This is a genomic window from Pseudomonas sp. 2822-15 (genome assembly GCF_002742515.1).
GTDB lineage: Bacteria > Pseudomonadota > Gammaproteobacteria > Pseudomonadales > Pseudomonadaceae > Aquipseudomonas > Aquipseudomonas salomonii.
The window spans coordinates 1-57,500 of the sequence record NZ_LJRY01000174.1; the positions used below are offsets into that span (position 1 = coordinate 1).

General features: G+C 61.3%; 49 protein-coding genes (1 of these 49 running past the window's edge). 20 read left to right on the plus strand and 29 right to left on the minus strand.

Features of this window, described 5'->3' with window-relative positions:
* Positions 1-575: 575 nt before the first annotated feature.
* Together AOA59_RS08890 and AOA59_RS32650 are read right to left on the minus strand one after the other, a co-directional pair.
* Positions 576-776, minus strand: coding sequence for a DUF6021 family protein (locus AOA59_RS08890; RefSeq protein ID WP_099486911.1), 201 nt, complete (start codon positions 774-776; stop codon positions 576-578).
* Between the two features lie 15 nt (positions 777-791).
* The gene (locus AOA59_RS32650) at positions 792-968 is read right to left on the minus strand and encodes a hypothetical protein (RefSeq protein ID WP_163005435.1); all 177 of its coding nucleotides are present in this window, start codon (positions 966-968) and stop codon (positions 792-794) included.
* A gap of 117 nt (positions 969-1,085) precedes the next feature.
* On the opposite strand from AOA59_RS32650, the gene AOA59_RS08895 reads away from it, so the two are divergent.
* Positions 1,086-1,607 (plus strand): DUF3087 domain-containing protein, encoded by a 522-nt coding sequence (locus tag AOA59_RS08895; RefSeq protein WP_099486912.1) that lies wholly within the window; start codon positions 1,086-1,088, stop codon positions 1,605-1,607.
* Here AOA59_RS08895 and AOA59_RS08900 read toward each other — a convergent pair whose 3' ends face one another.
* The 4 genes from AOA59_RS08900 to AOA59_RS08920 form a co-directional block, all read right to left on the minus strand.
* Entirely contained in the window at positions 1,608-2,735 is a 1,128-nt protein-coding gene (locus AOA59_RS08900; protein ID WP_056858533.1) for an MFS transporter, read from the minus strand.
* A 66-nt stretch (positions 2,736-2,801) separates the two neighbouring features.
* The gene (locus tag AOA59_RS08905; protein WP_065931027.1) at positions 2,802-4,166 is read right to left on the minus strand and encodes an MFS transporter; all 1,365 of its coding nucleotides are present in this window, start codon (positions 4,164-4,166) and stop codon (positions 2,802-2,804) included.
* A 402-nt stretch (positions 4,167-4,568) separates the two neighbouring features.
* Complete coding sequence (locus tag AOA59_RS08915) at positions 4,569-5,444, minus strand: Dyp-type peroxidase (RefSeq protein WP_065931028.1); 876 nt, start codon at positions 5,442-5,444, stop codon at positions 4,569-4,571.
* Positions 5,445-5,472: 28 nt separating this feature from the next.
* Positions 5,473-6,198, minus strand: coding sequence for a helix-turn-helix transcriptional regulator (locus AOA59_RS08920; protein WP_099486914.1), 726 nt, complete (start codon positions 6,196-6,198; stop codon positions 5,473-5,475).
* 128 nt (positions 6,199-6,326) lie between these two features.
* Here AOA59_RS08920 and AOA59_RS08925 point away from each other — a divergent pair, with 128 nt between their 5' ends.
* The 3 genes from AOA59_RS08925 (at position 6,327) to AOA59_RS08935 (ending at position 10,299) form a co-directional block, all read left to right on the plus strand.
* Positions 6,327-7,397 (plus strand): MFS transporter, encoded by a 1,071-nt coding sequence (locus AOA59_RS08925; RefSeq protein WP_099486917.1) that lies wholly within the window; start codon positions 6,327-6,329, stop codon positions 7,395-7,397.
* Positions 7,398-7,475: 78 nt separating this feature from the next.
* Entirely contained in the window at positions 7,476-9,092 is a 1,617-nt protein-coding gene (locus AOA59_RS08930) for an NADP-dependent glyceraldehyde-3-phosphate dehydrogenase (protein ID WP_056858524.1), read from the plus strand.
* 148 nt (positions 9,093-9,240) lie between these two features.
* Positions 9,241-10,299, plus strand: coding sequence for an FUSC family protein (locus AOA59_RS08935; RefSeq protein WP_069788250.1), 1,059 nt, complete (start codon positions 9,241-9,243; stop codon positions 10,297-10,299).
* 259 nt (positions 10,300-10,558) lie between these two features.
* Here the strand turns inward: AOA59_RS08935 and AOA59_RS08940 are convergent, their stop codons facing one another.
* The gene (locus AOA59_RS08940; protein WP_065931032.1) at positions 10,559-11,311 is read right to left on the minus strand and encodes a TetR/AcrR family transcriptional regulator; all 753 of its coding nucleotides are present in this window, start codon (positions 11,309-11,311) and stop codon (positions 10,559-10,561) included.
* Positions 11,312-11,670: 359 nt separating this feature from the next.
* Between AOA59_RS08940 and AOA59_RS08945 the strand changes: the two genes are divergently transcribed.
* Genes AOA59_RS08945 through AOA59_RS08960 form a run of 4 tightly spaced genes read left to right on the plus strand, consistent with a single transcriptional unit; the run spans position 11,671 to position 16,285 of the window.
* Positions 11,671-12,378 (plus strand): ABC transporter ATP-binding protein, encoded by a 708-nt coding sequence (locus AOA59_RS08945; protein ID WP_065931033.1) that lies wholly within the window; start codon positions 11,671-11,673, stop codon positions 12,376-12,378.
* Positions 12,375-13,574 carry an ABC transporter permease gene (locus AOA59_RS08950; protein ID WP_099486919.1) on the plus strand — a complete coding sequence of 400 codons (1,200 nt, stop codon included), beginning with the start codon at positions 12,375-12,377 and terminating at the stop codon, positions 13,572-13,574. The genes AOA59_RS08945 and AOA59_RS08950 overlap by 4 nt, the downstream gene beginning before the upstream one ends.
* Positions 13,567-15,048, plus strand: a complete 1,482-nt coding sequence (locus AOA59_RS08955) for a TolC family protein (RefSeq protein ID WP_065931035.1) — start codon at positions 13,567-13,569, stop codon at positions 15,046-15,048. Before AOA59_RS08950 ends, AOA59_RS08955 begins: the two co-directional genes overlap by 8 nt.
* Positions 15,038-16,285 carry an efflux RND transporter periplasmic adaptor subunit gene (locus AOA59_RS08960; RefSeq protein WP_099486920.1) on the plus strand — a complete coding sequence of 416 codons (1,248 nt, stop codon included), beginning with the start codon at positions 15,038-15,040 and terminating at the stop codon, positions 16,283-16,285. Before AOA59_RS08955 ends, AOA59_RS08960 begins: the two co-directional genes overlap by 11 nt.
* Positions 16,286-16,388: 103 nt before the next feature.
* Here the strand turns inward: AOA59_RS08960 and AOA59_RS08965 are convergent, their stop codons facing one another.
* The 11 genes from AOA59_RS08965 to AOA59_RS09015 all read right to left on the minus strand — a co-directional run bounded on the left by AOA59_RS08965 (position 16,389) and on the right by AOA59_RS09015 (position 27,672).
* Entirely contained in the window at positions 16,389-17,783 is a 1,395-nt protein-coding gene (locus tag AOA59_RS08965) for an FAD/NAD(P)-binding protein (protein WP_099486922.1), read from the minus strand.
* Between the two features lie 11 nt (positions 17,784-17,794).
* Positions 17,795-18,562 (minus strand): ABC transporter ATP-binding protein, encoded by a 768-nt coding sequence (locus tag AOA59_RS08970; RefSeq protein WP_065931038.1) that lies wholly within the window; start codon positions 18,560-18,562, stop codon positions 17,795-17,797.
* A 3-nt stretch (positions 18,563-18,565) separates the two neighbouring features.
* On the minus strand, positions 18,566-19,906 hold the full coding sequence (locus tag AOA59_RS08975) for an ABC transporter substrate-binding protein (RefSeq protein WP_099486923.1): 1,341 nt from the start codon (positions 19,904-19,906) through the stop codon (positions 18,566-18,568).
* 17 nt (positions 19,907-19,923) lie between these two features.
* Positions 19,924-20,973 carry a branched-chain amino acid ABC transporter permease gene (locus tag AOA59_RS08980; protein WP_065931040.1) on the minus strand — a complete coding sequence of 350 codons (1,050 nt, stop codon included), beginning with the start codon at positions 20,971-20,973 and terminating at the stop codon, positions 19,924-19,926.
* A 4-nt stretch (positions 20,974-20,977) separates the two neighbouring features.
* Positions 20,978-21,859 (minus strand): branched-chain amino acid ABC transporter permease, encoded by an 882-nt coding sequence (locus AOA59_RS08985; RefSeq protein ID WP_099486925.1) that lies wholly within the window; start codon positions 21,857-21,859, stop codon positions 20,978-20,980.
* Positions 21,859-22,629 carry an ABC transporter ATP-binding protein gene (locus AOA59_RS08990; RefSeq protein ID WP_099486927.1) on the minus strand — a complete coding sequence of 257 codons (771 nt, stop codon included), beginning with the start codon at positions 22,627-22,629 and terminating at the stop codon, positions 21,859-21,861. The genes AOA59_RS08985 and AOA59_RS08990 overlap by 1 nt, the downstream gene beginning before the upstream one ends.
* A complete protein-coding gene (locus tag AOA59_RS08995) occupies positions 22,626-23,537 on the minus strand; it encodes an AMP-binding protein (protein ID WP_099486929.1) in 912 nt (303 codons plus the stop codon). Before AOA59_RS08995 ends, AOA59_RS08990 begins: the two co-directional genes overlap by 4 nt.
* Before the next feature lie 502 nt (positions 23,538-24,039).
* Complete coding sequence (locus tag AOA59_RS09000) at positions 24,040-25,419, minus strand: LLM class flavin-dependent oxidoreductase (protein ID WP_065931044.1); 1,380 nt, start codon at positions 25,417-25,419, stop codon at positions 24,040-24,042.
* On the minus strand, positions 25,419-25,745 hold the full coding sequence (locus AOA59_RS09005; protein WP_069788260.1) for an acyl-CoA dehydrogenase: 327 nt from the start codon (positions 25,743-25,745) through the stop codon (positions 25,419-25,421). Before AOA59_RS09005 ends, AOA59_RS09000 begins: the two co-directional genes overlap by 1 nt.
* 12 nt (positions 25,746-25,757) lie before the next feature.
* Positions 25,758-26,954, minus strand: coding sequence for an SfnB family sulfur acquisition oxidoreductase (locus AOA59_RS09010; protein WP_099486931.1), 1,197 nt, complete (start codon positions 26,952-26,954; stop codon positions 25,758-25,760).
* 154 nt (positions 26,955-27,108) lie between these two features.
* Positions 27,109-27,672, minus strand: a complete 564-nt coding sequence (locus tag AOA59_RS09015; protein WP_099486933.1) for a helix-turn-helix domain-containing protein — start codon at positions 27,670-27,672, stop codon at positions 27,109-27,111.
* Positions 27,673-27,764: 92 nt separating this feature from the next.
* On the opposite strand from AOA59_RS09015, the gene AOA59_RS09020 reads away from it, so the two are divergent.
* The 7 genes from AOA59_RS09020 (at position 27,765) to AOA59_RS09050 (ending at position 35,018) form a co-directional block, all read left to right on the plus strand.
* Positions 27,765-28,691 (plus strand): DMT family transporter, encoded by a 927-nt coding sequence (locus AOA59_RS09020; protein WP_099486935.1) that lies wholly within the window; start codon positions 27,765-27,767, stop codon positions 28,689-28,691.
* Between the two features lie 263 nt (positions 28,692-28,954).
* On the plus strand, positions 28,955-31,876 hold the full coding sequence (locus tag AOA59_RS09025) for a monovalent cation/H+ antiporter subunit A (protein ID WP_099486937.1): 2,922 nt from the start codon (positions 28,955-28,957) through the stop codon (positions 31,874-31,876).
* Positions 31,876-32,220 carry a Na+/H+ antiporter subunit C gene (locus AOA59_RS09030; RefSeq protein ID WP_003192163.1) on the plus strand — a complete coding sequence of 115 codons (345 nt, stop codon included), beginning with the start codon at positions 31,876-31,878 and terminating at the stop codon, positions 32,218-32,220. Before AOA59_RS09025 ends, AOA59_RS09030 begins: the two co-directional genes overlap by 1 nt.
* Positions 32,217-33,899 (plus strand): monovalent cation/H+ antiporter subunit D, encoded by a 1,683-nt coding sequence (locus AOA59_RS09035; protein WP_065931050.1) that lies wholly within the window; start codon positions 32,217-32,219, stop codon positions 33,897-33,899. Before AOA59_RS09030 ends, AOA59_RS09035 begins: the two co-directional genes overlap by 4 nt.
* Positions 33,896-34,384: a Na+/H+ antiporter subunit E gene (locus tag AOA59_RS09040; RefSeq protein WP_099486938.1), complete on the plus strand. Its 489-nt coding sequence runs from the start codon at positions 33,896-33,898 to the stop codon at positions 34,382-34,384. The genes AOA59_RS09035 and AOA59_RS09040 overlap by 4 nt, the downstream gene beginning before the upstream one ends.
* Positions 34,381-34,659 (plus strand): K+/H+ antiporter subunit F, encoded by a 279-nt coding sequence (locus AOA59_RS09045; protein ID WP_038846025.1) that lies wholly within the window; start codon positions 34,381-34,383, stop codon positions 34,657-34,659. Before AOA59_RS09040 ends, AOA59_RS09045 begins: the two co-directional genes overlap by 4 nt.
* Positions 34,656-35,018: a Na+/H+ antiporter subunit G gene (locus AOA59_RS09050; RefSeq protein WP_065931052.1), complete on the plus strand. Its 363-nt coding sequence runs from the start codon at positions 34,656-34,658 to the stop codon at positions 35,016-35,018. Before AOA59_RS09045 ends, AOA59_RS09050 begins: the two co-directional genes overlap by 4 nt.
* A gap of 21 nt (positions 35,019-35,039) precedes the next feature.
* Here the strand turns inward: AOA59_RS09050 and AOA59_RS09055 are convergent, their stop codons facing one another.
* Positions 35,040-38,615: a hypothetical protein gene (locus AOA59_RS09055; protein ID WP_143522768.1), complete on the minus strand. Its 3,576-nt coding sequence runs from the start codon at positions 38,613-38,615 to the stop codon at positions 35,040-35,042.
* A gap of 449 nt (positions 38,616-39,064) precedes the next feature.
* On the opposite strand from AOA59_RS09055, the gene AOA59_RS09060 reads away from it, so the two are divergent.
* Positions 39,065-39,265: a hypothetical protein gene (locus tag AOA59_RS09060; RefSeq protein ID WP_256593038.1), complete on the plus strand. Its 201-nt coding sequence runs from the start codon at positions 39,065-39,067 to the stop codon at positions 39,263-39,265.
* Here the strand turns inward: AOA59_RS09060 and lepB are convergent, their stop codons facing one another.
* On the minus strand, positions 39,266-39,934 hold the full coding sequence (gene lepB / locus AOA59_RS09065) for a signal peptidase I (protein ID WP_099486942.1): 669 nt from the start codon (positions 39,932-39,934) through the stop codon (positions 39,266-39,268).
* 453 nt (positions 39,935-40,387) lie between these two features.
* Here lepB and AOA59_RS09070 point away from each other — a divergent pair, with 453 nt between their 5' ends.
* Positions 40,388-40,723 (plus strand): DUF6124 family protein, encoded by a 336-nt coding sequence (locus AOA59_RS09070; RefSeq protein WP_099486944.1) that lies wholly within the window; start codon positions 40,388-40,390, stop codon positions 40,721-40,723.
* A 212-nt stretch (positions 40,724-40,935) separates the two neighbouring features.
* Here AOA59_RS09070 and cysS read toward each other — a convergent pair whose 3' ends face one another.
* The gene (gene cysS / locus AOA59_RS09075; protein ID WP_065931056.1) at positions 40,936-42,324 is read right to left on the minus strand and encodes a cysteine--tRNA ligase; all 1,389 of its coding nucleotides are present in this window, start codon (positions 42,322-42,324) and stop codon (positions 40,936-40,938) included.
* A 21-nt stretch (positions 42,325-42,345) separates the two neighbouring features.
* Positions 42,346-44,046: a glutamine--tRNA ligase/YqeY domain fusion protein gene (locus tag AOA59_RS09080; RefSeq protein ID WP_065931057.1), complete on the minus strand. Its 1,701-nt coding sequence runs from the start codon at positions 44,044-44,046 to the stop codon at positions 42,346-42,348.
* Between the two features lie 249 nt (positions 44,047-44,295).
* Between AOA59_RS09080 and AOA59_RS09085 the strand changes: the two genes are divergently transcribed.
* Entirely contained in the window at positions 44,296-44,799 is a 504-nt protein-coding gene (locus AOA59_RS09085; protein ID WP_057721741.1) for a peptidylprolyl isomerase, read from the plus strand.
* Entirely contained in the window at positions 44,796-45,545 is a 750-nt protein-coding gene (lpxH, locus tag AOA59_RS09090) for a UDP-2,3-diacylglucosamine diphosphatase (RefSeq protein ID WP_099486945.1), read from the plus strand. The genes AOA59_RS09085 and lpxH overlap by 4 nt, the downstream gene beginning before the upstream one ends.
* Before the next feature lie 130 nt (positions 45,546-45,675).
* On the opposite strand, the gene AOA59_RS09095 is transcribed toward lpxH, so the two are convergent.
* The 7 genes from AOA59_RS09095 to AOA59_RS09125 all read right to left on the minus strand — a co-directional run bounded on the left by AOA59_RS09095 (position 45,676) and on the right by AOA59_RS09125 (position 56,712).
* Positions 45,676-47,211, minus strand: coding sequence for a DHA2 family efflux MFS transporter permease subunit (locus AOA59_RS09095; protein WP_065931059.1), 1,536 nt, complete (start codon positions 47,209-47,211; stop codon positions 45,676-45,678).
* Positions 47,211-48,407: an efflux RND transporter periplasmic adaptor subunit gene (locus tag AOA59_RS09100; RefSeq protein ID WP_065931060.1), complete on the minus strand. Its 1,197-nt coding sequence runs from the start codon at positions 48,405-48,407 to the stop codon at positions 47,211-47,213. Before AOA59_RS09100 ends, AOA59_RS09095 begins: the two co-directional genes overlap by 1 nt.
* Positions 48,408-48,422: 15 nt before the next feature.
* Complete coding sequence (locus AOA59_RS09105) at positions 48,423-49,880, minus strand: efflux transporter outer membrane subunit (protein WP_099486947.1); 1,458 nt, start codon at positions 49,878-49,880, stop codon at positions 48,423-48,425.
* The gene (locus AOA59_RS09110) at positions 49,877-50,350 is read right to left on the minus strand and encodes a MarR family winged helix-turn-helix transcriptional regulator (protein WP_065931062.1); all 474 of its coding nucleotides are present in this window, start codon (positions 50,348-50,350) and stop codon (positions 49,877-49,879) included. The genes AOA59_RS09105 and AOA59_RS09110 overlap by 4 nt, the downstream gene beginning before the upstream one ends.
* A gap of 236 nt (positions 50,351-50,586) precedes the next feature.
* Positions 50,587-54,270, minus strand: a complete 3,684-nt coding sequence (locus AOA59_RS09115) for a translocation/assembly module TamB domain-containing protein (protein ID WP_099486950.1) — start codon at positions 54,268-54,270, stop codon at positions 50,587-50,589.
* A complete protein-coding gene (locus AOA59_RS09120; RefSeq protein ID WP_099486951.1) occupies positions 54,270-55,997 on the minus strand; it encodes an autotransporter assembly complex family protein in 1,728 nt (575 codons plus the stop codon). The genes AOA59_RS09115 and AOA59_RS09120 overlap by 1 nt, the downstream gene beginning before the upstream one ends.
* Positions 55,998-56,061: 64 nt before the next feature.
* Positions 56,062-56,712: an N-acetyltransferase gene (locus AOA59_RS09125; protein WP_099486953.1), complete on the minus strand. Its 651-nt coding sequence runs from the start codon at positions 56,710-56,712 to the stop codon at positions 56,062-56,064.
* A 168-nt stretch (positions 56,713-56,880) separates the two neighbouring features.
* On the opposite strand from AOA59_RS09125, the gene xthA reads away from it, so the two are divergent.
* Positions 56,881-57,500 carry the 5' portion of an exodeoxyribonuclease III gene (gene xthA, locus AOA59_RS09130; RefSeq protein ID WP_069788271.1) on the plus strand. 193 nt of this gene lie beyond the right edge of the window, so 620 of the gene's 813 nt are visible here — the first part of the coding sequence; it begins with the start codon at positions 56,881-56,883; the stop codon falls past the right edge of the window.

Sequence of the window (57,500 nt, forward strand, 5' to 3'; positions counted from 1 at the left end):
CAGCAACAGCAACAGCAACAGCAACAGCAACAGCAACAGCAACAGCAACAGCAACAGCAACAGCAACAGCAACAGCAACAGCACAGCCATACTCGGTCAAAAGGTGGGAGCTGGCTTGCCTGCGATGGCATCAACTCGGTGTACCTGATATACCGAGGTGTCTGCATCGCAGGCAAGCCAGCTCCCACAGAAAAGCAGACCTTCGGTGTTTCCAAATCTGCTTTTACCTTTTGCTTTAACCACTCAGGTCGGCTTTCAGGCCGCCGTGCTCTGCTTTTGATCTTGATCTGCTTTTGATCTGAGGCGCCCCGTCAACCACGATGGCCGAACGCAGGCTTGAATCCGTGGGTAACCCGGCAGGACGCCGGGTTAGCCGCGCTGGGCCAAGGATGGCCCATCGCGGCGGCCCACGGATTCAAGCCTTCGTTCTGGCATGCCGAGCCTAGGCGAGGCACCGAGTGGTGGGGCACAGACCTTTTGGTTACTTTTGGGGCGTTTGCCAAAAGTGACCCGCCGTCAGGGCGGAACCCTAAGTAGCCGTTACCGCAGCAACGGATATGTACACCAAACCAAAATCACCCAGGCTTCTTAAGATCCCCCAACGGATCATAATCCACCTTTTTGCGCTGCGCCTTGTCCTTATCCAACGGCGCAATCGCCGGCCCAACAGGATCAACCTGCGGGTCCGACACATCAGGCGAATCCGGATCAAACCCCAATTCATCCTCGCCGCTGGCATGCTCGCCCGAACCCGGGCCTTTTGGATGATTACTCACAGTCACCTCCTGAACCTATAGCGGACGCGCTCTGTCATGCAGGTTTTCAAGGTCTTCCTCAACCCGCTCAACATCATCGTCCTGACGCTCGGCCGGGTCATTGGGGCGCAACGCATCGTTGTCGCGCTCCTCCTCTCCCGGCGTACGGTCAGGGTTGGGTGTACCCGGCGGCGGTTGCTTGTACTCAGACATGATGGCTTACCTCAAAAGGGCTACACAGATTTAGAGAAACCACCCCAAGCCATGGTTCAACTTGTTTGCCCAAAGCATGCGAAGATGCCACCCCGCCTTTCTTGAGACCTGACCCGGATGTTCGAGCTCAACCCCTGCGACCCCGCCACCTTCCGCCAACAAACCCGCCGCAGCACGCTGATCATCGCCGTGCTGTTCATGGCCCTGGCCATGCTGCTGTCGACCCTCGCGGTGATGCTGTTCGGCGAACCCGGCGGCGACAATTTTCGTTTCAACGTCGGCGGCGTATTCGCCGGGGTATTGATCACCGTCGCCCTGGTGCGCGGCCCATTCTGGACCCAGCCATGGCTGGCGCCTGCCGTGTACGGCTGGCGGCTCAAGCGCACTCTGATGCGCGTGACCAATGTGATGCATACGGTAAAGGAACGCGTGCAAGCCAACGATCCCACCGCCCTCAAGGTCCTGCGTTTTTATCACCTGGGGCTGACGCAGATGCATGAGCTGGACGCCAACTCCAGCGCCCAGGCGCAACTGGTCGGCGAGATGCAAGCCCATCGAGCGAAAATGCAGGCACTGGGGATCGACACCGACCAAACCCGCTTCGACGCCAGCTGGCTGGAAGGCTTTAAAAAACCATAATCAGCTGGAAACCTTCGCGCGCCAGCAGAACACGGCGCTGACGGCAATCGCCGCGCCCGCCAGGCCAAACACCCACGGCGCCGACGCCACCGGCAGCAGCAACCCCGCCATCAGCGGCCCAAGGCCGGCGCCGACGTCACGCCATACCGCGTTGGAGGCCAACGCCGAAACGCGCATTGAGCCAGGGTTGCGCTCGGCCACCAAGGTGGTCACCAGTGGCAGTTGCAAGGCGCGCAGCACCAGCACAGCGGCCGCGCCGACGATCACCCAGTAACTGCCAAATGCCGTGAGCGCCAAGGCACTCAAGAACGAAAACAACAGCAGCATCGAGGTGGCGCCAAAACGCTGCGCCGCACGCCCGCCCAGCGGGCTCAGAAGCATCTCCGAGGCATAGCGCAGGGCCATCAGGCCGCCGGCGATCAGAACCGCATCGCCGCCAAGAATCTTCTGCGCCTGGATCGACAAGCCGAAGATAAACAGCCCGTCCAACGCCACACCTTCGATAAACGACCACACCGCCACGCTGTCCGGCCACTTGAAGCGCCGCCCGGTGCTGTGCAAATCATGCCCGGCGGTGGGCAAACCACGCGCCACCCACAGGCCCGCCAGGCAGCAGCCGGCCAGAATCAGGAAGATAGGTCGCGGCCCGGCCCACAGGGTCAGCCAGCCACCCAGCGGCAGTGCCAGCATCGGCCCCAGGGCGATCACCGCCCTGGAGCGCCCTGCCCTGCGCGCCGCGCCAGCAGGCTCAGAAGTGGCAAGCACTTGGGTCGACAGGTTCAGCGCGGCAAAACACAGGCCCCAGATCAGCCGCAGCCCCAACAAAGCGGCAAAACCTGACAGCATCGAGTTACCCAAGGCGCACACCGTGGCGGCACCGGCGGCAATCATGCAGGTCAGCCGGTCGCCATTACGGGCGTAGAAATTCAATACATGGCGGTAGCCGAAAATCCGCACCAGGCGGTTGGCTGCCAGCAACACCCCGGCCTGGGCCAGGGTGATGCCGAAGGCCTGGGATTCCATGGGCAGCAGCAAATACAGCAACACATCGCTGGGCAGGCATAACGCGAGGGTCAGTGCGGCACGTCGGGAGGTGGTATCAGCAGTGCGTAGGGCCAGGCTGGACATAAATCTGAAACATCCCGAAATATTCAGGCCGCCACGTTAGCGTTGCCGCCGCGTGTTTTACAAGGGCTAAACCTTGTGTTTATACGGCAACAGGCGCAGCCCACTGGCCACACTGCCCACCAGCGCAAACCCACAGCCCAGCCACAGCGCGTACTGCGGGCCGCTGCCCAGAGAGAGGTGGAAACAGAACGCCACCAACGACGCCCCCAGCGTTTGCCCCAGCAAGCGTGAAATCGCGACAATGCCACTGGCCCCACCGCTGCGGGCCAACGGCGCGCTGGTCATGATCGCCTTGAGGTTGGGTGACTGGAAAAAACCGAAACCGGCGCCGCACAAGGCCATGCGCCAGCCGATATCAAAGGCGCCGGCACCGCTGCCCAAGGTCGCCAACGCTGCCATGCCCGCGCTGAGCATCAGCAAACCAATGCCGCACAACAGCCCCAGCGACACACGATCCGCCAGACGCCCCGCCACCAAAGCCATCACCGCCACCACCGCAGGCCATGGTGTCATCAGAAAACCGGTTGCCACCTGGCTGTGACCGAGCACCGCCTGCAACAGAAACGGCAGTGATACAAAGGCCAGGCCCTGAGCACTGAACGCACAGATGGCCGTGAGGGAAGACAGCGCAAACACCGGGCGCTTGAACAAGTCCACAGCCAGCATCGGCGCCGGGTGACCGACCTCACGGCGCAACAGCCATGCACCGCACACCATCGCCAGCGCAATCAAACCGAGGGTCAGTGTGCCTTGGGCGCCATGCACCGCCGTGCCCAGGCCCAGTACCAACAGCGCGAACAGGCCGGCACACAACAGCGCCGACCACCGATCGAACGCGTGGCCGGTCAACGGCAGTGTCGGCAATGAACGCAGGCCCAACCCCAGGGCAAGCAGCCCCAGCGGCACGTTGATCAGGTACAGCCAATGCCAGCTCGCCACCGACAGAATCGCCGACGCGGCGGTCGGCCCCAGCGTGAAGGCCAGCCCCACCACCAGCGAGTTATAGCCCAGGCCGCGACCAAGCATTTTTGACGGATAGATATGCCGCAACAACGCCGTGTTGACACTCATCACCGCCGCCGCCCCCAGCCCTTGGGCCACCCGCGCGGCGGTGAGAGTCAGCAAAGAACCGGCCAACCCGCAAAACAGCGACGAGACAATAAACAGCAGTAAACCGCCGAGGTACACGCGCCGGTGGCCGAGCACATCACTGAGCGACGCGAACGGCAGCACCGTGGCGATAATCGCCAGCTGGTAGGCGTTCACCACCCAGATCACCGAGGCCGAATCAGTGCCGATACCCTGTGCCAGCGTCGGCAGCGCCGTATTGACGATGGCGGTGTCCAGGGTTGCCATGCCAATGCCCAAAGACAAGGCGATCACCGCCGGCAAGCGTTTATTGGAAGGCAGCCCATCGGCAACAGAAGACATGAACAATCCGCACAGGTGACAAAAGCCATTAGATTACGGGCTGGGCGGTTTTTTTTCAGTGGCCAATTGCCTGGCTGTCCGAATTTTCATGTTTGCCGGCGTCATTCAACGATCAACTTACTGCCCAACCACCCGGCCAGGTACTCACCGGCCTGGGCCACGCCCGCCTCTTCACCCAGGCGCGCCACCAGAAACTCGCACACCGCCAAATCCCCAGCGTTTTATTCGGCACCTCGAACGGCACCATTAGAACTATTCGTGTTTGCGAACGCGCAGTGCGGGGCGTGATCCAGGCACTCGCACAAATCAAACGGTGGGCGCTGGCTTGCCTGCGATGCAGGCACCTCGGTGTTTCATGCAGGCCGAGTTGATGCTATCGCAGGCAAGCCGGCTCCCACCGTTTTAGAGAGTGGCGGCCTGGGAGAGTGCGCTCAAGTCCAAATGCCCATCCTTGACCGGCGGGCACCAGTAATACCCACCGGTCAACGGCGTACTGATCCGATACAACCCATCCACAATCCCGTCTTCCAACCCGCTCATGCGCCGCAGTTGCGCTTCAAACGCATCGAAGGAATGCCCAAACGCCAGGAACATCAACCCTGCCTGGCCGTTCTCGGCCCACGGCATCGAGCGGCGCACTACAAAGGCTTGCGGGGTAAAACTTTCCTGGGCGGTACGCTTGGTGTGAGCGGATTCGGGGGCGTCGTCCAGCTCTTCGTTATCGCCATGGCGGCGGCCGATGATGTGGTCACGCGCCTGGGCGGGCAACGCGGCAAAACCGTCGAGGTCGTGTTGCCATTGCTGGATCGCGGCAAAGCTGGCGCCGCTGTCGGTCAGGGCGGCTTCGACGGCGGCGTCGTCGTGGGGGTTTTCGGTGCCGTCTTCGTAATCGGTCAGATCGAAGCCGGTTTTGTAGCGAAAGCCTTCGGTCATCTGCACCAGCCGGAATGCCGGGGCCAGGGCTTTTTCAAATGCGCGGCTGCGCAGCAGCAGTTCACCGCGATCCACACCGTGCAGCCACACCCACAACGCCTGCTGAGTAGACGGGTTATGTGCGCCGGGGCCCGTGACCGTGGGGAATGCGCGCAGCCCTTCAATGTGCGCGCCGAGCGAAGTCACCAGCGGCTCGCCAAAACCGACCACTGCGCCCGCATCCGTCAACTGCACCAACGCGTCCAACGCGGCGGGTACGGCTGCCGATACGTCAACGGCAAAAAACAGATGGCGTGCCTGCAACGGCACCGGTGCGGCAAGAATGCCCGGCTGGTAGTGACTCATGTGAACTCCTTCTGAAAAGCCGCGCAGTCTACCCCAACAAGCCTTGCACACGCGGGCTTGTGCTCAAGTTTTCCAGATCACGCGGTTCCAGGCCCAATTGCGCCTTGAACTGCGCCCAGCCTTTGGGCGTGACCCGCACCGCACGCGAATCCTTGGCGCGGCGCAACCAACCGGCATCGCACCAGGCACTGAGCAATTGCACGCCGAGCGGGCCGGCCACGTGATGGGTGCGCTCGGTCCAGTCCAGGCATTGGCGCGCAGGCTTCAAGGCGCTTGATTCGATGCCCAGGGTCTGCAACCAGGCTGCGCCTGCGGGCAGCACTTCATAGTGTTTATCGCCGACGGCGCGCAGGTAATGGCGCTTTTCCAGTGCCTGGGTCACCGCGACGCCCAACTGCCCGGCCAGGTGGTTGTAGCAGCAGCGCGCAAACCGTAGCCCCTGGGCCTCGCGGCTTTGGGGTTTGAGCACGATCGCCGACAACGGCGCAATCGCACTGAGAAACTCGATCGCCTGGGCCACGTGCTCCCCGGCCAGGCGGTAATAGCGATGCCGGCCCTGGGTTTGGCAGGCGAGCAAACCACCGGCGACCAATTTGGCCAGGTGGGTGCTGGCGGTCTGCGCGGTGATGCCGGCGGCAAAGGCCAGTTCACCCGCAGGTAACGCGCGCCCGTCGAACAATGCCAACAGCATCGCGGCGCGGGCGGGCTCGGCGAGCAGTGCGGCAACCTCGGTAAAGGTGGATGGGTTCGACATGGCGGCTCTCCAACGGGACCTGCGCAGTATAAGCGTGACGCAGGCGAGCATGCTTCGATCAACGTCGAAGCATCTGCCCCGTGCCGCGCGCTAGATTCGCCGCCTGTGTCTTTTCAAGGAAGGTGTGCATGCCACAACGAAAGGTGCTGGCCGCGACCAGCCTCAGCTATGTACTGGTGATCCTCGATACGTCCATCGTCAATGTGGCGCTGGACCCCATCGCGATGGCTCTGCACAGCAACACCGGCGCACTGCAATGGGTGGTCGGCGCCTACACTTTGACCTTTGGTTGCCTGCTGCTGGCCGGCGGTGCGATGGCGGATCGCTTTGGGGCGCGCAGGCTGTATATGACCGGCTTGCTGGTGTTTACCCTGGCCTCGCTGCTGTGTGGCGTGGCCGGCGACATCAACCTGCTGGTGGCCGCGCGGGGGCTGCAAGGTGTCGGCGCAGCGTTGCTGGTGCCGGCGTCCCTGGCGCTGATCAATCAGGCGTATGCAGGCAACCCCGCAGGCCGCGCGACGGCCATCAGCCTGTGGGCCGGCTGCGGCGGCATTGCCATGGCGGCTGGGCCGTTGGTGGGCGGCGTGCTGATCCAGACGCTGGGCTGGCGCAGTATCTTCCTGGTCAACCTGCCATTGGGGTTGATCGCTGTCGGCCTCAGCGCGCGCCTTGCCGCCAGTGCCAGACAGCCCCGCGCCGCAGGCTGGCTGCGCCTCAGCGTGCAGCTGTTTGGCAGCCGCGTGTTCAGCCTGTGTGTGGCCGTGTCACTGCTGTCGGCGCTGCTGCTGTATGGGCTGATGTTTGTACTCAGCCTGTATTTCCAGCGGACCCTGGGCCTCTCACCGCTGCGCACCGGCGTGGCGTTCCTGCCGTTGACGGTGCTGGTGAGCATCGGCAGCCTGATGGCCGGCGAGTGCGTGCGCGCCTTTGGCAGCCGCAGGCTGATCGGTGGCGCCCTGATGCTCTACGTGACCGGTTTTGGCCTGTTGTTGATGGGCGGCACAACGCCCGACTACGCCTTGATGGTGGTGCCCCTACCGCTGATTGGCCTTGCCGCCGGGCTGATCACCCCTGCCGCCACGGCCGCGTTGATGAATGCGGTGCCGCCGGGACAGGCCGCAATTGCCGCCGGCATCCTCAATACGGCGCGACAGATCGGCGCAGCATTGGGCGTGGCACTGGCCGGTGCGCTGCTGTAACGCGTCTGGCGCTTGCCACACAGCCCTTGGATGGGTGACTCTCTAGTCATGTTTTGCAACTATTCCAGGGGTAGCGACATGACCACCAGTAACCTGCTCGCCCAGCTGTTTCCCACCGCCGCCAGCGACATTCCCGAGCAATTCCGCCTGGCAGCGCCCATCGAACAGCGTGATTACCTGGTCGACGGCCAGTTGCAGGTGTGGAACGGCCCGCTCGCCAAAGTGCAGAGCCCGGTGCAACTGGGCGATGAGCGCGTGCACATCGGCAGCACGCCGCTGCTGGACGCCGACACCGCCCTCACCGCCCTGGACGCCGCGGTGCGCGCCTACGACCGCGGCCAGGGTGAATGGCCGACGATGCGCGTGGCCGAACGTATCCAGCATGTCGAAGCTTTTTTGCGGCGCATGCGCGAACAACGGGACGCGGTGGTCAAGCTGCTGATGTGGGAAATCGGCAAGAACCTCAAGGATTCGCAGAAGGAATTCGACCGCACCTGCGACTACATCACCGACACCATCAACGCCCTCAAGGAACTCGACCGCCGCTCCAGCCGCTTCGAGCTGGAACAGGACACCCTCGGCCAGATCCGCCGCGTGCCACTGGGCGTGGCGCTGTGCATGGGGCCTTACAACTACCCGCTCAACGAGACCTTCACCACGCTGATCCCGGCACTGATCATGGGCAACACCGTGGTGTTCAAGCCGGCCAAGCTCGGCGTGCTGCTGATTCGCCCGTTGCTGGAAGCGTTCCGTGACAGCTTCCCGGCCGGCGTGATCAACGTGATCTACGGCAGCGGCCGCGAAACCGTCAGCGCGCTGATGGCCAGCGGCAAAATCGATATCTTTGCGTTTATCGGCACCAACAAGGCCGCCAGCGACCTGAAAAAACTGCATCCAAAGCCGCACCGCTTGCGCGCAGCCCTGGGCCTGGACGCAAAAAACCCCGGTATCGTGCTGCCCGAGGTCGACCTGGACAATGCCGTGAGCGAAGCGGTCACAGGCTCCTTGTCGTTCAACGGCCAACGCTGCACCGCGCTGAAAATCCTGTTTGTGCACGAAGATGTGGTCGACAGCTTCATTCAGAAATTCAACAGCAAACTGGCCACGCTCAAACCCGGCATGCCGTGGGAAGACGGTGTATCGCTGACGCCACTGCCGGAAGTCGGCAAGGTCGATTACCTCAATACACTGGTGGCCGATGCCGAGCAGCACGGCGCCAACGTGGTGAACCCCAATGGCGGCGAAAGTCGCGGTTCGTTCTTCTACCCCGCGGTTTTGTACCCGGTGAACCCGCAGATGCGCGTTTACAACGAGGAACAGTTCGGCCCCGTTGTGCCGATCGTGCCGTACCGTGACCTGGAAACCGTGATCGAGTACGTGCTGGACTCGGACTTCGGCCAGCAGCTAAGCATTTTCGGCACCAATGCGGTGGAAGTCGGTCGGCTGGTGGATACGTTTGCCAACCAGGTCGGGCGTATCAACATCAACGCCCAGTGCCAACGCGGGCCGGACACCTTCCCGTTCAACGGGCGCAAGAACTCGGCCGAGGGCACGCTGTCGGTGCATGACGCCCTGCGCGTGTTCTCGATCCGCACCTTGGTGGCGACCAAGTTCCAGGAGAGCAACAAGGCGTTGGTCAGCGATATCTTGCGCAACCGTGATTCGAGTTTCCTGACCACGGATTACATTTTCTGAAGACATAAACAGCGCTATGTGGGAGCTGGCTTGCCTGCGATAGCATCACTGCGGTCTGACTGAAAGACCGAGGTGCCTGCATCGCGGGCAAGCCCGGCTCCCGCATTCGATCTGGTCCACCCCGACTACCGAGGCCACTTTAATACCGATGAACCTGCCCTTCTTCGCCCGGCGCCTGTTGCGCCCGTTGCTCGACCCGTACCGCCGTTACCGCCATGCCAAGCTGATCCACGCCGTGCGCGTGTCCATCGGTTTGCTGGCGACCATCCTGCTCACCACCGGCATCAACCTGCCCCACGGCGAGTGGGCGTCGGTGACCATGCTGATCGTGATCGGTGGCCTGCAGCACCACGGCAATATCGGCAAAAAAGCCGTGGAGCGTGCCTACGGCACCCTGATCGGTGCCAGTGTAGGCCTGCTGCTGGTGGTGCAACAGGCCTATTTCGGCATACCGCTGCTGACCTACTTGCTGATGTCCGTGGTGTGCGGGTTCTTTTCCTATCACGCCATCGGCAAGGGCGGTTACATCGCGCTGCTGTCGGCGATCACGGTGTTTATTGTTGCCGGCCACGGCGACAACCCGATCTCCGATGGCTTGTGGCGCACCGTCGATATCCTTATCGGCATTGTGCTGGCGCTGGCGTTTTCCTTCGCCCTGCCGCTGTACGCGGTGTATTCCTGGCGCTACAACCTGGCCAGCGCGTTGCGCGATTGTGCGGCGATTTACAGCCGCATCATCAGCGGCCAGTCGGTCACGGACGATGAACACCTCAAGCTGCTCAACCGCCTGAACGCGGCGATGCTGCAACTGCGCTCGCTGATGCCGTCGGTGTCCAAGGAAGTGCGCATTTCCATGACCGAACTGGACGCGATCCAACGGCATTTGCGCATGTGCATCAGCACCCTGGAGATTCTCGGCAATACCCGGCCGGATCCGCGTGATGAACAGGCGATGGCGCGGATGCAAGTGATGCTTAAGGCCGAGCATCGGCAGATTCGGGTGCAGCTGGTGGGGATGGCGCGGGCGTTGAAGTCCGGGTTTACCGAGCGGCTGGAGCGGCCTGCCCAGGTGGCGGATGACGCTGCGCTTGAAGCGCCGGTGCAAAGTGCGTTGGATGGGTATCGGTTGTTGACGTTGCAGTTGGCGGGGAATGTGGAGGCGATGCGGGGGCGGTTAGCGAAGACGGCGAGTCATTGGAAGATTTGAACTGGGTCAGAGCCGCGCAGGAACAGCGCGACGGATAAGGTAAACAAGGCGCTTGAGACGGTGGCGACAAACGGCAGGCATGCAGGGAAAATCCGACAAATACCGAAGTTTTGGTAAATCTGCGGCCATCCGCCTTTTTCTCACATTTTTTTCACGATTTATTCACATCCGCAGACGTAGGGTGAAGCCTCATCCGTTACAAACGTTGCACATCAAAACCCGCCGCCCCAGCGGGTTTTTTTTGTCTTGGATTTGGGGTTTAACGCGCGGCTTTGCTGGATGGCGTTGCGGCTTGTTCGCGAATGGCGCGCTGGGTGTCGAGCACCTTGGCCAACGCGGTTTCGGCTTCGGGACTTTGTTGCGGTACACGAATCGCCGCTGAGACCAGGGTGATCAGCTTGGCCATCACCTCGGCATCGGTGGCCGGGCGGCCCAGGCTCATGGAGTTCATCAGCAGGCGCAGCTCGGTGCCGGCCATCACCCCGGAAATCGCCTTGAGGGCGAATTGCAGGCGCACCCCCAGTTCATTGCGCGGTAGATCCGGCAAGGCCAGGGCGAAGGCTTCGAAGAAGCGCTGGAACACGGGCTGGTAATGCACCTTGAGGTATTCCTGGATAAACGGCGAGGTGTCGCTGTACACCCGGCCCAGGAAGCGAATAAATGAACGCCCTTCCCCGCTGGCCGGGTCACTGCGCTCCAGGCCCATAGCCGGGGCGAACAGCACGCCGAGCAAGGTATCGCAATCGAGCGGGCCGTCGGATTCGGCTTCACAGCGCGCGAGCAGCTCAAGGCGCTGCTCATTGAGCGGCTCCAGACGTTGCATCAGCAGGGTTTTCATCAGGGAGTCCTTGTCCCCGAAGTGATAGTTCACAGCGGCCAGGTTCACCTGGGCGCGCTCGGTAATCTGCCGGAGCAGCACGGCGTCATAGCCGTATTTGATGAAGAGAGCCTCTGTCGCATCCAGCAGTCGAGTCTTGGTAACGTTTGGAGCGCTGAGTTTCTTCGCGACCATGAAAGGTTCCACGTGGGAAATATTGTTTTAAAAAATAATTTGATTTTTTATACCGGGGCGGCCCGTCGAAAGCAAGTACTGACAGTGCGCCATACTACTAAAAGCCCGTGTAACCGGGCCTGTAGACGCTAGCCGAACACATTTTTGCATAGCGTAACCGCGCAACTGCAAAATCGTTGCAAAGGGTAAAACCGCTCTACATCCATGGCTGGCGAAGCGCGCTGAACGCGGTTACTATTCAAACAATATTTTAAAAACAAGAAATAAAACCAGTCCGTGGCGCGTATCAGGCAGTTCCCGAACTTGTTACAAGGCTTTGCCGGGGGCGTGGCGATAGCGTCGAGACTGCAGGCGTAGTCATGATGACAGAGACCCCCGCGCACCCAGGCTTGATCTCCCTGCAAGGCATCGGCAAAAGCTATCAGCTTGCCGGGCAACACCTGTCGATTCTCAATGACGTGTGCCTGTCCATTGCCCGCGGCGACAGCTGCGGCATTCTCGGCGCCTCCGGCTCCGGCAAAAGTACCCTGCTCAATATCCTTGGCTTGCTGGACTTGCCCGACGGCGGCCAGTACCACTTTGCCGGCCACGATATCTTCAGCGCCACGCCGGATGAGCTGGCGGCGATCCGCAACCAGCAGATCGGCTTTGTGTTCCAGAGTTTCAACCTGCTGCCACGCCTCAGTGCCCTGGACAACGTCGCCCTGCCCCTCAGTTACCGTGGCGTGTCGCGCCATGAGTCGGTGGAACAGGCGCTGCGCATGCTTGAGCAAGTCGGCCTGGCCGAGCGCGCCCACCACCGCCCCGCCGACCTGTCCGGTGGCCAGCGCCAACGTGTGGCGATTGCCCGTGCGCTGGTCGGCAAGCCGTCGGTGATCCTCGCCGACGAACCCACCGGCAACCTCGACAGCACCACCGCCCAGGAGATCATGGACCTGCTGCTGGCCCTGAACCGCGAGCAGCAGGTGACGCTGATTATCGTCACCCACGATGCACACATCGCCGAGCGCCTGGAGCGCAAGATCCTGGTGCGCAATGGCGTGGTGCATGAGGCTGGGCGCCTATGAGCCAGCGGGTCGAACAGAGCCTGAGCCAACTGCTGCATGAAGCCTTTGTGAGCCTGCGCACGCTGGGCAAACGTTCGATCCTGGCGTTGCTGGGCATCGTGATCGGCAGCTCGTCGGTGGTGGCCCTGATCAATATCGGCCATAACGCGGCAGTGGACGCGGCGATGATTTTCAAGGACATGGGCACCGACACCCTGATCGCCCAGTTCCCGCCCAAAGGCAACAGCAATACGCCGATGCGCGCCAGCCTCGACCTGGACGCGGTGCGCCAGGCGGTGCCGGGCATTGCCCATATCGGTGCGCTCAGCCTGTTCAGCGGGCCGCTGGTGTTCCACGGTCGCACGGCCAACGCCAACTTTGTCGGCAGCACCGCGGATATCAGGGACGCCATGCGCCTGGTCCTGCGGGAGGGGCGTTTTCTATCCGCCTTCGACGCCAACGAAACCTACGGCGTGATCGGCGATCAGGTCGCCCAGGCCTTGGGCACGCCAGGCGACCCGCTGAAACTGGGCGACCGCGTGCGTATCAACGATTACCTGTTTCTGGTGGTGGGCATATTGCACAACCAACCCCGGGCGATGCTGATGCCGGTGCAGGCCAACGAATCGCTATTTATCCCCGCCGAAGGCATGCGGCGCATCTACCCGACGCCGCAGATCGGCAATGTGATCATCCGCGCCGCGCCCGGCCAGGACATGGAGCGCATCGCCGGTGAAGCCGCGATTGCCTTGAAACGCCAGCTCACCGACCACGATGTCGACATTCAGGTGCCCCAGCAAATGATCGATGGCATGACCCGGCAAAGCCGCACGTTCGCCTACTTGCTGCTGGCGCTGGGCGCGATTTCCCTGGTCGGCGGCGGTGTCGGCGTGATGAACGTGATGCTGATGAATGTCTCGGAGCGCCGCCGCGAAATCGGCATCCGCATGGCCCTGGGCGCGCGCCAGCGTGACATCCGCAATCTGTTTTTGCTCGAAGCGGTCACGCTGACGGCAGTGGGTGCGCTGTGCGGTGCGGTGCTGGGCATGACCGCCGCGTGGCTCTACGCCTGGCTGTCGGGCTGGGAATTTGCCCTGGCCGCCGCCGCCCTGCCACTGGGGGTGGGCAGCACCCTGCTGGTAGGCTTGTTCTTTGGCATCTACCCGGCGATCTCGGCCTCGCGGCTGCAGCCGGTGGAGGCCCTGCGCGATGAATAAATGGCTGTGGTTACTCACCCTGGCAAGCCTGCCGGCCATGGCCACCGACGTGGTGATCAACCCGTCGGCGCCGAGCACCACCCGCAGTGGGTATGACCGCAGTGTGTCGCTCAATAACCAGGTCACTACCATGACCCTGGGGGATGCGGTGTACCTGGGCCTGCGCAAAAACCCGGCGATCCGCAGCGCGTACCTGCAACGCGTGGCGCAAAAGTTCGACCTGCGGGTGGCCGAAGACACCTTCAACCCCAAGCTCTCCCTCAACAGTTATTACCGTCAAAGTCGCGGCTCGGCCGACAACGCGCGCAATGCCAACCTGGCGCCGCGAGCGACCTTGCTCAGTGAATACGGCACCCAGTTGAGCATGGCCTGGACCCAGCAGTTGAACAACGCCGACCGCGCCGGCCGCTACCGCAGCGACGGCCTCGACCTGGCGCTGATCCAACCGCTGATGCGTGGCGGCGGCTGGGACGCCACCACCGCGCCGCTGCGTCTGTCGCGCCTGTCGGAGCAGGCCAACCGCCTGAACCTCAAAGCCACCGTGGCGCAGACCATCAGCCAGATTATCGCCACCTACCGTGAGCTGCTGCGCGCCCAGGAGCAGTTGAGCATTGTCCAGGACGCGCTCAAGCGCTCCAACACCTTGCTGGACGTGAACAAGGCGCTGATCAGTGCCGGGCGCATGGCCGAGTTCGAAATTGTGCAGACTGAAGCCGATATCGCCACCCAGCAACTGGGCGTGGAAGAGGCCCAGAACCAACTCGACACCAGCCGCCTGGCCCTGCTGCGCCTGCTGGCGCTGGACCTGTCGACGCCGATCCGCGCCAGCGAAGCCCTGGACGCCAAACCGATGAACATCGACAAACGCCAGGCCTTCAACCTGGCGCAGACCCAGCAGCCGGAGTACCTCGCGGCCCTGCTCGGCAGCCAACAGGCCGACCTCAACCTGGTGATCGCCAAAGACTCCGGGCGCTGGCAGGTGGACCTGGTGGCGGGCGCCAACCAGCTGCGCGATGCCTACAGCAATAATGACAGCGGCAACAACAATAACCGCACGTGGAACAGCTACGCCGGGGTGCAGGTGCAGATTCCCATCGGCGACATCAGCACCCGCCAGGCCGAGGTGCGTGCGCGGGTGAATGTCGAAGATCAGGAGATCCGCATCACCGACGCGCGCCAGGAACTGGAACGCAGCGTCAACGACGTGGTGCGCGACCTGGGCACGCGTTGGCGTCAATATGAAATCTCTCAGCGTGCCGTCGAGCTGTCGCGGCGCAAGATCGAAATCGAGCGGGAAAAACTCAGCGCCGGGCGCTCCACCAACTTCCAGGTGCTGAGTTACGAAACCGACCTGCGCAATGCCGAAAACGCACGGCTCAATGCACTGATCGCTTATCTGAACGCCCAGACCCAGCTCGATTTGACCCTGGGCATGACGCTGGAAAGTTGGGAAATTGCCCTCAATGACTACTAATAAAAACTACCTGCTGGGTGCCCTGATCATCGTGCTGTTGGCGGGCGCAGGCATTGCCCTGCGCAGCCCGGCCACCCGCCAGCCCGCCGCGACCGAGCAATGGCTGGCGGTCAAGCCCGACCCGTTGGTGCACCAGATCGGCCTGGTGGGCAAGATCGAACCCGACACCACCATCACCCTCACCGCGCCGTTCGACGGCAATGTGCTCGCCAACCTGGTCGAGCAAGGCCAACGCGTCGAAGCCGGCCAGGTGCTGTTGCGCATGGATCCGGCGACTCTCGAAGTGCAACTGCGCGATGCGCTCTCCGCGCAACTCAAGGCGCGGCGCACCGTGCAAGAGATGCAAGACTGGGACAGCAGCCCCGCCGTCAGCCGTGCACGCCGCAGCCTGCGCACCGCAGAAATGACCGCCGGCAACACCCAGCGCAAACTCACCGAGAGTGAAAACCTGTTCAAGCGCGGCATCATCCCGCGCAACGAGCTGGACGATCTCAAGCAGCAGACCCAGCAGCAGCAACTGGACCTCGCCGCGGCCCGCAGCGAATTGCAACAGGCGCAGGATCAGGGCAAAGGCGAATACCGCCAGATCGCCGAGATGGAGTTGACCAACGCCACGGTGAAATACGACGCCTTGCATAAGCTGCTGGAAGGCAAGGAGGTCAAGGCGCCCTTCTCCGGCATCGTCGTACCGGCGCCGGGCAGCAATAATTCCTCGCCTGGCGGGGCCAATAACAACGTACCGGTGCAGGCCGGCAGCAAGGTCAGCCAGGGGCAGGTGCTGTTCGGGCTGGCCAATATCGAACGGCTGAAAATTGTCGCGAAGGTGTCGGAGCTGGACATCAACCAGTTGCATCAGGGCCAGGCCGTGGAAGTGATGGGGGATGGCTTTGACGGCGAGCGCCTGACCGGCTCCGTCAGCGTGGTCAGCGGCCTGGCGATTGCCAGCGACAGCCAGGGCAGCGCGCAGTTTCCGGTCACCTTGTCGATCCCCAAACTGACCGCACAGCAATTGCAGCGGGTGCGGCTGGGGATGAGTGCGCGGTTGACGATTGTGACCTACAACAATGCGCAGGCGATTGTGGTACCAAGCCAGGCGATCCAGACGGACATGACCGTGGAATATCGAGCCGCGATGGATAAGCCGGTGGAGCGGGTTAACGTCACCACAGGACAGTCAACCGCCGAAGGTGTTGAGGTATTCGGCCTCAAGCCAGGCTTTGTAAAAACCTCAAAATAGAGGGAGATCCAACGGTGGGAGCTGGCTTGCCTGCGATAGCGGACTGTCAGTTAAAACAGTTGTGCCTGCCCCACCGCCATCGCAGGCAAGCCAGCTCCCACATTCAGAGTGAGGTGAGTTTGGCGGCCAGGGCTTTGGCCTGGAGCGCCACATCGGTGACGGCCGTGCTCTCCCACCACATCCCGCGCAACGGCGGGCCCATGGCAAACAGTCGCTGGCTGACCTGCCCCTGAGCATCCAACACAGCCCCCGACACATCCGCCGCAATCCCCAACGCCAGCGGCCCAGGCTTGATCAACCCACGCGTGAGCAATTGCTGCGGCAACGGCTTGGCCACTCGCCGCCAGTCGTACTCAATACCGCTGGAGTTGATCAGCGCCGCACCGGACACCTGAGTGACGGCTTGTTCGCCACGCCGCCGCAGCTTGATCGTCACGCCGCTGTCCGACGCCACCAGCCCCTTGAACGACGCCGCCTGAATCCTCAGCCGTCCCTCTTCATGCAGCCGCGCCACCAACTGCGCACTCAACGGCGGCGAACGGTGGTGATGGCTCTCCCACCACGGCCTTACATGGCGCACGAACTGGCGTTTCTCGCGCTCACTGGCCTGGCTCCACAAGCGGCCGATATGCGCGCGCACCGTGTCCAGCGGCGCCTGCCAATCAATGCCCTGCTCGATCGCGCTGCGGCATTGACGACGCACCTCACGCAGCAATTGCCGAGGGCTGCGCAGGCGGTGATCATCGGCCAGGAAATCCACCCACACCGGCGGTTGCCGCCGCACATGGGGCAACAGGCCGTGACGTGAAAAAATCTCGATTGGGCCGCGATGGCCGGCCTGTTCCAGAGACACCACGGCGTCCACCATGGTCAGCCCGGAACCGATGATCAGCACCGTCGACTGCGGCTCGATCTGGCGCATGGCCTTGACGTCCCACGGGTCCACTGCTGCTGCATTCAAACCGCTGGACTCGGTCTGCGGCGTGCGCGCCGCCGGGAACATGCCGGTGGCCAATACCGCGTAAGCACCGCGCACTTGTTGACCGTTATCCAGCGTCAACAACGTTGCGGCGGCATCCACTTGCAGGTCGACCACCTCGGCACAAATATGCTCGACCGTCGAAGCCGACAGCGCCTTGGCCTCTGCCAACCGCTGCTGCGCATACACACCAAAAATTCCGCGTGGCGGGAACAATTCGCTGATGGGTACAGGCTGCTGATCCGATTCCGGCCATCCCCCGGCGCCGATGTAGTCGGTGAGCCATTGGGTCAAGTCATCGGGGTTGTCCGGGTCGACACTCATGCGCGCCGCATTGCCGTTCAGGGTGTGCCCCAGTTCGACGGCACTGTAGGCCTCGCCACGGCCAAGCTCCTTGCGTGGTTCAATCACCAGGATCTGCCGCTTGCCAGGCCGGCGCAGCAGTTGCACCGCCAGCATCGTGCCGCTCAAGCCGCCGCCGATGATCAGCACATCAGCGTTGCGGATGGATTCAGTCATGCACATTGCCCTTACTGTTTACCCAGATAAATATCATGCAAATCGCCGCGCGCCAGCAGTTCAGCCGCACTGCCGCTCAAGACCACGCGCCCAGTATCCAGCACATAACCATGGGAGGCATAGGTGAGCGCGACATTGATGTTCTGCTCGGCGATCAGGAAGCTCACCTGCTGCTCGCGGTTAAGCTGGGCGATGATCGCGAAAATCTCTTGCACGATCATTGGTGCCAGGCCCATGGAGGGCTCGTCGAGCAACACCAATGTGGGCCGGGTCATCAAGGCGCGGCCAATGGCAACCATTTGCTGCTCGCCGCCCGAGGTCAGCCCGGCGCGAGTGTGGCGCTTGGTCTTGAGGCGTGGGAACCAGGCGTAGATACGCTCCAGGTCGTGCTCCATGTCTTTGCGGCTCAGGCGCCGCACAAAGCCGCCGCTGCGCAGGTTGTCTTCCACGCTCAGTTGGCCGAACACATGGCGGCCTTCCAGCACATGGACCATGCCCTGGCGCACCCGTTGGCTGGGATCGATACCGGCCAGGTCGCGGCCGGCATACTCGATCACGCCGCGGCTGACCTCGGCGCGTTCGGCGCGTACCAGCCCCGAAATGGCCTTGAGCGTGGTGCTTTTGCCGGCACCGTTGGCACCCAGCAACGCCACGATCGCGCCCTTGGGCACGTGGAGCGAGACGCCGGCCACCGCCAGTATGGCGCCGTCGTAGATCACTTCGATGTCATTGACGTTTAACAGTGACAAGCTGGCAGGTTCAGCGGCGGGCTGGCTCATGGCTTATTCATCCCCGGTGCAGGTACGCGGCGTGAGGCCTTTTTCCTTGGCGAACGCGGCGGACTTTTCATCGATCAGCGGGCGCAGCAGCGCATGGTCGGCGGCGATCCAGTCGCTGATCAGCGTCCAGCTGGCGCCGTCCCACTGCTGCACACGCGCCGAGCCGCCGCCTTCATGGTCGCGGCACGACAGCTTGAGGTTCTGCATCAGGCCCAGATAACCCATGTCTTTAAGACGCGCATCATCGATATTCAAGTGCTCCAGGCCCCAACGGCCTTCCTCGCCATTGAGCGGGCGCTTGCCGAACTTGGCCTGGGCAGTGCGAATCGCTTCCACCGCCACGGCAGCGTTTACCAGGCCCGAGTTGTAGTAGACGCTGCCAAAGTTTTTCAGGTCCTTGAGGTCGCTGTGGCCTTTGTCGAGGATGTACTGTTTAAGGCGTTTGTGGATTTCGAAATCGGCGCCTGCCGGGTAAGGCGTGAGCGCCAGGTAACCTTTGGCGGCGGCGCCTGCGGGCAGTACGTCTTCGCTGGAACTGGCCCAGATATCGCCGATGATATGGTCAACCGGGAAGCCAAAGCGCGCAGCGGTCTTCACCGCCACCGGCGTGGACACACCCCAGGTACGCAAAAACACCCAGTCCGGGTTGGCCTGACGCACCTGGCGCCATTGCGCCGACTGCTCGTTGCCCGGGTCGGCCACCGGAATCTGGATATTTTCAAAGCCGTATTTCTCGGCCAATAATTTCAACGGGCCGAGGGTTTCGCGGCCGTAAGCCGAGTCGTGATAGACCGTGGCGATCTTCTTGCCCTTGAGCTTGTCGAAGCCGCCTTCACGCTGGGCAATGTAATTCACCAGCGTGGACGCTTCGCTGTAGAAGGTCAGCATCACCGGAAAGTTATAGGGGAACACCGTGCCGTCGGTGGCTTCGGTGCGGCCGTAACCGAGGGTGATCAACGGAATCTTGTCGACTTCCGCGCGCTCGCTCAACGCATAGGCCGCCGGTGCGCCGTTAGGCTGGTAGACCGCGACCGGCGCGCCATCCAGGCCATTCTTGAAGCGCTCGTAGCACTCGATGCCCTTCTCTGCCGTCCATTCGGTTTCGCATTCCTGCCACACCAGTTTGACGCCGTTGATGCCGCCTTCGACTTCGTTGATGTAACGCAGGTAGTCGATCATCCCGGCCCACACCTGCACGCCGCTGGAGGCATAGGCGCCGACGCGGTAGGTGGCCAGCGGTATAAATTGCTGGTCGGGCGCGGCGATCGCCTGGGGCATAGCGCCGGACAAAGCTGCCAACGCAAAAGCGGCGCCGACAAGGGAACGTTTCAAGGATGTACGCATGGGAGTTCTCATAAAGGTCAGAAACGCAGCGGCCATTGCCGCAGACGGTCACGCAGGTTGTGCAACAGGCGAATCAAGCCTTCGGGTTCCTTGATCAGGAACACGATGATCAACACGCCAAAAATGATTTTCTGCAGGTTCTGCAACTGCCCCGCATCCACCGAGCCACCGAACAGCGCCTGCCCGGCGTGGCTGAGAAAAATCGGCAGCAAACTGATAAATGCCGCACCGACAAAGTTGCCGGCAATGCTGCCCATGCCGCCGATAATGATGATGAACAGGATCTGGAACGAGCGGTTGATATCGAAGCTGCTGGCGCTGGCCGTGCCCAGGTAGGCAAAGGCCCACAACGCGCCGGCGATGCCTAAGTAGAACGAGCTGACCGCGAAGGCCAGGCGCTTGTAGCGCACCACCGGAATGCCGACCACGGCGGCGGCGGTGTCCATGTCGCGAATCGCCATCCAGTTACGGCCGACCTGGCTGCGCACCAGATTGATGGCGGTCCAGGTCAACAGCAGCACCGTGACCAACGTCAGCCAGTAACGGCCCAGCGGTGTATTGAGGTCATGGCCGAACAGCGCAAGCTTCGGCGCGGAAATGGTCCCGGAGGAGCCGTAGTTGTAGAACCAGGGGAATTTGACGAACAGCCACTCCAGAAAGAACTGCGCCGCCAGGGTGGTGACCATCAAGTAGAAGCCTTTGATCCGCGAGCTGGGCAAACCAAATAACAGCCCAACCAGCGCACTGATAACCCCACCGCCGAGCAGCGCCACCGGCAGGCCCAGCTCGGGCAGACGCAACAGAAAACCGTAGGTGGCAAACGCGCCAACGGCCATAAAACCCGCGGCGCCCACGGAGGTCTGGCCGGTATAGCCGGTGAGCAAATTCAGGCCCAGACCGGCCAGCGACAGCACCAGAAACGGGATCAGGATCGCGTTGAGCCAATAGTCATTGCCCCACAGCGGCACGCCGATAAAGGCCACTGCCAATAAGCCGATCAGGCCCCAGGGCAAGCGCCGCTGAGTCAGTAATAACGGCGCGGTTTCTTGAACAACGGGTATCGACATGGTTTCAGACTCGCTCGATGGCGCGCTCGCCGAACAGGCCGGCGGGACGGATATACAGGAAGGCCAGGGCCAATACATAAGCGAACCACGGCGTGATGCCGCCGCCGATCAGCGGGCCGATATACACCTCGGCGAGGTTCTCTGCCGCGCCGACAATCAGCCCGCCGACAATCGCTCCGCCAATCGAGGTAAAGCCGCCGATGATCAACACCGGCAAGGCCTTGAGCACCACCAGCGAAAGGGAAAACTGCACGCCCTGGCGCGCGCCCCACAGCAACCCGGCCACCAGCCCGACAATGCCGGCCACGGCCCAGACGATCTGCCAGATGCGGTTGAGGTTGATGCCGATGGACAGCGCCGCCGTGGTGTCATCCGCGACTGCACGCAACGACACGCCGATGCGAGTCTTGTTGAACAGCAGCGCCAGCACGGTTACCAGCACCACCGCAGCCGCCGCGGCGATCAGATCAAACTGGCTGAGCATCAGCGGGCCGACAAACAGCGGCACGTCGTCGATGCCCAGGTCCAGCGCACGCACTTGCGAGCCCATCAGCCCTTGGGCCAGGCCTTCGATGATGAACGACAGGCCCAAGGTGGCCATGAACAGGGTGATCTGCGAACGGTTCACCAGCGGGCGCAGTACCAGCCGTTCGATGAGCAAGGCGCCGATGATCATCACGATTACCGTCAGCAGCAACGCCAGGGCAAAGGGCACGCCCTGGTCATGCAGGCTGACGAAGGTCAGCGCGGCAAACAGCAGCATCGAGCCCTGGGCGAAATTGAACACGCCGCTGGCCTTGTAGATCAGCACGAAGCCGATGGCGACCAGCGAATACATGGTGCCGGCGAGCAGGCCGCCGATCAGGGTTTCAAAGAAGAACGTCATCAGTGTGCGACTCCCAGGTACGCCGCGATCACCTCGGGGTCGGCCTGCACCTGCGCAGGTGTGCCGTCGCCGACTTTGCGCCCGTAGTCGAGTACCACCACGTGGTGGGAGAGGCCCATCACCACGCCGATGTCGTGTTCGATCAACACCACGGTGGTGCCGAGGTCACGGTTGACGTCGGCGACGAAGCGCGCCATTTCCTGTTTTTCCTCGGCGTTCATGCCGGCCATGGGTTCGTCCAGCAGCAACAGGCTGGGCCCGGCGATCAGCGCGCGGCCCAACTCGACGCGCTTTTGCAAGCCGTAGGAGAGGTTGCCCACCAGCACATCGCGGTGCGCTTGCAGTTCGAGAAACTCGAGGATGCCTTGGCCGCGCAGGCGAAAGGCTTCGGCCTCCCGGCAGGCGCGCGGCAAGCCCAGGGCCTGCTCGATAAAGCTGGTGCGCGTATGCCGTGACAGGCCGGTGAGGATGTTGTCGAGCACGCTCATTTTCTTGAACAGTGCGTTGTTCTGAAAAGTCCGCCCGATACCTCGACGCGCCGCGCCCAAAGGGTCGATGCGGTGGAAGTGTTGTTGCTCAAACACAATCTCACCGGCATCGAAGCGGTACACACCATTGAGCACATTGAGCAGCGAACTTTTGCCGGCGCCGTTGGGGCCGATCAGCGCGCAGATTTCGCCGCGCTGTACCTCAAAGGACAAGGCATTGATGGCCTTGACGCCTTTGAATGACAGCGAGATATCGCGCACCTGAAGAATGGTCTGGCTCATGCGATGTCCCGTTTGAATTCAGCCAGCCACACGGGATCGCTGCTGTTTTTTGGCGTGCTGGCTGGCTGCCAGATATAGGTCAGCCGTTGAAAGCCCAGCAGCCTGCGTACACGATTTTTCAGCAGGCGCCGCAGGCCGCTTTGTGGGTGAGCGATGGCCCAGTCACACAAGCGTCGGCGCCAGGTGCCGTGGGGCGCCAGGCGGGTTTCGATATCGTCGGCCAGGTGCTGTAAACGCTCGGGCGAAAGCAACAGGCCGGTGGGCGCGACCTCATTGCGATCGCGACGGGCCGAGGCCAGGTTTTCCGGAAATGCCAGGCCGTGGCCGCTGTTCAACCATTGCTCCAGCACCACCGCCAGGCCGCCTCGCCAGTGGGTGCCCTCCTCGCTCCACAACACGGTTTCACCGCTCGGTTGCCACCAGCGCTGCAGGTGCTGCGCCGGGTCGACCGGGCCGAGCAACTGGGTGAAATCCAACGGGTTGGCGGACTGCCAATGCCGCACCTGCTGCCGCCCCTGGGCATACGAATGGCTGGGGTGAATGCGCCATAGCTGTTGGTGCAGGGCTTCTGGCTCCAGGTCATCGGCCAGGGTCAACACCTGCCCGCCGACAGACTGCGCGGCCAGCGCCAACAGCAGCAGGTCAGGCTCGAAGGTGCCGCTCAAGGCCAAGCGTGACCGCGCGCTGAAACCCTGCTGACGCAAACCGTCGGCCAGGCGCTCGACGTCGCGCAACACGTCGATCCAGCGCCAGGCATACCACTGCCCCTGGCGCTTGTGGCGCAGGGCAATGTGCAGTGGCGTGATCTGCGCCCAGTGCTGCAATTGTTCCTGGGCTTTGGGCAGGTTGCCGAGCAGTTCGGCGGGCCATTCCAGCGCCTGCGAACGCTTGATTTCGTGCACGCTCATAGGGGTAATGCTCCTATTCAAGTAGTGTGCGTGCGGTGGTCCGCTGGCCGGGTTATTGTGGATCAACACCGATCAACTGTGGGAGCTGGCTTGCCTGCGATGGCGGCGCGTCAGTTGACTCATTCCCAGCTGACCCACCGCTTTCGCAGGCAAGCCAGCTCCCACATTGACCGAGGTGTTTCAGTTAACGGTGCGGTGGTCCGCTGGCCAGGTTATGTGGATCAATACCAATCAACTGTGGGAACTGGCTTGCCTGCTATCGCGGCGCGTCAGTTGGCTCATTTCTGGCTGACCCACCACTTTCGCAGGCAAGCCAGCTCCCACAGTGACCGAGGTGTTTCAGTTAACGGTGCGGTGGTCCGCTGGCCGGGTTATGTGGATCAATACCCATCAACTGTGGGAACTGGCTTGCCTGCTATCGCGGCGCGTCAGTTGGCTCATTTCTGGCTGACCCACCGCTTTCGCAGGCAAGCCAGCTCCCACATTGACCGGGGTGTTTCAGTTAAAGAGTGGAGGCTTTGAGGTCGCGGTAGCCGGCACCCGGGTGGTTTGGCGCCAGCCGCGCACCGTCGCCGAACAGCTTTTCGCGCAAGGTGCCCTGGGCGTACTCGGTCTTGTAGACGCCGCGTTTTTGCAGCTCCGGCACGAGCAGGTCCACGGCGTCGATAAAGGTCTCGTGGGTCAGCGCGTAAGCCAGGTTGAAGCCGTCCACGTCGGTCTCTTCGACCCACTCCTGCAACAGGTCGGCCACGGTTTGCGGGCCGCCGACAAACAACGGGCCAAAGCCGCCGATGCCGACCCAGTCGGCCAGTTCATTCGGCGTCCAGACCTTGTTCGGGTCCGCCGTGGAGAAGGCTTCCACCGCTGATTGAATCGCGTTGGTGTGTACATGCTTGAGCGGCTCATCGGGCTTGAACTGGCTGAAGTCGATGCCGGTCCAGCCGGAGATCAGCGCCATTGCGCCCTCGTAGCTGACGTAGGACTTGTATTCGTCAAACTTGGCTTTGGCCTTGGCATCGGTCTCGCCGACGATCACCGTCTGCAGGTTGAAGATCAGGATTTTCTTCGGATCACGCCCGGCCTCGGCGGCGCGACGGCGGATGTCGGCCACGGTTTTTTTCAGCAGCACCTTGGACGGCGCGGCCACGAACACGCACTCGGCCTGTTCGGCGGCGAACTGCTTGCCACGGCTGGAGGCGCCAGCCTGGTACAGCACTGGCGTGCGCTGTGGCGATGGCTCGCACAGGTGAATGCCGGGCACCTGGAAGTGCTTGCCGACGTGGCGAATCTCGTGGATTTTGCTCGGGTCGCTGAAAATGCGCCGCTCGCGATCACGCAGCACGGCGCCCTCTTCCCAGCTGCCTTCCCACAGTTTGTAGCAAACCTCCAGGTATTCCTCGGCGTAGTCGTAGCGCGCATCGTGTTCGGTCTGGGCTTTCTGGCCGAGGTTCTTGGCGCCGCTCTCCAGGTAAGAAGTGACGATGTTCCAGCCGACCCGGCCTTTGGTCAGGTGGTCGAGGGTCGAAAGCCTGCGGGCAAACGGATACGGATGCTCAAACGACAACGAAGCGGTCAGGCCAAAACCCAGGTGCTCAGTGACCAGCGCCATCGGCGCGATCAGCGACAGCGGGTCGTTGACCGGCACTTGTGCCGCCTGGCGAATCGCGGCGTCGCCATTGCCGTTGTACACGTCATAGATGCCCAGCACGTCGGCGATAAACAGCCCGTCAAATTTGCCACGCTCAAGAATTTTGGCGAGGTCCGTCCAGTATTCCAGGTCTTTGTACTGCCACGAACGGTCACGCGGGTGCGCCCACAGGCCCGGAGATTGGTGGCCGACACAGTTCATGTCGAAGGCATTCAAGCGGATTTCACGGGACATCAAAGCACTCCGTTGAGGTGGTAGTTGCCGACGATCTGGTATTTGTGGCGCAGTGGGTCTTCGAGGCTCGACGCCAGTGCAGTGCGTTGGCCGGTGAGTTCAAATTCGGCATTGCTGGCGGCAATCAGGGCTTCGGCGGCGGCGATTTGCGCTTCGGTCAACGCCACCGGGCTTGGGTGGGTTTCGGCGCGTTCAAACAAGGCCGCAGCCACGTCGACGCGGATCTGCAGGTCGCCAAAGCGGCTGATCACGTAAGGGTCATCGCTGGTTTGCACAAAACGCCGGGTGCTTTCCAACAGTTGGCGCGCTTGATTCAGAGCGGTCATGGGTAAGGCTCCTCAGTTCCAGGCGTGGCGCGCAGGCTTCACGCCGTTGAGCACGAAGTTACCGATCAGGTGGTATTTCCAGCGGGCCGGGTCGTGCAGGGTGTGGGTGCGCGCGTTGCGCCAGAAGCGGTCGAGGTTGTGCTTGCCGGTGACCGAGCGGGTACCGGCCAGTTCGAACAGTTTGCTGCTGGCGAGCAAGGCGGTTTCGGCCGACAGCACTTTGGCCTGGGCGACCACCAGCGAGGCGTTGGCGACTGTGTCTTCGTTGGGCTCGGCCAGGGCCAGGTCGACGGCCTTGCCGGCCTTGGCGAGGATCGCTTCGGTGCCGTGCACGCGCCATTGCAGGTCGCCGATGGCAGCGATGGTGAAGGGGTCTTGCCAGCCGTGATCCTGTTGGCTGTCGATCCAGGGCCGCGCCTGGCGGGCATAGATTTTCGCGTGTTCGAGGGCGCCCAGGGCGATGCCGGTGTCGACGGCGGCCTGGATAATCTGCGAGATCGGGCCGTTGGCGGTGGGCTGGTCGAAAGCCTGATGGGCCGGGATCACTGCATTGCGCGGCACCCTGACGCCGTCGAGGGTCACGCCGCCACTGGCGGTAGTGCGCTGGCCGAAGCCATCCCAGCTATCAATCACGCTGAGGCCCGGCGCATCGCGTTCGACAAAGGCAATAAACGCCTGGCCGTTCTCGTTGTTGCCGACCGTGGGCACCAGGTGGGCGAACAGCGCGCCGGTGCAGTAGAACTTCTCGCCGTTGATTGAGGCGGTATCGCCGTCAAAACGAATCTGAGTGTCGAAGGTGCCGGCGTTTTTGCTCTTGGCTTCAGAAAAGGCGTTACCGAAACGATAGCCGGCCAGGACCTTGCCGAAATAGTGACGCTTTTGTTCCTCGCTGGCCGTTTGCAGCAGGATGTCCACCACGCCCAAATGGTTTTGCGGGATTTGCCCCAGCGACGGGTCGGCGGCGGAGATCAACTTGATCACCTCGGCCACCGTTACATAAGACACCTCGGCGCCGCCGTAGGCTTTGGGAACGGTGATACCCCAGAGGCCACTGGCCGAGAATTCATCCAGTTCAGCTACCGGCAGGCGCCGCTCGCGGTCGCGCACGCTGGCGTCTACGGCAAACCGCGCGGCCAAACGCGTGGCGACTTCAATGGCTTCGGCATCCGAACGGATGATATGGGCAGGTTGTTGAGGGTGGGCTGACATGGGCCGACTCCAGGCTCCGATGGGATAACGGAGCAATTGCAGGAGTCGTGCCTGAATTTAATCAGCAATAAAATCAGGCGGTTGCTGGTTTCCAGAGGCTGTTGCGCGGGTTTCAAACCAGCAAAGTGTGCATCCACTGTTGCAGGGCCAACAGTTAGATCACCACGTTGCGCACAAATCGCACGGCCACGTCGCCGTCATTGCGATAGCCGTGCACGTTGCGGCTGGCGAACATGTAGAACTCACCGGCCGCCACGTGTTTTTCTTCCTCGCCCACCAGCAAGGTCAGGCAGCCTTCGAACACGAACAACTGCACGCTCCAGCCGTCCGGGTCGGGATCGGGGCTGTAGCGATCACCCGGTTCCAGGTGCATCTCCCACAACTCGACTTCACGCCGCGCCGTGGCCTTGGCCAGCAACACGGCTTTACTGCCGGGGATTTCACCGGCCCAGGCCAACTCGTTGATACGGCTGTGATCACCGGCATCCGGGGCCTGGATAAGGTCGCTGAAGGCCACGTCCAAGGCTTCGGCGACGCGGTCCAGCGTAGACAGGCTGACATTCTTCTCGCCCGCCTCGATGGCCACCAGCATGCGCCGGCTGACCCCGGACTTTTCCGAAAGTGCGGTCTGGCTCAGATCAGCAGCGTGCCGCAGGCGACGGACGTTCTGGCTGACGTGTTGGAGGACCGAGGCCCGTTGTGGATTTTCTTTGTGCACTATATTGCTCAGTGGGTGGGTGTGCGCAGTATACTGCCCAGCGTGCGGCGCATTGTGCGGTCCGTGCCTTTCCCTTGCAAGACCGAGCCGCCATGACCGCCCCGAACGCCTCCCCACGTTTCAACCGTTTCAGCAAAGCCGAATGCATCCTGGTGGTGATCACCATGATCTGGGGCGGCACGTTTTTGCTGGTGCAACACGCCCTGACCGTCAGCGGGCCAATGTTTTTCGTGGGCCTGCGGTTTGCGGCGGCGGCCATTGTGGTGGGGTTCTTTTCGTTGCGCACCTTGGGTGGCCTGACCTTGTTTGAATTAAAGGCCGGCGCCTTCATCGGCGCTTCGATCATGCTCGGTTACGGCATGCAGACGATCGGTTTGCAGACCATCCCAAGCAGCCAATCGGCGTTCATCACAGCGCTTTATGTGCCTTGCGTACCGCTGTTGCAGTGGCTGGTGCTGGGGCGTCGCCCAGGCCTGATGCCGAGCATTGGCATCATGCTGGCGTTTACCGGGTTGATGCTGCTCACAGGCCCGACGGGTGCCTCTCTCAACTTCAGCCCCGGTGAGATTGCCACGCTGATCTGCGCAATCGCAGTGGCGGCCGAAATTATCCTCATTGGTGCCTATGCCGGGCAGGTGGATGTACGGCGAGTGACCGTGGTGCAACTGGCCACGGCATCGTTGCTATCGTTCCTGATGGTGGTGCCGATGGGTGAAGCCTTGCCGGGGTTCTCGTGGTTGCTGGTCTTCAGTGCGGTGGGCCTGGGCTTGACCAGCGCGGTGATCCAGGTGGCGATGAACTGGGCGCAGCAGAGTGTTTCGCCCACCCGGGCCACGTTGATCTATGCCGGTGAGCCGGTGTGGGCCGGAGTGATCGGGCGGATTGCCGGGGAGCGTTTTCCGCCGATTGCGATGGTCGGCGCGGCGTTGATTGTGGCAGCGGTGATTGTGAGTGAGATGAAGACACGCAATCAGCGAGAAGCTGAAAAATCAATCGAACTGGAACAAGAAGCCCCCTGACCCGATCGTTCCCACGCTCTGCGTGGGCATGCATCCTGTGACGCTCCGCGTCACTTTTGCGCAAGGCTCTCGGCTGCATAGGCTGTTTGGACGCGGAGCGTCCAGGGTGGCATTCCCACGCAGAGCGTGGGAACGATCCGGTTCGAAACAAGGCCAAATGGGAGGTTTCGGCCTACCTTGTAGGATCCTGCCACATCTTGCCGTTTGGTGATCGAGAAAGCGGCACGTATGATGCATCCCAAACTCCCGCAGATTAGAAGCCTATGTCCCTGATAGTTCTACTGCTTCTGCCTTTTATCGGCAGCTGTCTGGCGGCCTTGCTGCCGCATAATGCACGTAATACCGAATCCCTGTTGGCTGGCCTTGTAGCTCTGGTCGGCACCATTCAAGTCGCTTTGCTCTACCCTCAGATCGCCCACGGTGGCGTGATCCGCGAAGAATTCATGTGGTTGCCCAGCCTCGGGCTCAACTTCGTGCTGCGCATGGACGGGTTTGCCTGGCTGTTCTCGATGCTGGTGCTGGGCATCGGCACGTTGGTGGCGCTGTATGCGCGCTACTACATGTCGCCGGATGACCCGGTGCCACGCTTCTTTGCGTTTTTCCTGGCCTTCATGGGCGCCATGCTCGGGCTGGTGATCTCCGGCAACCTGATCCAGATCGTGTTCTTCTGGGAACTGACCAGCCTGTTCTCGTTCCTGCTGATCGGCTATTGGCACCACCGCGCCGATGCCAGGCGCGGCGCCTATATGGCGCTGATGGTCACCGGCGCCGGCGGTTTGTGCCTGCTGGCAGGCGTGATGCTGCTGGGGCATATCGTCGGCAGCTATGACCTGGATCGGGTGCTGGCGGCAGGCGATCAGATTCGCGCGCATTCGCTGTACCCGGTGATGCTCGCGCTGGTGCTGATCGGCGCCTTGAGCAAGAGCGCGCAGTTCCCTTTCCACTTCTGGCTGCCCCACGCCATGGCGGCACCGACACCGGTATCGGCCTACCTGCACTCGGCGACGATGGTGAAGGCCGGCGTGTTCCTGCTGGCCCGCCTGTGGCCGTCGCTGTCCGGCAGCGAAGAATGGTTCTGGATCGTCGGCGGTGCCGGCGCACTCACCCTCCTCCTCGGCGCTTACTGCGCCATGTTCCAGAATGATCTCAAGGGCCTGCTGGCCTATTCCACCATCAGCCACCTGGGGCTGATCACCTTGCTGCTGGGCCTCAACAGCCCGCTGGCCGCCGTTGCTGCGGTGTTCCATATCCTCAACCACGCCACGTTCAAGGCCTCGCTGTTCATGGCCGCCGGCATCATCGACCACGAAAGCGGTACGCGGGATATCCGCAAGCTCAGTGGCCTGGTACGGCTTATCCCGTTTACCGCGACCCTGGCGATGGTGGCCAGTGCGTCCATGGCCGGTGTGCCGTTGCTCAATGGCTTCCTGTCCAAAGAGATGTTCTTCGCTGAAACCGTGTTTATCTCGGCGACACAGTGGGTAGAAATCGCCCTGCCGCTGATCGCGACCATCGCCGGTACATTCAGCGTGGCCTATGCCCTGCGCTTTACCGTCGATGTGTTCTTCGGCCCGCCCGCGACCGACCTGCCCCACACACCCCATGAGCCACCGCGCTGGATGCGCGCGCCAGTCGAGTTGTTGGTGTTTACCTGCCTGCTGGTGGGCATCTTCCCGGCCCAGGTGGTCGGTTCGATCCTCGCCGCCGCCGCACTGCCGGTGGTCGGCGGGGTACTGCCCCAATACAGCCTGGCCATCTGGCACGGCTGGAATGCGCCGATGATCATGAGCCTGGTGGCCATGTCCGGCGGCATCGTGCTGTACCTGCTGCTGCGCAAACAGCTCAAGCGTGGCCGTTTCAAATACCCGCCGATCATCAGTTACTTCAACGGCAAGCGCATGTTCGAGCGCAGCTTGGTGGTGATGATGCGCGGCGTGCGCCGTATCGAAAAACGCATCAGCACCAAACGCCTGCAAACCCAATTGTTCCTGCTGGTGCTGGCGGCGGTGGTTGCCGGGTTGATCCCGATGCTCAACAGCGGCCTCAGCTGGGGCGACCGGCCGAAGATCCCCGGTTCCATCGTGTTCGTGACCCTGTGGGTGCTGGCCATCGCCTGTGCGCTGGGCGCCGCCTGGCAAGCCAAGTACCACCGGCTGGCAGCCCTGACCATGGTCAGTGTGTGCGGCATGGTCACCTGCGTGACCTTCGTATGGTTCTCGGCGCCGGACCTGGCCCTGACGCAACTGGTGGTCGAAGTGGTCACCACCGTGCTGATTTTGCTGGGCCTGCGCTGGTTGCCACGGCGGATCGAAGAAGTCTCGCCACTGCCGAGCTCACTGCGCAAGGCGCGCATCCGCCGCCTGCGCGACTTCCTGCTCTCCACCGTGGTCGGTGGCGGCATGGCGCTGCTCTCCTACGCGATGCTGACCCGCCAGACACCCAACGACATCTCCTCGTTTTACCTGAGCCGCGCCTTGCCCGAAGGCGGCGGCAGCAATGTGGTGAACGTGATGCTGGTGGACTTCCGGGGCTTTGATACCTTGGGCGAAATCACCGTGCTCGGCGCCGTGGCGCTGACCGTCTACGCCCTGCTGCGCCGCTTCCGCCCGTCCAAAGAAAGCATGGAGTTGCCGCCACAACAGCGCCAATTGGCGCCGGACGTGGCCACCGACCTGGTCAACCCGCGCCAGGCCAGCGACACCGCCCTGGGCTTTATGATGGTGCCGGCGGTGCTGGTGCGCCTGCTGCTGCCGATTGCGCTGGTAGTGTCGTTCTACCTGTTCATGCGTGGCCACAACCAGCCGGGCGGCGGTTTCGTCGCGGGGTTGGTGATGTCGGTGGCGTTTATCCTGCAATACATGGTCGCCGGCACCCAATGGGTCGAAGCGCAGATGAGCCTGCGGCCGATGCGCTGGATGGGCTTCGGGCTGCTTTCGGCCACCTTGACCGGGCTCGGCGCCCTGTTCGTCGGGTACCCGTTCCTTACCACCCACACCTGGCACTTCAGCCTGCCGCTGCTGGGCGATATCCACATTGCCAGCGCGTTGTTCTTTGACGTCGGCGTGTACGCCATGGTCGTCGGCTCCACGCTGTTGATGCTCACCGCCCTCGGTCACCAGTCGGTGCGAGCGCATAAACCGAGCAACCAGGCCAAAGCCGTTGCCGCAACCGAAGGAGCCGCCTGATGGAAGAAGTCATCGCAATTGCCATTGGAGTGCTGGCGGCCTCCGGCGTCTGGCTGATCCTGCGTCCACGGACGTTCCAGGTCGTCATGGGCCTGTGCCTGCTGTCATACGGGGTCAACCTGTTCATCTTCAGCATGGGCAGCCTGTTTATCGGTAAAGAGCCGATCATCAAGGACGGCGTGCCGCAAGACCTGCTCAATTACACCGATCCGCTGCCCCAGGCTTTGGTACTCACGGCCATTGTGATCAGCTTCGCCATGACCGCGTTGTTCCTGGTGGTGCTGCTGGCCTCCCGGGGCCTGACCGGCACTGACCATGTGGACGGCCGGGAGCCCAAGGAATGACGTGGATGAATCAAATGATCGTCGCGCCGATCCTGCTGCCGTTGCTGACCGCCGCGCTGATGCTGATGCTCGGCGAAAAACGCCGCCCGTTGAAAGCCAGGATCAACCTGTTCTCCAGCGTCATAGGCCTGGGCATTGCCATCCTGCTGCTGTACTGGACACAAAAAGGCGGGCCCGGCTCGATTGGGGTGTACCTGCCGGGCAACTGGCAGGTGCCCTTCGGCATTGTGCTGGTGGTGGACCAACTGTCGGCGATGATGCTGGTGCTCACCGGCATTATCGGCGTGAGCGCGCTGCTGTTCGCCATGGCCCGCTGGGACCGTGCAGGTACCAGCTTTCATGCGTTGTTCCAGATCCAGCTGATGGGTTTGTACGGGGCATTCCTGACGGCGGACCTGTTCAACCTGTTCGTGTTCTTCGAGGTGCTGCTGGCGGCCTCCTACGGCTTGATGCTGCACGGCTCCGGCCGCGCGCGGGTGTCGTCGGGGCTGCATTACATTGCGATCAACCTGCTGGCATCGTCGCTGTTCCTGATTGGCGCGGCGATGATCTACGGGGTCACCGGCACGCTGAACTTTGCTGACCTGGCGCTGAAAATCCCGCTGGTACCGCAAGCCGATCGCGGCCTGCTGCATGCTGGCGCGGCGATCCTCGCCACTGCATTCCTGGCCAAGGCCGGCATGTGGCCACTGAACTTCTGGCTGGCACCCGCCTACTCCTCGGCCAGCGCGCCGGTGGCGGCAATGTTTGCGATCATGACCAAAGTCGGCGTGTACACCGTGCTGCGGTTGTGGACCTTGCTGTTCTCGGGCCAAGCCGGTGCGTCGGCGCTGTTTGGCGGCGACTGGCTGGTATACGGCGGTATGGCGACCATCGTCTGCGCGGCGCTGGCGATGGTCGCGGCGCAACGCCTGGAGCGGATGGCCAGCCTGAGCATTCTGGTGTCGGCCGGGATCCTGCTGTCGTCGGTGGGCTTTGCCCAGCCAAGCCTGACCGCCGGGGCATTGTTCTATCTGGTCAGCTCGACCCTGGCGCTAAGCGCGCTGTTCCTGCTGGCCGAGTTGATCGAGCGTTCGCGCTCGGCCAATGATCTGCCGCTGGATGAAGAAATCGACGCGCTGCCCAAGGCCATGGAGTCGTTGCATCCACGCCCCGGCGTCAACCTGGATGACGAGCAGAAAGCCGTGGTCGGCCAGGTGATTCCCTGGACCATGGCCTTCCTGGGCTTGAGCTTTATCGCCTGCGCACTGCTGATTATCGGCATGCCGCCGTTGTCCGGGTTTATCGGCAAGCTCAGCCTGTTGAGCGCGCTGGTCAACCCAATGGGCCTGGGCAACGCGGTGGATGAGCCGATCCGCCCGGCGGCCTGGGGTTTGGTGGCGCTGTTGATCTTGTCGGGCCTGGCTTCGCTGATCGCCTTCGCCCGCCTGGGCATCCAGCGCTTCTGGACGCCGGAGGAGCGCCCATCGCCGCTGCTGCGTCGCTACGAATGCGTGCCGATCTTCTTCCTGCTCGGCCTGAGCATTCTCCTGACCTTCAAGGCCGAACCGTTGCTGCGCTACACCCAGGCCACCGCCGACAGCCTGAATAACCCGGAGCATTACGTGATGGCGGTGATGGCCACACGCCCGGTGCTGAGCCCTGAATCCAAAGCCGCCGCGCTGGAGGTGCAGCCATGAAGCGCCTGTTCCCTGCTCCGTGGTTGTCGCTGGCATTGTGGGTGCTGTGGCTGGTGTTGAACCTATCAGTCAGCCCCGGCAACGTGCTGCTGGGCGCGGTGCTGGGCTTCCTTGCGCCGCTGCTGATGGCGCCGCTGCGCCCGCTGCCAGTGCGCATTCGTCGCCCCGGCGTGATCGTCCGCCTGTTTTTCGTGGTGGGGCGCGACGTGATCGTGTCCAACCTGAACGTGGCCTGGGGCGTACTGACGTGCGGATCGCGCCCGCCGCGTTCACGGTTTATCAAAATCCCGCTCGACCTGCGTGACCCCAACGGCCTGGCCGTACTGTCGATGATCACCAGCGTGACGCCTGGCACAGTGTGGTCGGAACTGGCCCTGGACCGCAGCATCCTGTTGCTGCACGTGTTTGATCTGGACGATGAAGCGCCGTTTATCGAGCACTTCAAAGCCGTCTATGAACGGCCCTTGATGGAGATCTTCGAATGAGCGCCCTGCTCTCCAATGCGATCCTGCTCAGCCTGTTCCTGTTCTCGCTGGCGATGGTGCTGACCCTGGTGCGCCTGTTCAAAGGCCCGTCCGCGCAAGACCGGGTTCTGGCGCTGGACTACCTGTACATCCTGGCGATGTTGATGATGCTGGTGCTCGGCATTCGTTATGCCAGTGACACCTACTTTGAAGCGGCGCTGCTGATTGCGCTGTTTGGCTTTGTCGGATCATTCGCTTTGGCGAAATTCCTGCTGCGTGGCGAGGTGATTGAATGATGCCGCTATGGGTTGAAGTGATCGTGGCCATGCTGCTGGTGCTAAGCAGCCTGTTTGCGCTGATTGGCGCGATCGGATTGTTGCGCATGAAGGACTTCTTCCAGCGCATGCACCCTCCGGCACTGGCCTCCACACTGGGCGCGTGGTGCGTGGCACTGGCGTCGATTATCTATTTTTCGGTGCTCAAGTCCGGGCCAGTGCTGCACGGCTGGTTGATTCCGATTTTGTTGGCGATCACAGTGCCGGTGACCACCTTGCTGTTGGCGCGCACGGCGCTGTTCCGCAAGCGTATGGCAGGTGATGACATACCCGCCGAGGTAAGTAGTCGCCGGGCTGAAAACGTATCAAAATCAGCCTAGCGACTCAATCAGCCGTTGGCATCAAGGGGTTTGCGGGGTGAAACCTTGAAGGGGCGAGCCGAAGGGCACACCGCTATCGGGATCGATCGCAAACCATTTTTCCTGCACCTTGACGGCCTTCAGCGTTACCTGGTCAACCGTGCCCTGTACGGGTGCCACGGGAGTGGCGTTCGCCTTTCTGAGCATCTCGGATACGGTGGGAAAAGTGTCTCTGACAAAGCGCGCCTTTGCGAAAACATCAACAGGTACATACACCCCCATCCCGATCCTGACGGGAGCGCCTTTGTGCGCAAGTCTTAGAAAATCTATAAGTCGACTCGGCTGGCTCGGAAGACTAAAGAAGCCCTCTCCCGGATTAAATATCCCACGCAGCAATGCAGTGCCTTCCTTTAAAACAGAAGCACGAAATGCCTGCTTGTTCAGGCGTGATGCGAATTTGATCGCCTTCCACGCCTTACGGGCGGCTTGTAATCCTCCCGCGCCAATAAGCAGCAACGTGTCAATTGCCAAGCCTTTCAAGCCGTCCTTAACATTCCCCTCGTAGATGTCAACGAGTGGACCGATAAAAGAAATCATCGACACCAGCGCGCGACCATTTTCTTTGTTCATCAGGCGATTGACGTAGCCCCGAACGTTATCTTCGCTGGGCAGCACTGCATTGGCATCATCAATGAGTTGCTGACGATGCCCGCTATAGTTGCCGATGTAATTACCCGAAAGGATAACGTCAATAATCGCCTGGCTTTTGGCAGAGCCAAAGGTGTCAGGCACCCACTCATCGCGGTTGTCACCTGCCCCTTTCGAAGCAGAACCTGGCACCGAAGCCCCAACTTTGGAAATGATCACCTTCGAGGTTGCATTGTCACGAGGAGCCTCCCCCGTGAGGTATGCGTTGAAATCAAAGGGTTGTTGAGTGCCCCGCAGGTACCGAAGCTTCTTCGTGCCGCTTTTCCATCTGGGCACAACATCTTCTTCAATAACGCCCTCATTCAGGTTCAATTTTTTGCCGGCCAGACTGGTCGTGCGATCAATAATCGTCCCGGACGTGGGAAAAAATTCGAGATAGCGAGTTTTGCCCTCGTATTTGACGCGCAGCAGCACCCCGTGCCACCCCCGATTCCGAGCCACTTTATTGCCCTTGTTAGCATCTTCCTCCTGCGTCTCACCGGTTTCTCGACGTAGCCTATAGACTTGGACATCGCCCCATTCCATAGCCTGGCGAACGTCGAGGGGCAAGTTTGCAAGACTCATCTTCATCAGCGAGGGCATCGCACCCTTGACGTCACTCAGGTATTGATCAACTGCGCCCGTGACCTGATCGGCAACACGAGGGAGTGTCTTTATCCGGGATTCAAATTCCGCTTGTGTGATCCGTGGATGACTGAAGGCAAACCAATTCTCATGCAGATCCCCTGTGGCATACGCCTCAACCAACGTCGGCCACTTCGTATTTATACCGGCACCTATAAGGCTGTGTGCAGTTGCGGGCTTCCTCAGTTTAATCGTTTCTATCTCACTATCAGTCAACTCGGGAAACGCCTGTTTGAGCGCCTTGATGGCCAGGCTGCTACGGGTAGGTGGAGCCGTCCCCAGCGTGACTACGGATTGCTCGATCGCCTCGGAACGACGCGTAATGCCGTCAGACGCCGCCTGGTAATCGGCGGGCGTATAGTGACCGTCACTGCGTTGGGGCACAGTCCCGGTCATAATGCCTACATCGAGTACTCGCTTGGCACCAAGCGCTATACTCAGCGCTTGTTGTTGCGGCTCGACAGCCTCCAAAGTGGTCAGTGCTCCGAGCTCATTGAGGCTCATGCCGCGACTGGCTCCAGGACCGCCCCACACTTCGGCCAATGCACTGCCCAGGCTAAGCGTCATCCACGCTGGGCTGCCAATACGTATTTTTTCTGGGGGCTGGCGTAGCGACTCAGGGAGCTTTGTTGACTCCTGCTGGTCCGATTTCACCAGAAACTCCGGTGCGGCATGTGCCAGGAACAGATGAGCCACCAACGGTGCAGCCCGCACGCTCACGCCCTTTTTCTCGACCAAGTGTTTTTCAAAGTCTTTGCGTACAGCCCCCATCTCACGCCCCATATTGGCCGGGGTGTAAAACTGATAACCGGCGGCGTTTCCAGGGGCGGCGGGAACATCAGGATCGACACTGAGCATGATGGCGGCAGTCAGCAGACTTTTCCGTTGCGCAACATCGATCTCGTCATCACCCTCCCCCTTATACCAACCCAGCGTCTGGGCAAGTTCCCGCCCCCACTGCGCGGCCTGTGGTGTGTTGAGTAGCTCGTCCCAAATCTGATCTGCATTGGCGGCCGTTTCCTGCGGCAGGGCTTGCGTGACTATCTGACGACCCAATGCGAACCCTATCGTGTTGGCGCCATACTTCTGATCCGTCGCCAACGAAACCAGCTGACTTTTCTCACTCGCCGACAAGGTTCCCGCAGTCCACTGCTGAGGGAGTAATTTCCCATAGTTGCCGACAGGGGTAGTCGGTGCGAAGCGGGTGCGCAACCATTTGGCAGCCGCGCGAGCCCGCCCTGCTGTGTCGATTGCCTCCATGCCCATCGACCTCGCGACCTGACGCAGGTCGTGGCGATCGTCTGAGTAGAGCGCATGACCCGACTGTTCACTCAGCACTACAACCGCCGCAAATGCGTCTTTGAGCGACTGGCTCCAACGACCACTGACAGGAATATCCACCCACTGGTTGAGGATCGGTTGCAGCACTTGCAGACGGCCTTCACTGATACGGTACGCCTGATCCGGCGCTGTTTGCCCAAGATCCGCCAGAACCCCTTGCATCTCAGGAAGTGCAATCAGCTCGGCCAGGCGCCCGCGAGCCTCCTGGTCGTTTCTTAACGGGTTGGTGACAGAGACCTTGAACTCAATACCTGACAACGACAAAGGCGTGCTGTCCGCAACGCCGTCGGCCGCACGCGCCAAAGCGTCGGCGAGGTTTTCTCGGTCATCAAGCTCATTAATACGGCGCTTTGACCATTCAAGCCGGAGCCGGTGATTGCGTATTTCTGCTGCAGACAGCGCAGGCCAGCCCGCCTTCAGGCTTGTCACAAGCGCAGCCGCTTGCTCCTCGGTATCGGGCGTCATGACGCCATAAAACAAGCTCGCCACGTTCCGCGAAACTTGCCGGCTGTCCATAGACACATAAGGCACACCTTTGTGCGTGGGGTCTAGCGCCTCAAGCGCGCGCATCACCTGCGCCGATACCTGCCACCAGCCAGACGTGTCTTGTAGCGTGTATGTCTGACGAGAGGTCACTCCATTGCGGGTAACCAATCCCGATACGCTATTTTTGCCGATAGTCACCGAGTCCAGGGAAAAACCTTTGCTCCTCAACCAAACTAAAACCTCGGGCTGATTCACCACACGCTTGTAGATTTCGAACGGCTGAGAAATCAGAGACCGTTCGGGCACGGTCACTAACGAATCCGACACACTGCCCATCTTCGTAATCAACTGCGCCTGAAGGGTTTGATCTGCATCAGCGGAGTGAGAGTGGGGGCCAGCCAACCGGCCCAGTGTGTTGTGTGCAGGTTTGTCAGGCGTCTGCACAAGTGCGCGTTTCACGCGGCTCTCGGCGACAGGATTGGCGCCATCGGAAAGATCCCCGAATCGACCGGGTGATACCAGGCTTCCACGCGTTTGGATGGGCGGGAGCACGGGCAATCGTTGTTGATCATCTACCGCCGCACGCGGCGCGAGACTCTTCAGGTTTTGGCTTGCTGGTTGGTGCGACCTGGAAGATGGAGCGGACGTGGAAGATGAATTATCCGCAGGCGATGAATACTCACTTTGAGACTTTACGTACGTCGTCAGGAAAATTGTCATATTCAATTCTCAGCAACAGAGCCACTCAACAGTGTTCTCGTCCTAAGAACGGTTGCAGCCAAGCTAGGAGAAAAAAAAAGCATCCTCTATAAGAAAATTCTGATCCTCCCACTGAAAAATCCAGACCCCCTATCCTGGTTCAGGAGGATGAGCAAATCAATCTGCTCACGGCCCACAGCGCCGAGCGTTTGCGCCGCGCATTTGAGCAAACCCTGAAGCACGCCCAGGACCGGGAGGAATTGGCCGCTGACATCGACCTGTCGGGCGCCTGCGACTTTCTGATGGCCACCCTCAGCGGCATGAAAATCGCCGGCAAAGGCGGTGCAACGGTCGAGCAGTTGGCGAGCATCGCGGTGTTTGCCATTCGGGCACTCGGCGCGAAAGTCTAATTACAGGATCGGCGCGCCGAACCGGTTCAAGCGCGGCATCCAATGATCGAGTATCTCAGCTGACGCCAGCACATGATGCGCGTGCCCGATCAACAAGCGGCGTGGCACAAAGCCGATGTAGCGCGAGTCATCGCTGTTATCGCGGTTGTCGCCCAGCATGAAGTAACTGTCGGCCGGCACGGTGACCGGGCCGAAATTTCGCAATGCCCGAACCGTGGGCATGAACTGAATGGTGCGTTTACTGTTGCTCGCCAGCTCGGTCAGCTTGATACCCGGTACTGTCTGGCCTGGCACGATCGGTTCACTGATGTCCTGGCCATCACTGTAGGTGGCAGGCGTGCCGTTAACCCACAGCACTTCATCTTTCATTTCCAGGGTATCGCCGGGAATGCCGACGATGCGTTTGATCAAGCGCATGCCGTCCTTGGGTGACGAGAAGGTCACCACATCACCGCGTCTAGGGTCATCCAGCTTGGCCAGGGATATATCCGTAAGCGGCAACTTGAGGTCATAGGCCACACGGTTGACCAGCACCACATCGCCTTCAAGCAACGTCGGGCGCATCGACCCGGACGGGATGGGGTTCCAGTCGGCCAGGGAGGTGCGGAACACGCCGAAGCACAGCCAGAAAAGGATGACGTAACGGTAGCGGCTCAACCAACTTCGCATACAGCCTCGCACTGAAAAAGCGGCGCAGACAGCCGCCGGAAAACCCAGGGTAACATTTGGCAATACTCGCTTATTACACCGGAGGATTAAATTAACATTAGCGCTATGGGCAGCCGAGTTTGATGTTGCTGTCTACCGCAAAAATCCTTGTGCCCATACACGGAATTTTCCGACAGCGTTTTAGGGTTGCCCCTCGGAAGATGGCTGCCTAATCTTCCGGGGTCGCTGAATATTCAGCGACCGGGTTTCGCAGCCCGGTTAAACTCTAGACGCACAGCGTCCACCACAAGATAGCGGGCGCTTTTTTATGCCTGATGTTATGGCGGCTGTGCGCGGGATACCTTCGGGTATGCCGGGTGCCTAGAGTCCCGGTCTGCGAACCTGCGTACAGCTGCCACCCAGATATCGTTTCGCAGCGATGGGTGGCGACTCCAATACTCTAGGAGCTTCGTCATGATTAAAGACAGTCCAAACCCGCCGTCGGATTCAACCGCGTTTCACGCTGCTGCTCATCGAGCAATTAACCATTATCTGAATCCTTCCGAGAAACCAGAGCCGACTGCTGAAAGCCATGGTGTGTTTAGCGTGCGCGAAGGGTTAGACGTAGAGACACTGCTGGTCAACGCTTCGGAGGATCTTGCGTCAGTTCAAGCGCTGGCAAGCCATTTGGCGTTTGAGATCGACGGCAATCCTCGCAGCGTGGTGCTTGGAATTTGCCGGATGCTGGAGGGGATCCAGTTGATGGTGGAAAAAACACTGAGCCTCAATGACAGTCCAACGCAGGGATAAATCCAACAACAGCGGGCATGCAGAGCGGGCACGGTAAAATGTGGGAGCGGGCTTGCTCGCGAAGACGGAGTGTCAGCTGATACATTTTTAACTGATCCACCGCATTCGCGAGCAAGCCCGCTCCCACACTGGATCGAGTAGGCCGCTGAAATAACACCCTGCAAAAAAACGCCCCGAACCAGTCGGGGCGTTTTTTATTCAGGGTTTACCGATCAAGCCTGATCAGCCAAGCGCCACGTCGTGCCGCCCTTGCCGTCTTCCAGCACCACACCCATCGCGGTCAGTTGGTCGCGGATACGGTCGGACTCCGCCCAGTCTTTACCAGCACGGGCAGCCAGACGCGCTTGAATCAGCGCATCAACCTCAGCCGCATCCACTCGCCCTTCGGCGCCGGCTTGCAGGAAGTCGTCGGCTTCCATCTGCAGCACACCGAGCACGCTGGCCAGCTCTTTCAGGCGTGCAGCAAGACCAGCGGCGGCATCAAGATCACTCTCGCGCAGACGGTTGATCTCACGCACCATCTCGAACAGAACCGCGCAGGCTTCCGGGGTGCCGAAGTCGTCGTTCATGACTTCGGTAAAGCGTGCCACGAACGCTTCGCCGCCGGCCGGCGCCACGGCAGGCAGGCCTTTCAACGCGTGGTAGAAACGCTCCAGGGCGCCTTTGGCGTCCTTGAGGTTGTCTTCCGAGTAGTTGATGGCGCTGCGGTAGTGGCTCGACACCAGCAGGTAACGCACCACTTCCGGGTGGTACTTTTCCAGTACGTCGCGGATGGTGAAGAAGTTGTTCAAGGACTTGGACATCTTCTCGCCATTGATGCGGATCATGCCGCAATGCATCCAGGCGTTGGCGTAGGTCTTGCCGGTGGCGGCTTCGCTTTGGGCGATTTCGTTTTCGTGGTGCGGGAACTCAAGGTCGCTGCCGCCGCCATGAATATCGAAGGTCTCGCCCAGGCAGCAGGTGGACATCACCGAGCATTCGATGTGCCAGCCCGGGCGCCCGGCGCCCCATGGAGACTCCCAGCTCGGCTCGCCGGGCTTGGTGCCTTTCCACAGCACAAAATCCAGTGGATCCTGCTTGGCTTCGTCGACTTCGATACGTGCGCCGATGCGCAGGTCTTCGATTTTCTTGCGCGACAGCTTGCCATAGCCCATGAACTTGGCGACGCGGTAGTACACGTCGCCATTGCCTGGGGCGTAGGCATAACCCTTGTCGATCAGGGTCTGGATCATCGCGTGCATGCCAGGGATATGGTCCGTGGCGCGCGGCTCCATGTCCGGTTTGAGGATGTTGAGGCGGGCCTCGTCCTCGTGCATCGCAGCGATCATGCGCTCGGTCAGCACATCGAACGGTTCGCCGTTCTCGTGCGCCCGGTTGATGATCTTGTCGTCGATGTCGGTGATGTTGCGCACATAGGTCAAGTCATAGCCGCTGAAACGCAACCAGCGGGTCACCAGGTCGAAGGCAACCATGCTGCGGCCGTGGCCGATGTGGCAGTAGTCGTACACGGTCATGCCGCACACGTACATGCGCACCTTGTTGCCATCCAGCGGCTTGAAGACTTCTTTGGTCTTGCTGAGTGTGTTGTAGATCGTTAGCACGACATTTCCCTTAAGACAGAATCACTGGCCCCACGAATCACGCAAGGTCACGGTACGGTTGAATACCGGCGCACCAGGTTTCGAGTCCTTGATATCCGCGCAGAAGTAACCTTCGCGCTCGAACTGGAAACGGTCTTCCGGCTGTGCGTCGCCAAGTGATGGCTCGGCACGACAACCCGTGAGAACTTGCAGGGAGTCAGGGTTGATGTTGTCCAGGAAGCTGGCGCTGTCTTCAGCCTTCTCAGGGTTCGGCGAACGGAACAGACGATCGTACAGGCGCACTTCGCACTCGATGCTGGCAGCAGCCGGCACCCAATGAACCACGCCTTTGACCTTGCGGCCTTCAGGGTTCTTGCCCAGTGTTTCCGGGTCATACGAGCAACGCAGTTCGACGATGTTGCCATCGGCGTCCTTGATCGCTTCGTCGGCACGGATCACGTAGCTGCCGCGCAGGCGCACTTCGCCGTTGGGCTCCAGGCGCTTGTAGCCTTTTGGCGGCTCTTCCATGAAGTCATCACGGTCGATGTAGATTTCACGCGCGAACGGCAGCTTGCGCACGCCGAGTTCTTCTTTTTGCGGGTGACGTGGCAGTTCGAGGTGGTCGACCTTGTCTTCCGGGTAGTTGGTAATCACGACTTTCAACGGGCGCAACACGCACATGGCGCGCGGCGCGTTGGCGTCCAGGTCCTGACGGATGCTGAACTCGAGCATGCCGTAATCGACCACGCCGTCGGAGCGGTTGGTGCCGACCATGTCGCAGAAGCTGCGGATCGACGCCGGGGTGTAGCCGCGACGGCGGAAACCCGACAGGGTGGACATGCGCGGGTCATCCCAGCCATGCACGTGCTTTTCGTCCACCAACTGCTTGAGCTTGCGCTTGCTGGTGATGGTGTAGTTCAGGTTCAGGCGGCTGAACTCGTACTGACGCGGGTGCGCCGGTACCGGCAGGCTGTCGAGGAACCATTCGTACAGCGGGCGATGGCTTTCGAACTCCAGGGTGCAGATGGAGTGCGTGATGCCTTCAATGGCGTCCGACTGACCGTGGGTGAAGTCGTAGTTCGGGTAGATGCACCACTTGTCACCGGTCTGGTGGTGATGGGCGTGGCGGATGCGATACATGATCGGGTCGCGCAGGTTCATGTTCGGCGAAGCCATGTCGATCTTGGCACGCAGCACGCGGGCGCCGTCCGGGAACTCACCGGCGCGCATGCGGTTGAACCAGTCGAGGTTCTCTTCTACCGAACGGTCGCGGAACGGGCTGTTCTTGCCCGGCTCGGTCAGCGTGCCACGGTATTCCTTGGCCTGCTCCGGGGTCAGGTCGTCGACGTAGGCCTTGCCGGCCTTGATCAGCTCGACGGCCCAGTCAAACAACTGGTCGAAATACTTGGACGCATAGCGCACTTCACCGGACCACTCGAAGCCCAGCCACTTGATGTCGCTTTCGATGGCGTCGATGTATTCCTGGTCTTCCTTGGCCGGGTTGGTGTCGTCGAAACGCAGGTGCGTGACGCCACCGAACTCCTGGGCCAGGCCGAAGTTCACACAGATCGACTTGGCATGACCGATGTGCAGGTAGCCGTTGGGCTCTGGCGGGAAGCGGGTGACGATCTGCGTGTGCTTGCCCGAATCCAGGTCCGCCTGGATGATCGGGCGCAGGAAATTGACCGGGACGGCAGGTCCGGCCTTGGAATTCGAGGTAGGGTCGACAGTGGGCTTGCTCATAGGATCCTTGAACAGACAGGTTCGTGGCCGGTTGGGGCCAGATAAAACAAAGGTCTTATCATAGCCGAAGCTGTCAAGCCGCTGACAGAGCGCGGCCAAAAACTGCTGCATTTAATGCACCGGCGGTAAAAAACCACCTCGAAATTCCTGCTGGGCACGCTAAACTGCCCGCCTTGGCACACATTCAGCCAAACCGGTAGCGGCGCTTTGGCGTCCACACCTACCAATTCCCTGAAAAGAGTAGTGAACATGACTCAAGTCAAACTGACCACCAACCACGGTGACATCGTCATCGAGCTGAACGCCGAGAAAGCGCCGATCACCGTCGCCAACTTTATCGAGTACGTGAACGCCGGCCACTACGAAAACACTGTTTTCCACCGTGTCATCGGCAACTTCATGATCCAGGGCGGCGGTTTCGAGCCGGGCATGAAAGAAAAGAAAGACAAGCGTCCAAGCATCCAGAACGAAGCGGACAACGGCCTTTCCAACGACAAGTACACCGTCGCCATGGCCCGTACCATGGAGCCGCATTCGGCCTCCGCGCAGTTCTTCATCAACGTGGCCGACAACGCCTTCCTCAACCACAGCGGCAAGAACGTGCAGGGTTGGGGCTACGCGGTATTCGGTAAAGTTACCGAAGGCCAGGACGTCGTTGACAAGATCAAAGGCGTTTCCACCACCTCCAAGGCCGGTCACCAGGACGTTCCAGCAGAAGACGTAATCGTCGAGAAAGCCGAGATCGTTGGGTGATATTACTGATTTCAGATTTGCATCTGGAAGCGGAGCGCCCGGACATTACCCGGGCGTTTCTGGATCTGCTCCACGGCCGCGCCCGTGGCGCCCAGGCGTTGTACATTCTGGGCGACTTCTTTGAAGCCTGGCTTGGCGACGATGGGATGAGCGCCTTCCAGCGTTCCATCTGCGAGGCTTTACGCGAGCTGAGCGACAGCGGCACCCCGATTTTTATCATGCATGGCAACCGCGATTTCCTGATCGGCAAGGCGTTCTGCAAAGCCGCAGGCGCTACCTTGCTCAAGGACCCGAGTGTCGTGCAGTTTTACGGCGAACCCGTGCTGTTGATGCACGGCGACAGCCTTTGCACCCGCGACGTCGGCTATATGAAGCTGCGGCGCATTCTGCGTAACCCGATTGTGTTGTTTATCCTGCGGCACCTGCCCTTGCGCACTCGCCATAAACTGGCGCGCAAGCTGCGCAGCGAGAGCCGTGCGCAAACGCGCATGAAGGCCAACGATATTGTCGATGTGACGCCCGAGGAAGTCCCACGGGTGATGCAACAGTTCGGCGTGCGCACCCTGGTCCACGGCCATACGCACCGCCCCGCCATTCATAAACTGCAGATTGGTGACCAGGCGGCCAAGCGTATTGTGCTGGGGGATTGGGACAAGCAGGGTTGGGCGTTGCAGGTGGATGAACAAGGGTTTGCGCTGGCGGCGTTTGACTTTGTGAACCCGCAGTTGGCGTTGCCCGGCGCATAACCCTGACACACAGAACGCTGGCTTGTGTGGGAGCTGGCTTGCCTGCGATGCAGGCACCTCGGTACATCAGGCATACCCAGGTGATGCTATCGCAGGCAAGCCAGCTCCCACATTGACTGAGTCCAGTCGGTCAGTGCCCCGAAGCCTCCGGCCCGGCCTTCGCGCCAAACGGCGGCTTGGCCAGCCACACCAGCAACATCAAGCCCATGAACATCCACCCCAGCAACGTGAAGTAATCCACGGTGGACATCATGTACGCCTGGCTGGTGAGGATCTGGTCCAACTGCGCATAGGCCTTGTGCCCTGCCCCGCCGAGCGCCTGCAAGGCATCGCGGGTGGCCGAGTCATAGGTGGTCATGTTCTCGCTCATGTACGCGTGGTGCTGGTCGGCGCGGCGAATCCAGATCCAGGTGGTCAGCGACGCCGCAAAGCTGCCGCCCAGGGTCCGCAGGAAGGTCGCCAGACCCGCGCCGTCGGCGATTTGCGCCGGCGGCAAGTCGGACATCAAAATGCTCAAGGTCGGCATAAAGAACAACGCCACGCCGATACCCATGAACAACTGCACCAAAGCGATGTGGGTGAAATCCACCTCATTGGTAAAGCCTGCGCGCATAAAGCAGCTCAAGCCAATCGCCAGGAACGCCAGGCCCGCCAGCAAACGCAGGTCGAACTTGTTCGCGTACTTGCCCACAAACGGCGACATCAGCACCGGCAAAATCCCGATCGGCGCGACCGCCAGACCCGCCCAGGTGGCGGTGTAGCCCATCTGGGTTTGCAGCCATTGCGGCAGGATCAGGTTGATACCGAAAAAGCCCGCGTAACCCAGGATCAACACGATGGTGCCGATGCGGAAATTGCGGTAGGCAAACAGCCGCAGGTTGACCACCGGGTGCTTGTCGGTCAGTTCCCAGATGATGAACACCGCCAGAGCAACCACCGAAATCGCCGCGCCGATGATGATGAAGTTGGACTCGAACCAATCCAGGTCATTGCCCTTGTCGAGGATGATCTGCAAGGCACCGACACCGACGATCAAGCTCAGCAAGCCGACGTAATCCATCGGCTGGTGACTGGTGACCACCGGGCGTTTCTTCAGTTGCGAACGCACCACCATCACCGCAAAGATGCCGATGGGCACGTTGATAAAGAAGATCCACGGCCAGCTGTAGCTGTCGGTGATCCAGCCGCCGAGGATCGGCCCGGCAATCGGCGCCACCACCGTGACCATCGCCAGTAACGCCAGGGCCATGCCGCGCCTGGCCGGTGGGTAAACTGCGATCAGTAACGTCTGGGTCATCGGGTACAACGGCCCGGCGACCAGGCCTTGCAGCACCCGAAAGCCAATCAGCTCGGGCATTGAGGTGGAGATACCGCAGAGGAACGACGCCAGCACAAACAGGATGGTCGCCCACAAAAACAGCTTCACCTCGCCAAACCGGCGGCTCAGCCAGCCGGTGAGCGGCAGGGCAATGGCGTTGCTCACCGCAAACGAGGTGATCACCCAGGTGCCCTGCTCCGAACTCACGCCCAGGTTGCCGGAAATGGTCGGCAACGCCACGTTGGCGATGGTGGTGTCGAGCACCTGCATAAAGGTCGCCAGCGACAGGCCGATAGTGGCCATCAGCAAGCTTGGCGGCGTAAAGGACGCGGGGGCGTTAGCGCTCATCAGCGTTGCACAGCCTTGGGTGCGGCGAGGCTGTTGTCATGGATCAATTGGCTGATCATGGCATCGGCTTCGGCCAGTTGGCGGTCGTACACGTTGGTGGTGAACGAGGCCTTTTGCGGTGCCTGTTGCGCCAGCACCGGGCCGCTTTGGTCGTGCAGGTTGACGTTGACCACGGTGCTCAAGCCCACCCGCAGCGGGTTCTTGGCCAGCTCCTCGGCGTTGATATGGATGCGCACAGGCACCCGCTGCACGATCTTGATCCAGTTACCGGTGGCGTTCTGCGCAGGCAGCAGGGCAAAGGCACTGCCGGTGCCGGCGCCGAGGCTGTCGACGGTGCCGGTATATTTCACGTCGCTGCCGTAGATATCCGCTTCGATGTCCACCGGCTGGCCGATGCGCATATCACGCAACTGGGTTTCCTTGAAGTTGGCGTCGATCCACAGCTGGTCCAGCGGGATCACCGCCATCAACGCGGTGCCAGGCTGTACGCGCTGGCCCAGTTGCACAGTGCGCTTGGCCACGTAGCCGGTGACCGGTGCGATCAAAGTGCTGCGCGCGTTGGTCAGGTAGGCCTGACGCAACTGGGCGGCGGCGGCTTGCACGTCCGGGTGGGACGAAATTACGGTGTCATCCACCAAGGCATTGGTGGTTTTCAGTTGCTGCTCAAGGTTGGTCAGGGCGTTCCTGGCGGCGGTCAGGCTGTCACGGGCGTGAGACAACTCTTCCTGGGAGATCGCACCGCCCTGGGCCAGCGTCTTGCGGCGGTTGAAGTTGTCCTGGGCGGTTTGCACGTCAGCTTTCTGTGCGTTGACCTGGGCTTTCATGCCGTCGACATTGCTGTACAAACCACGCACCTGGCGCACGGTGCGGGCCAGGTTGGCCTGGGCACTTTGCAGGCCGACGGCCGCGTCATTCGGGTCGAAGTTGATCAGTACCTGGCCTTCGTGAACCAGGTCGCCGTCGTCGGCGCCGATGCTGACCACAGTGCCGGTGACCAACGGGGTGATTTCCACCACGTTGCCGTTCACATAGGCGTCGTCGGTGCTTTCATTGAAGCGCCCGTAGAACTCATACCAGCCCCACACGCCGACCACGCCAAGAATGACGATCAGCGCCAGGCCGATCAGCATGACTTTGCGTTTGCGCGGGTTGTTATCGGGTTTTTCAGTTGCGTTGCTGTTTTCGGCAGTGGCCATGACAAATACCTCAAATTATTCCGTACGGGTGGCGGGGCTGGTCGTGGTCGCGGCCACGTTATCGGCGTTGAATCCGCCACCCAGGGCTTGCATCAATTGAATCGACAGATCGATCTGCGCCGCATTCAGGGTCGCCAGCTGACGCTGGGCCTGCAGCAATTGCTGCTCGATGCTGAGCACATCCAGGTAGTTACCGATGCCGGAGCTGTAACGCTGCACGCCGGTGTCGTAAGACTGCTGGGCAATGTCCGCGGCGTGCTGCTGCGCCTGGATCTGCCGCCCGGTTTCACGCAGTTGCATCAGGGTGTTGCCGATATCGCCCAAGGCTTGCACCAGGGTTTTGTTGTACTGGGCCACGGCCAGGTCGTAATCAGCGTCGCGGGCATCGAGGTCGGCACGCAAACGGCCGCCATCGAAGATCGGCAACGAAATCGTCGGCGCAATGCTGAAGAACCGGCTGGCGGAGCCAAACATCGCATCACCGAGCAACGACTCGGCCCCGGCGCTCGCACTGAGATTGAGGTTGGGGTAGAAGCGGGTTTTGCTCGCGGCCACGTTTTTGCTCGCAGCCTCGACGCGCCAGCGTGCGGCGATCAGGTCCGGGCGGCGGCCCAGCAATTCGGCGGGCAAGACTGAAGGCACGGCGACGGCACTGGGTTTGAGCACATTCGGCCGGCTCAGCTCGCCGCCACGGTCCGGACCTTTGCCGAGCAATACCGCCAGGGCGATTTTGGCGCTTTGCAGTTGTTTTTCGGCATCGATCAATTGCGACTGGGAGCTGGCTTCCAGGCTTTCGGTCTGCTGGTACTGGTACTCGCTGTCGATGCCGGAGTTGAGGCGACGTTTGCTCAGGTCGAGCATCTGGCGGGTGCGCTTGAGGTCGTCATTGGCCAGGTCACGCACGATATGCGCCTGGCCCAAGTCGCTGTAAGCCTTGGCCACGTTGGCGGCCAAAGTCAGGCGTGCGGCTTGTTGGTCGACTTCGGCGGCACGCGCCTGGCCCAACGCGGTTTCCCAGGCGGCGCGCTGGCCGCCCCAGAGGTCGAAGTTGTAGTTGAAGCTGGCGCCGATGTTGCGCACGGTGGCATAGGCGTCGCCCTGCCCGCGCGGGTCCTGGTCCTTGGCCAGGCGCGAACGGCTCACGCCGGCACTGGCATCCAGGGTGGGCATGCGTTCGGCATCGGCAGCATAGGCAGCGGCTTCGGCCTGGTGGGCACGGGCGCTGGCCACTTGCATATCGGGGCTGTTTTGCAGGGCTTCATGGATCAGGCCATCGAGCTGCGGGTCGCCGAGGCTTTTCCACCAGTCGGCGGTCGGCCAGGCGGCCGTGGACAGGGTCACGCCGCTCAAGGATTTGCCGGTTTGCAACGTGTTGGCGTCGAGACGTTGGCCTTGAGTGTCGAGGCCGCTGAAATTGGCACAACCGGCCATACTCATCGCCACCAGCACCAGGCTGAGTGCACGCGTTTTCATTGATTACCTACCCGCTGGATGACGATGGCGTCACCGGCAGCTACCAGAATTTTCTTGAGGATTCTTTCCAGGGTTTCCAACTCACCAGGCTCCAGGGCCCCGGCCAGTTCATTCATCGACTGCGCGCCGATGTGCGGCAACATGTCGGCCAGACGCTGGCCGTCTTCGGTGAGCACCAACTGCACCTGGCGCCGGTCCTGCTCGGAACGCTTGCGCGCCAGCAGGCCCTTTTGCTCCAGACGGTCGAGCATGCGGGTCATGGAACCGCTGTCCAGGGACAGGTGGCGACACAGCTCCGCCGGGGTGTCGACGTCGAACTGAGCAATGATGATCAACACCTTGAACTGCGCGGCGGTGACGCCGTGGGGTTCCATATGGGTGTCGATAATGCGGTCCTTGAGCAGCGCCGCCCGGCCCAGCAATAGGCCCAGGTGGCAGTTGCGAAAGCTGTCAGGGGTAAAGTGGGTCATCGAAAGTCACCTTATTACTGCCTAGGCAGTGAATGTATGACAAGATGTTACTGCTTAGGCAGCGAATGTCAAATGGAATTATTAGCTTGCTTGGTAATTTCGCGACAGGCGGGCTTGGAATACAAACAACTGTGGGAGCTGGCTTGCCTGCGATGGCATCAACTCGGTGTACCTCATGTACCGAGGTGTCTGCATCGCAGGCAAGCCAGCTCCCACAGTTTTAACGAGTACGGGGTTTAGAAATCCCGTTTGTAGAAGATATCCAAAGAACTGGCCACACCACTGGCCACCTCCAGGTACACCTTCTTGCTCAGCAAATAACGCAAAGCAATGGTATTAGCCGGCTCAAATACCCCAACCCCATAACGCAAACTGAGTTTCTCGGTAATTTTGCCGCTGGCCACCACTGCGGTCTTGTTCCCGGTGCCCTGGGTATCCAGGTCGAAATCCTGAATCCCCAGCTTGTTGGCAATATCCGAAGTCACCCCCGCACTGCCCATAAGCCCCAGGCCCAGGGCAGCCTCAGCGAGCATATTGTTGTCTTCACCCGTGTTGTTGCGCGAACGCCCCAGCACCAGGTACGACAACGCATCCTCCTGAGGCATCGAAGGCTCGGAGAAGATCTGCGTGGTCGGCTGCTCGGCGCTACCGCTCAAGCGAATACCGGCAGTCACAGTCCTTGAATCCTCAACGACCACCCGTGTCGCTTCGATATCCAGGAACGGCTGATCCAGGGGCCCGGCAAACAACAGCCGCGCACGCCGCACATTGAGGCGCTGCCCGTAGGCACGGTAGCGGCCGTCGTTGAGCCACAGCTCGCCACGGGTGTCCATGTTGTCGCCAATATGTACATGCCCCTGAACCTTGGCAGTCAGGCCAAAGCCGGCAAAGTTAAGCTGGTCTTCACCCACCTCGACGTCGATGTCCATGGCCATCGCCATCGGCGGCTTGCCCTGCTCGGTCTGGCTGCCGACGATCACCGTGTCATCCGAGACCTTGACCGTCGACGGCGGCAGTTCGCGCACAGTGATATCGCCGCGCGGGATGTGCACCTTGCCGGCAATCGCCAGCTTGTCGTCCTTGAGGCTGATCTTAAGGTCCGGCGCCACTTCCAGCTTGGCATAGGGCTCAACCGTGACCGGTAATTTCGAGCCTTGCAGGCTCAGGTCCACCGCCAGGGCCTGGCCCCAGCCGACATGGCCCTTGAGGCTGCCCTGCCCGTCTTTGCCGCTGCGCCAGCCACCGTTGAGCTGCACACTTTCACCGGCGATCAGCGCCTGCACGTTCAAGCCCTCAAGGCTCATCGGCAGCTCAGGGCCGGAAACTTCACCGTCGACCAGGTTCACCGTGCCATTGACCTGCGGCGCCAACAGCCCGCCCGAGATGCGGCCGTTACCGTTGAGCTTGCCATTGAGGGTTTCCACCATCGGCACAAACGGTCGCGCCACGGCGAGGTCCAGGCCAGTGAGGCTGAACGTGCCGGTAATCGGTTTGTCCTTGGGCAACGGATTGATCTGGGCCTGCAACAGCAACTCGCCGAGCTTGCCACCGCGAAAATTCAGCTGCGTGTCGATGCGCTTGGGGTTGAGGGTGGTTTCCAGTTTCAAGGTGTCATAAGGGAAATCCACCCATTGATTTTTGTCCTTCACGCGCAAGGTGCCGCCGCTGGCATCCACCGCGACCACGCCTTTAGGGCCACTGCTGGGCAGGTCGAGTTGCACATCGGCGTTGAGCTTGCCCTGCCAGGCGAAATCCTTGGGCAAGAAGGCCGCCAGGCTGTCGATCGGGAATTGCTTGAGGTGGTAGCGCAGCTTGGGTTCGGGCATCAGGCGCTGGTCTTCGCCGCACAGGCTGGAACCGCCAGACACCCAGCAGTGCGCGGCAAAGGTCAGCTTACCGTCGGCCAGGCGTTCGATTTTCGCCGGCGCTTGCAGCCTCCAATCCTGGCCGCCGGCCTGCACATCACCGCTAGCCAGGCGCCCACGCCAGTTACCTTTGTCGAGGTTGCCATCCAGGGCCAGGGCGAGTTTGACCAGCGGCCCGGCCAGATCGAGTTGCACCTTCTGGCTCTTGATGTCGCCCTGGGCGCTGGCGGTCAGGGTGCCGACCTGGGTTTCACCGGCTTGAATGCCGCTGCCCTTGAGGTCGATCTTCGCGCGCTGGGCGTTGTCGAGGGCGGCATCGAGTGTGAGGCTTTGCAGTTTGTTGTCGGCAAACGCCAGTTGCTGGCCTTTAAGATCGAGCTTGCCCTGCGGCGCCTTCAGCGTACCGGCCACCTCCATGCGGCCGTTGATTTGCCCGCGCAACTGCGGCCACAGTTGGGCCAGGCGCGCCAGTTTGATGTCGATCTGCCCGGCCAAGCGTTGCTGCAAACTGCCACTGCCATTGATGCGGTTGTCGCCCAGGCGGATATCCAGGTTGGCCAGGGTCCACTGCTCGCCCGCGCCTTCGGCCTTGGCTGCCAGTACGGCGGTCTGGCCGCGCAAATGGCCCTTGAGGTCGAGATCGGCATTGAGTTTAAGCTGCTGGTTTTTGAACTCGCCTTTGCTGCGCAACGGCCCGGCCAAGGTGCCCGGCAACTCAGCAACCCAGTACGCAGGGTTCAATGCCGACAAGTCCAGCGCAGTGTCCCAGGCAATGCCGTCGGCAAATTGCAGGTTCAGGTGGCCTTCGGCCTTGCCTTGCCCGGCGGTCAGTTTCAGCTCGGGCAGGAAGACTTGCTTGAGGTCGCCGCTGAAGGGCGTGACCAGATTGAATTTACCTGCCGGCCCGTCCAGGTCGGCTTTAAGATTGCCGAGGTAGTTGCCGTCCTTGTAGGAAACTTCACCGTTGAACGTACGCAAGGCGACCTGCGGCTCGTCAATTAACGGATAGAGACGATGCCAGGGGAAATCCAGCCAGTTGATTTTCGCGTCGGCACTGAAGCCTTGCTGCCAGTCCAGGTTGGCGCTGAGCTTGAGGCTTTGCTGGTCACCGGCAGTCAGGTCGAGGCCGGCGATCTGTGCGCCCTTGGCGTCGACCTTGCCCTGTAGCAGCAAGGCCACCGGGCCTTTTTCTGCGGGCAGTACCGCCCGGCCGAGCAACTGGTAGCCGCTGCTCAGGTCGCCCTTGGCAGTGAGGTCCAGTTGATTGAGCTGCAAGGTGTCGGGCAGATCGGCGCTGGGCTTGAAGCCATCCGCCGTGATGTGCAACTGCGCGGGCAGGTTCTCCACCAGAGGTTGCAACTCGCCGCTGAGCCTGGCGGGCAAGTAGCCGCTGCTGTCTGCGTCAAGCTTGAGGGTCTTGAGCAGGTCGCCGTCAACCTTGAGCGCAACCGTCCACGGCGCGCCGCCGGGCGCATAGGGCAGGCTCAGGTTGCCGGTGGCGCTCAGCGGCCAGTTGCCGGTGGGTTGCAGCAGGCCGTTGAGGTCCAGCACCAGGTCATCGCGTTGCAGGTGCACCGAATCGATCTGCATGCCGCCAGCCGTCCAGTGCGCCGCCAGTTGCAGGCCCTTGAGTTCTTCACTGCCGTTAAACAACAGGCTGCCGACACGAACGTCGCCCAACTGGATGGCGACCGGCAACTTGAGATCCGGCAACGTAATCGGGCCACTGCTCGGCTCATTGCTTGGCGGCAGTTGCAGGCTGACCTGCTCCACGTCCAGCTGGTTGATGCACAGGGTCATGCGCAACAGGCAGCCGGGTGACCAATCAAGCTTCGGCGCATTGAGTTCTACCCGACTCGCGTCCTGCTGCCACAGCAGATGGTCGGCGCTCCATTGGCCGCCCAGGCGCCCCTGGAAATTCTCCACGCTCAACCCCGGCACCTGCGCCAAGGCCCAACGGCTGCCTGCTTGAGTACCGAGTACCGTCCACAGCGCCAACAGCACCAGCGCAAGGATCGCCACAAGGGCCAGCCCCGCTATTTTCAAACCACGCATCACAGCTCAGGCCCCATGGAAAAGTGCAAACGAATGCCGCCCGGATCTTCGAGGGCATGGGCCAGGTCAAGGCGAATCGGCCCCACCGGCGACACCCAGCGCACGCCCACGCCCACGCCGGTTTTCAGGCTGGGCATTTCCAGGGTGTTGAAGGAGTTGCCTTGGTCGATAAAGGTCGCGATGCGCCATTTTTCGGCGATGGAATATTGATATTCGGCGCTCAAGGCCACCATGTAGCGCCCGCCGATGCGGTCACCGCGATCGTTTTCCGGTGACAGCGTCTGGTACTCGTAGCCGCGCACACTCTGGTCACCACCGGCAAAAAAGCGCAGCGACGGCGGCACCGACTTGTAGCCGTTGGTGGCACTGCCGCCGAACTGCGCACGGCCGAGGAAACGGTGGTTGTCCCACAAAGTAGTCAGGCCCTTGATGGTGGCGGTGCCGTACAGCAAGTTGGTGTCGGAGCCGAGCCCTTCCTTGGCGACCTTGGCGTCGAACATCAGGCGATAGCCATTGTGCGGGTCGATGCGGTTGTCGCTGCGCAGGTAGGAATAGTTGATGCCCGGCATCACCAGGTTGCTCAAGCCCGAGTCATTGCCCAGGCGATATTCTTCTCGCTGGTACTTGAGCGAGATGACCCGCGTCCAGCCGCTGGGCAACTTGCTGTGCCATTCAGGGCCGAGGGTGAGCAATTTACTCAGGGTGTCGGTATTGGCGATTTCTTCATTCTGGTAACCGCCGGCAAAGCGCAGCTTGTCGGTCAGCGGCGGGTCGAGCGGGATGTCATACCACAGGCCGACGTTCTGGCGTGGCGCCGACAGTTCGGCCTCCCAGCCATAGCTGTGGCCCTGTGGGTTGACCCAATGGCGGGTCCAGTTGGCTTTGCCGCGCGGGCCGACGTCGGTCGAGTAACCGAGGCCCAGGCCCATGGTGCGTGGCTTGCGGGTGTCGAGTTGCACCGCCACCGGGATCACATCGTTGGTCGAGGCGGTTGGGCTGGCGTCCACGCGCACGCCTTCGAAGAAGCCGCTCGATTGCAGGTTCTGATTGAGTTCGGCGATCAATTCGGAGTCATACGGCGTGCCGCTTTTGAACGGCACCATGCGTTGCAGCAGGTCTTCATCGAACGGCGTGTCGCCGGTAAAACCGACCTTGCCCAAGGTGTAGCGCGGGCCGCTGTCGTAGATGAGTTCGATATCGGCCACACCGGCTTGCGGGTCCACCAGCAACTTCTGGCTGCTGAAACGCCCATTGAAAAAACCATAGCGCGAAGCCTGATTCTGGATAAGACGCTTGGCGTCTTCGTAATTGCCGTGGTTGAGCACTGCGCCGGATTTGAGGTCGTCGCTGGCGGGCACGCGAAACGCCTTGAGGCTCGCGGCCTGGCCGTCGACTCGAATGGTCACGTTGCGCAAATGCACCGGCTCGCCGGGGTCAACCGTGAGGGTCAGGCGCGGGTTCTTGCCGCCCTTCACCTCACTGGAGATCTGCGGCTGATAAAAGCCCAGCGCCTGGGCCGCCTTGCGGGCCTGCTCCTCGGCGCCACGGCTGAACCGTAGCAAGGCGTCTTCATCACGATCGCCAACCCCGCCGATATAGCCTTCGATGTTGGCTTTCAACGCGTCGTTTGATGGCTGGATGCGCACGTCCAATTCGCTTTGCGCAAATACGCCGCAGCTTGTGAACAGCAGAACCAAGCCGCTGGTAAATCTTCCTGGAAACTTCATAGGCGCGGATGCTACACGAGCTGGGGAGATTCTTTGAACCCGCAATAGTCTGAATAATTCTGTCTTAAGCCGTTGCAACATGTAACGCCTGGGGATTGGGATGAAAAAACACATGTTCCAGGACAGGTCCTACCGCCACTTCGCCGATTTCCTCATAGCCTTGGCGCTTGTAGAAATCCAGATAACGCGAGTTGCCGGTATCGAGCACCACACCGGATGAATGCGCGTCTTCGGCACACCAGTTGTGCACGGCCTGCAACAGTTGTTCGCCATAATGTTTGCCCTGGAATTGCGGGTGAATACCCAGCAGCAGCAACACATGCACCGACTCGTTCGGCAGGCACGCCAGCACCGCGTAATGGTAATCCAGGTAACGCCGAGTGCCGCGTACGCCGGTGCTCAGCCACATGCGCAACTGCCAGGCCCAACTCTCGGTGATGCCCAGGCGCCGTTGCGGTGGCGCAATCAGGGCGATGCCGATCAGCCGGTCGTTGACGAACAGGCCGATGGCAGGCAGCTTCTGGAAAAAATGCTGCTTGACCAGCTCACGCACCGTGGCACGCACGCGCTGTTCGTACCCCGAGCGCTCGGCTTCGAAGATGTAGGCAAAGGTCGGTTCATGCCGATAGGCCTGGTACAACAAGGAACGGGCCTCGCGGGAATAGCCGCTGTTGAGCAGGCGAATTTCGGCAATGGCAGTGGCAGTGTCCGGCATACAGTCAATCTCCCTGGGCGCCACTCAAACGATGGCGTTCTTATGGGTACGAACCTGTGCAGCACCAGTCGTTCCCAGACATTAGCAGCGCATACGTCCTACCGCCACGCTGGCCCCCGCCGGACTTGTCGGCTAGCATCGGCCTTTTGCCAGACTGGACTGCCGACCATGAAAATCGTCTCCTTCAATATCAACGGGCTGCGCGCCCGCCCCCATCAGCTGGCGGCGCTGATCGAAAAGCATCAACCCGACGTGATCGGCCTGCAGGAAACCAAGGTGCACGATGACCAGTTTCCGCTGGCCGAAGTGCAGGCCCTTGGCTATCACGTGTACTACCACGGGCAAAAAGGCCATTACGGCGTGGCCCTGCTGTCGCGCAAGCCGGCGTTGAGCCTGCACAAAGGGTTTGCCAGCGACGAAGAAGACGCCCAGCGTCGCTTTATCTGGGGCACATTTGCCGACGAGCATGGCCAGTCGATCACCGTGATGAACGGCTACTTCCCGCAAGGCGAAAGCCGCGACCACCCGACCAAGTTCCCGGCCAAACAACGCTTCTATGAAGATTTGCAGCAACTGCTGGAAAGCCAGTTCAGCAATGACCAGCCGCTGGTGGTGATGGGCGACATCAACATTTCGCCGGAAGATATCGACATCGGCATCGGCGCCGACAATGCCAAGCGCTGGCTCAAAACCGGCAAGTGCAGCTTCCTGCCGGAAGAGCGCGAGTGGATGGCGCGCCTGAAAAACTGGGGCCTGGTCGACAGCTTCCGCCACTTGAACCCGGACGT

Excerpts from the sequence above, each read along its gene's own strand:
- AOA59_RS32650 (WP_163005435.1), bottom strand. The coding sequence starts at position 968 with ATGTCTGAGTACAAGCAACCGCCGCCGGGTACACCCAACCCTGACCGT.
- AOA59_RS08980 (WP_065931040.1), bottom strand. The coding sequence starts at position 20,973 with ATGTCGATACCCGTTGTTCAAGAAACCGCGCCGTTATTACTGACTCAG.
- AOA59_RS08895 (WP_099486912.1), top strand. The coding sequence starts at position 1,086 with ATGTTCGAGCTCAACCCCTGCGACCCCGCCACCTTCCGCCAACAAACC.
- AOA59_RS09020 (WP_099486935.1), top strand. The coding sequence starts at position 27,765 with ATGACCGCCCCGAACGCCTCCCCACGTTTCAACCGTTTCAGCAAAGCC.
- AOA59_RS08925 (WP_099486917.1), top strand. The coding sequence starts at position 6,327 with ATGCCACAACGAAAGGTGCTGGCCGCGACCAGCCTCAGCTATGTACTG.
- AOA59_RS09010 (WP_099486931.1), bottom strand. The coding sequence starts at position 26,954 with ATGTCAGCCCACCCTCAACAACCTGCCCATATCATCCGTTCGGATGCC.
- AOA59_RS08940 (WP_065931032.1), bottom strand. The coding sequence starts at position 11,311 with ATGGTCGCGAAGAAACTCAGCGCTCCAAACGTTACCAAGACTCGACTG.
- AOA59_RS09040 (WP_099486938.1), top strand. The coding sequence starts at position 33,896 with ATGAAGCGCCTGTTCCCTGCTCCGTGGTTGTCGCTGGCATTGTGGGTG.
- AOA59_RS08975 (WP_099486923.1), bottom strand. The coding sequence starts at position 19,906 with ATGCGTACATCCTTGAAACGTTCCCTTGTCGGCGCCGCTTTTGCGTTG.
- AOA59_RS09095 (WP_065931059.1), bottom strand. The coding sequence starts at position 47,211 with ATGAGCGCTAACGCCCCCGCGTCCTTTACGCCGCCAAGCTTGCTGATG.
- AOA59_RS09050 (WP_065931052.1), top strand. The coding sequence starts at position 34,656 with ATGATGCCGCTATGGGTTGAAGTGATCGTGGCCATGCTGCTGGTGCTA.
- AOA59_RS09115 (WP_099486950.1), bottom strand. The coding sequence starts at position 54,270 with ATGCGTGGTTTGAAAATAGCGGGGCTGGCCCTTGTGGCGATCCTTGCG.
- AOA59_RS09005 (WP_069788260.1), bottom strand. The coding sequence starts at position 25,745 with ATGACCGCTCTGAATCAAGCGCGCCAACTGTTGGAAAGCACCCGGCGT.
- AOA59_RS08945 (WP_065931033.1), top strand. The coding sequence starts at position 11,671 with ATGATGACAGAGACCCCCGCGCACCCAGGCTTGATCTCCCTGCAAGGC.
- lepB (WP_099486942.1), bottom strand. The coding sequence starts at position 39,934 with ATGCGAAGTTGGTTGAGCCGCTACCGTTACGTCATCCTTTTCTGGCTG.
- AOA59_RS08900 (WP_056858533.1), bottom strand. The coding sequence starts at position 2,735 with ATGTCCAGCCTGGCCCTACGCACTGCTGATACCACCTCCCGACGTGCC.
- AOA59_RS09120 (WP_099486951.1), bottom strand. The coding sequence starts at position 55,997 with ATGAAGTTTCCAGGAAGATTTACCAGCGGCTTGGTTCTGCTGTTCACA.
- AOA59_RS09105 (WP_099486947.1), bottom strand. The coding sequence starts at position 49,880 with ATGAAAACGCGTGCACTCAGCCTGGTGCTGGTGGCGATGAGTATGGCC.
- AOA59_RS08965 (WP_099486922.1), bottom strand. The coding sequence starts at position 17,783 with ATGACTGAATCCATCCGCAACGCTGATGTGCTGATCATCGGCGGCGGC.
- AOA59_RS09000 (WP_065931044.1), bottom strand. The coding sequence starts at position 25,419 with ATGTCCCGTGAAATCCGCTTGAATGCCTTCGACATGAACTGTGTCGGC.
- AOA59_RS09030 (WP_003192163.1), top strand. The coding sequence starts at position 31,876 with ATGGAAGAAGTCATCGCAATTGCCATTGGAGTGCTGGCGGCCTCCGGC.
- AOA59_RS09110 (WP_065931062.1), bottom strand. The coding sequence starts at position 50,350 with ATGACCCACTTTACCCCTGACAGCTTTCGCAACTGCCACCTGGGCCTA.
- AOA59_RS08935 (WP_069788250.1), top strand. The coding sequence starts at position 9,241 with ATGAACCTGCCCTTCTTCGCCCGGCGCCTGTTGCGCCCGTTGCTCGAC.
- AOA59_RS08955 (WP_065931035.1), top strand. The coding sequence starts at position 13,567 with ATGAATAAATGGCTGTGGTTACTCACCCTGGCAAGCCTGCCGGCCATG.
- AOA59_RS09080 (WP_065931057.1), bottom strand. The coding sequence starts at position 44,046 with ATGAGCAAGCCCACTGTCGACCCTACCTCGAATTCCAAGGCCGGACCT.
- AOA59_RS09085 (WP_057721741.1), top strand. The coding sequence starts at position 44,296 with ATGACTCAAGTCAAACTGACCACCAACCACGGTGACATCGTCATCGAG.
- AOA59_RS08950 (WP_099486919.1), top strand. The coding sequence starts at position 12,375 with ATGAGCCAGCGGGTCGAACAGAGCCTGAGCCAACTGCTGCATGAAGCC.
- AOA59_RS09025 (WP_099486937.1), top strand. The coding sequence starts at position 28,955 with ATGTCCCTGATAGTTCTACTGCTTCTGCCTTTTATCGGCAGCTGTCTG.
- AOA59_RS08915 (WP_065931028.1), bottom strand. The coding sequence starts at position 5,444 with ATGAGTCACTACCAGCCGGGCATTCTTGCCGCACCGGTGCCGTTGCAG.
- AOA59_RS08990 (WP_099486927.1), bottom strand. The coding sequence starts at position 22,629 with ATGAGCCAGACCATTCTTCAGGTGCGCGATATCTCGCTGTCATTCAAA.
- AOA59_RS08905 (WP_065931027.1), bottom strand. The coding sequence starts at position 4,166 with ATGTCTTCTGTTGCCGATGGGCTGCCTTCCAATAAACGCTTGCCGGCG.
- AOA59_RS09070 (WP_099486944.1), top strand. The coding sequence starts at position 40,388 with ATGATTAAAGACAGTCCAAACCCGCCGTCGGATTCAACCGCGTTTCAC.
- AOA59_RS09100 (WP_065931060.1), bottom strand. The coding sequence starts at position 48,407 with ATGGCCACTGCCGAAAACAGCAACGCAACTGAAAAACCCGATAACAAC.
- AOA59_RS09125 (WP_099486953.1), bottom strand. The coding sequence starts at position 56,712 with ATGCCGGACACTGCCACTGCCATTGCCGAAATTCGCCTGCTCAACAGC.
- AOA59_RS08930 (WP_056858524.1), top strand. The coding sequence starts at position 7,476 with ATGACCACCAGTAACCTGCTCGCCCAGCTGTTTCCCACCGCCGCCAGC.
- AOA59_RS08920 (WP_099486914.1), bottom strand. The coding sequence starts at position 6,198 with ATGTCGAACCCATCCACCTTTACCGAGGTTGCCGCACTGCTCGCCGAG.
- AOA59_RS09045 (WP_038846025.1), top strand. The coding sequence starts at position 34,381 with ATGAGCGCCCTGCTCTCCAATGCGATCCTGCTCAGCCTGTTCCTGTTC.
- AOA59_RS08970 (WP_065931038.1), bottom strand. The coding sequence starts at position 18,562 with ATGAGCCAGCCCGCCGCTGAACCTGCCAGCTTGTCACTGTTAAACGTC.
- AOA59_RS08960 (WP_099486920.1), top strand. The coding sequence starts at position 15,038 with ATGACTACTAATAAAAACTACCTGCTGGGTGCCCTGATCATCGTGCTG.
- AOA59_RS09035 (WP_065931050.1), top strand. The coding sequence starts at position 32,217 with ATGACGTGGATGAATCAAATGATCGTCGCGCCGATCCTGCTGCCGTTG.
- AOA59_RS08995 (WP_099486929.1), bottom strand. The coding sequence starts at position 23,537 with ATGAGCGTGCACGAAATCAAGCGTTCGCAGGCGCTGGAATGGCCCGCC.
- AOA59_RS08985 (WP_099486925.1), bottom strand. The coding sequence starts at position 21,859 with ATGACGTTCTTCTTTGAAACCCTGATCGGCGGCCTGCTCGCCGGCACC.